Here is a 56,094-nt window from a genome sequence, read left to right on the forward strand (position 1 = left end):
GGCACGTTGGAATCGCTGCACAGCCCGATGCTCTGCGTCGGTCCGCAGCAGGTGCTGAAGGGCGAGGAACGCTGGCAGTTCACCTCGGCCAAGGCCGGGCAGGTGCGCCTGCGCCTGCAGTACCGCAACCCCAACGGGCCGATCAACACCGGCGTCACGGCTGCGGTCAAGCAGCTGGTGCTGCAGTGCCCGGGCCAGCCATTGCAGCGGCATACGGTTGCGATGCCGCACAGCGTGGCCGTGCAGGACTCGACCTCGGCAACGTTCGCTGTGCCCAAGGGGCCGTGCACGGTCGTGCTTGAAGAAGGCTTCAACATGAGCGCGCTGCAGCATTTCGCGCACTACACCGGCGGAAAGGGCGGGCGCGAAGGCGTGCTCAACCAGGCGCAGGTGAAGGCGCTGACGCTGGCGCTGGTCGCCACGGCGGAGGACGCACGATGAACCGCCCTGCCAAACCGCAGCTGTCGTTCTGGCAGATCTGGAACATGTGTTTCGGCTTCCTCGGCATCCAGTTCGGTTTTGCCCTGCAGAACGCCAACGCCAGCCGCATCTTCGAGACGCTTGGCGCGGACATGGAGTCGGTGCCCGGGCTGTGGATCGCCGCACCGTTGACCGGCCTGCTGGTGCAACCGGTGATCGGTTATCTCTCCGACCGCACGTGGACGCGCTGGGGCCGGCGTCGCCCGTTCTTCATGATCGGTGCGGTGCTGACCACGCTGGCCCTGCTGGTCATGCCCAACTCGCCTGCGTTGTGGATCGCGGCGGGCACGTTGTGGGTGCTGGATGCTTCGATCAACGTATCAATGGAGCCGTTCCGGGCCTTCGTGGGCGACCAGCTGGCACCGCGCCAGCGACCGGCCGGTTACGCGATGCAGAGCTTCTTCATCGGTGTCGGTGCCATCGTTGCCAGCTTCCTGCCGTTCATCCTGGCCCACTTCGGCGTGGCCAACACAGCCGCTGCCGGCGAGGTGCCGGATACGGTGCGCTATGCGTTCTATTTCGGTGCGGCAGTGCTGCTGGCGGCGATCACCTGGACCGTGGTCAGTACCCGCGAGTATTCACCGGCAGAACTGGCCGGGTTCGATGACGCCGAGCCGCCGGCGCACCATGCCGCCACCGCTGCGAGTGGCCCCGCACCGTGGGCGCAGGTGGCGTTGTGGCTGGGGGCGGGCGTGCTGCTGGCCGCTGTGATCGCCGCGCGCCAGGGCGACAGGATGCTCTATGTGCTGGCGGGTCTCTGCGCGGGCTATGGTGTGCTTCTTGCGCTGGCCCGTACGCTGCCGCAGGCGCACATGCTGGCGGCGATCGTGGGTGATCTGCGGGCGATGCCGGTGACCATGCGCCGGTTGGCCTGGGTGCAGTTCTTCTCGTGGTTTGCGTTGTTTGCGATGTGGATCTACACCACCGCAGCGGTGGCCGGCACGCATTTCGGCTCCACCGACCCGCAGTCGGCGGCGTACAACGAGGGTGCCAACTGGGTCGGTGTGCTGTTCGGCGCCTATAACGGCTTCGCCGCACTGGCCGCCTTGCTGATCCCGCCGATGGTGCGCGCCATCGGCCTGCGCTGGAGCCACTTGGTGAACCTCTGGCTCGGCGGGCTGGGCCTGATCTCGCTGATGTTCATCAAGGATCCCACCTGGCTGCTGCTGTCCATGGTCGGCGTCGGCTTCGCCTGGGCCTCGATCCTGTCGCTGCCGTACGCCCTGCTGTCCGACAGCGTGCCGGCGGCGAAGATGGGCATCTACATGGGCCTGTTCAATTTCTTCATCGTCATTCCGCAGCTGGTCGCGGCCAGCGCGCTGGGCTTCGCACTGCGCGAGTGGCTGGGCGGAAATCCCCTGCACGTGCTGGTGCTGGGTGGAGTGAGTCTGTTCATTGCCGGGCTGTGCGTGCTTCGCGTGCCGGCCCATCAGGAGAGTGCGTGATGCATGTGTATTCCAGAATGTCGCTGGGGCTGTCGCTGGCCCTGCTCGCCACGGCGGTACAGGCCGCATCGCGCCCGGACTACGTGGGCACGCTCGAACCGTTCGCCAGCGATGCCGTGTACTTCGTGGTGACCGATCGTTTCGTCAACGGTGATCCGTCCAACGATCATCGCGATCAGGGGGGCAGCCACCGCACGTTCGACATTCCAGTGCCCTGCCCGGACAAGGTGGACGGCAACATCGGCTACCTCGGCGGCGACTTCAGGGGCGTGCTCGACAACGCCGACTACATCCGTCAGCTCGGCTTCGGTGCGGTGTGGATCACGCCGATCGTCGACAATCCGGATGAGGCGTTCACCGGCAGCAAGCCGATCAGCTGCACCAGCACGCTGACCGACCGCGGCAAGACCGGCTACCACGGTTACTGGGGCATCAACTTCTACAAACTCGACGAGCACCTGCCCAGCAAGGACCTGGACTTTGCAGGCCTGACCAAGGGCCTGCATGGTGCCGGCCTGAAGGTGGTGCTGGACATCGTCGGCAACCACGGTTCGCCGGCCTGGACCATGCCGACGCGGCAGCCGCAGTTCGGCCAGATCTTCGACAAGGATGGAAAGCTGATCGCCGACCACCAGAACCTGCCCCCGCAGAAGCTGGATCCAAAGCACAACCCGCTGCATGCGTTCTACAACACCATCGGTCCGGTCGACAGCAAGGAAGGCTCGATCTTCGATGGCAACCTGGCCGAGCTGTCCGACTTCAACCAGAACAACCCGGCGGTGATGGACTACCTCGTCGGCGCGTACCTGCAGTGGACCGCGCAGGGCGTGGACGCACTGCGCATCGATACCATCGGCTGGCTGCCGCACCCGTGGTGGCACGAGTTCGTGAACCGCATCCGTGCCGAGCATCCGGACATGTTCATGTTCGGCGAGGCCTTCGATTACGACGCCAGCAGGATTGCCGAGCACACCTGGCCGCGCAACGCCAATGTGAGCGTGCTCGACTTCCCGCTGCGTGGCGCGCTGGAACAGACCTTCGGTACCGCCGGCAAGGGCTTCGAGACGCTGGACGAGCCGCTGCACCTGACCGGCGGCCCCTATGCCAATCCGTACGAGCTGATGAGCTTCTACGACAACCACGACATGCCACGCCTGCAGGCCAGCGACAACGGTTTCATCGACGCACACAACTGGCTGTTCACCGCCCGTGGCATCCCGGTGGTCTACTACGGCTCGGAAACCGGCTTCATGCGGGGCCGCGCCGAGCATGCCGGCAACCGTGCCTACTTCGGCCAGGCACGGGTGGATGCCGCACCGCAGAGCCCGATCTTCGCGCCACTGCGGCGCATCGCCCAGCTGCGCCAGGCCACCCCGGCGCTGCAGCGCGGCCTGCAGGTGAACGAGCGCCTGCGTGGCAATGAGGCGGTGTTCTTCCGTGTGCTGCAGCAGGGGGATGTGGCACAGACCGCACTGGTGCTGTTGAACAAGGGCGACAAGGCGACGGTTTTCCAGGTGGAGCGCTACCTGCAGGCGGGCCGCTGGCGCGACGCGCTGGACGGCGGTTCGTTGCAGGTGGATGCCTCCCTGAAGGCCGAAGTGCCCGCGCATGGCGTGAAGGTGTACGTGCTGGATGCCTCCGTGCAGCAGCCAGCGCTGCAGGCAGAGCTGAACAGGGCGATGGCCGACCAGAAGGCTCGGGACCAGCGTCTGGGACGGTGAGGGCGCCGCCGGGCATGGCCCGGCGCTACCGCTCTGGTGGGTGCCAACCTCGGTTGGCACTCCCGCTCTGGTGGGTGCCAACCTGGGTTGGCACGCTCTTCGAGCAGGCTCGACCCTACAATAGGCACCCCTCACGCCGCGCCGTACCGCCATGTCCGACCTCGCCCCGCAGACCCCGATCGAAACCCTGCTGAAGGCGGCGATGGACGGGGCGGTGCCGATCCGCGCCTTCATGGAGGCCTTCGTCGCCTCCGAGGTGCTGCTGCTGACCGGCAGCCTGGTCACCCCCGACGGCAGCGGCTTCGACCCACTGCTGTTCGACAAGCAGGGCACGCTGCACGTGGCCGTGTTCACCGACCCATCGCGGGTGGGCATCTACAGCCAGCAGGCCGAACACCAGATCCGCTGGCTGATGCTGGACGTGCTGCGCCGCGTGCCGGGTGGCTACGGCGTGGTGATCAACCCGGGTACCTCGCTGGGCTTCGAGATTTCGCCCAGCGGCGTTGGCGAGATCCTGAAGGATTTCGCCCAGGGCTGAGGCCACCCGACGGGGCCGCCCACCTGCGGGCCTTGCGGCACCCGGTCCGGTGCCCGCAGGCCGGGTTCACTGCGTAGTCCGGTCCGATCACGTCCGCTGTTTCAGCCGCGCAGCGATGATTCCCGCACCACCAGCTTCACCGGGATGCTCTGGCTCTCCACCGGCTGCCGGCTGATCGAGGCCAGCAGCCGTTCCACCAGCAGCTGCCCGGCCTGCTTGGTGTCCTGCTGCACGGTGGTCAATGCCGGCGATACAGATGCGGCCAGCGGGATGTCATCGAACCCGGTGACCGCCACGTCCTGCGGCACCCGCAGCCCTGCCTCGCGCAGTGCACGGATCGCACCGATGGCGATCAGGTCGCTGGCGGCGCAGATCGCATCGATGTGTTCGCCTCGCGCGAGCAGCGCCTGGCAGGCTTCCTGGCCGGACGCTTCGGTGGTGATGGCATCGTGCTGCAGGGCCGGTTCGGCATGCAGCCCGTGATCGCGCAGGGCTGCCACGTGACCGCGGTAGCGCTCCTCGAATTCCGGGTAATGGCTGGAGGCGTGGCCGAGGAAGGCAATGCGCCGGCAGCCCTGCTGCAGAAGATGGGTGGTGATGTCGTGCCCGCCCTGGAAGTTGTCGCTGCCGATCGATACCCCGGGCTGGCCGGGCAGGGCCGCACCCCAGCGCACGAAGTGGGTGCCCTGTTCGACCAGCCGCTGCAGGCGGTCGCGCGATTCGTGGTAGTCGCCATAGCCCAGCAGGATGATGCCGTCGGCCTTGTTGCTGTCCTCGTAGTCGGCCTGCCAGTCGGTCGACAGCTGCTGGAACGACACCAGCAGATCCTGCCCGTGCAGCGCGCAGGCGCGGGTGATCGAACCCAGCATCGAGTGGAAGAACGGGTTGATCAGCGAATCGTCGTTGGTCGGGTCCTCGAAGAACAGCAGGGCCAGCGTGCCGGCATTGCGCAGGCGCAGGCTGGAGGCGTTCTTGTCCACCTTGTAGTTCAGCTCGCGGGCGATGCGCAGGATGCGTTCTCGGGTCTCCGCATTGACCATCGGGCTGCCGCGCAGGGCCCGCGACACCGTCGGCTGGGAGACGCCGGCCAGATGGGCGATGTCCAGGGAGGTGGCTTTGCCTTTGATGGTCATGGGGGAAGCGCGCGAACGAATGAGTAGATGCCCCGGCATGATGCCATGGGGGCGCCATCGCAGCGCCGGCCGTCACTGCGGCCGGCCGCGCCGGGATGTCCGGCCCGGATGGCTAAGTCATTGCCTTACAAGGATTTCAGTAGGATCTTTCGGTGTCATTCGTCGCTTCCGGCCGGGCACGGAGCGGCGGCAGTGCTAAGATGCGGTGTTCTTGCATTCCCCCAAATTCATCGGGGGCGGCCCAGTGTCCTGCACCCCCGGCCGGGGCTGTGCTATCACTGGTCGACTGCCCCTGGACAACGGACGAAGGTACCTATGGCGCGCGGCATCAATAAAGTCATCCTGGTCGGCAATCTCGGCAACGACCCGGACGTGAAGTACACCCAGAGCGGCATGGCGATCACCCGCATCAGCCTGGCCACCACCAGCGTCCGCAAGGACAAGGATGGCAACCAGCAGGAACGCACCGAATGGCACCGCGTGGTGTTCTTCGGCAAGCTCGGCGAGATCGCCGGCGAGTACCTGCGCAAGGGCAGCTCGGTCTACGTCGAAGGCAGCCTGCGTTACGACAAGTACACCGGCCAGGACGGCGTGGAGAAGTACTCCACCGATATCGTCGCCGATGAGATGCAGATGCTGGGCGGCCGCGGTGAAGGCGGTGGTGGCGGTGGCGGCAACTACGGCGGTGATCGTCCGCAGCGCCAGCAGGCACCGCGCCAGGAGTACGGCGGTGGTGGTGGCCAGCGTGGTGGACAGGGCGGTGGCTATGGCAACCAGGGCGGCAACCAGGGTGGCGGTTACGGCAACCAGGGCGGCAACCCGCGCCCGCAGCCGCAGCAGTCGGCGCCGCCGATGGACGATTTTGCTGACGACGACATTCCGTTCTGATCGGACGCGCGTCCGCAGGAAACAGAAAGCCCCGCCGATGCGGGGCTTTTCTTTTTTCCACGGCAGGCCGGCGTTGTGCCGCGCAGCATGGATTTTTCGTGCACCGCGTCTTGCAAAAAAAAGAATTCCTCCCTTATGGTGCAATCGATTGCATTGCTGTGAATCGTTGCGTTTGATACCGGTTGGGAGGCCGGCAGATGGATGTCCATCCATTCGATCGGACCGGCATCGGGGCTTACGCGGCGCGATGCGTTGCGCATGGCGTTCGCTGGCGGCCTTGGCCTGGCTGCGGCAGCCGCGCTGCCCTCGTTCGCCGCCCAGGCCCCACTCAAGGGCAACCTGAAGCATTCCGTCGCCCGCTGGACGTTCCCGCAGCAGTCGGTCGCCCAGCTCTGCCAGACGGTGAAGGATATCGGCTTCGCCGCCATCGATCTGGTGGGACCGGCGGACTGGCCCACACTGAAGGCGCATGGCGTCTACAGCTCCATGTGCAACGGCGCCGAGATCAGCCTGACCAAAGGCTTTGCCGGCCGCCAGTATCACGATGCACTGGTGGAGCGCTACGCGCGGCACATCGATCTGGTGGCCGATGCCGGCTACCGCAACCTCATCTGCTTCTCCGGCAATCGTGACGGCATGGATCCGCGGGAAGGCCTGGAGAATGCCGAAGCCGGGCTGAAGCGCATCCTCGGCCATGCCGAGAAGCGTGGTGTCGTGCTGGTGATGGAGCTGCTGAACTCCAGGGTCGATCATCCCGATTACCTGTGCGATCACTCCGCGTGGGGCGTCGAGCTGTGCCAGCGGCTCGGATCGGACAATTTCGGCCTGCTGTACGACATCTATCACATGCAGATCATGGAGGGCGACATCATCGCCACCATCGGCAGGCATCACCGCTTCTTCAAGCACTACCACACCGCAGGTGTGCCAGGCCGGCACGAGATCGGTGACCAGCAGGAACTGCATTATCCGGCCATCTGTCGCGCGATCCGCGACACCGGCTTCGAGGGGTATCTGGCGCAGGAGTTCATGCCTGCGGCACCCGATCCCGTCGGCTCGCTGCGCGAGGCGATCCGCCTCTGCGACGTCTGAAACGATATCCACCCAGGTGAAGTAGACCCATGGCAGACAATCATTACGACGCCATCGTTGTTGGCTCGGGAATCAGTGGCGGTTGGGCGGCGAAGGAACTGACCGAGAAGGGCCTGAAGGTCCTGATGCTGGAACGCGGGCGCAACATCGAGCACGTCAAGGACTACGTCAATGCGATGAAGGAGGCGTGGGATTTCCCGCACCGCAACCGGCCGACACAGGCGATGAAGGCCGCCTTCCCCGTATTGATGCGCGACTACGGCCTGGCCGAGAACCTGGAAGGGATGTGGGCCAATGAGCAGGAGTCACCGTACACCGAGACCAAGCGCTTCGACTGGTTCCGTGGCTACCACGTAGGCGGCCGTTCGCTGATGTGGGGGCGGCAGAGCTACCGCTTCTCCGACCTGGATTTCGAAGCCAACCTCAAGGACGGCATCGCTACTGACTGGCCGATCCGCTACGCCGACATCGCCCCCTGGTACGACCATGTGGAGAAGTTCGCCGGTATCGCCGGTACGCGCGAAGGACTGGACGTGCTGCCGGACGGTGAATTTCTGCCGCCGATCCCGCTGAACATCGTCGAGAAGGATGTGGCCGCGCGGATCAGGAAGGCGTTTGGCGGAACGCGGCACATGATCCACTCGCGTACCGCCAACATCACCCAGCCCATGCCCGAGCAGGGGCGCGTGAACTGCCAGTACCGCAACAAGTGCATCCTGGGCTGTCCCTTCGGTGCCTACTTCTCGACCCAGGCGGCGACGCTGCCGGCGGCGATGAAAACGGGCAATCTGACATTGCGGCCCTTCTCGATCGTCAAGGAAGTGCTGTACGACAAGGACCGCAAGCGCGCGCGCGGTGTGGAGGTCATCGATGCCGAGACCGGGTTGACCTATCAGTACACGGCCAAGGTCATTTTCCTCAACGCATCCTCCTTCAACTCGACCTGGATGCTGATGAACTCGGCCACCGATGTCTGGGAGGGCGGGCTGGGGTCGTCATCCGGCGAGCTGGGGCACAACGTGATGGACCATCATTTTGGTGCCGGTGCCTCCGGCCGGGTCGAGGGTTACGACGACAAGTACTACTTCGGTCGCCGCCCCTGCGGCTTCTACATTCCGCGCTTCCGCAACGTCGCTGCGGACAAGCGCAGCTACCTGCGCGGATTCGGCTACCAGGGCGGTGCCAGCCGCACCGGGTGGTCGCGCGAGATCGCCGAGCTGAACATCGGTGCCGACCTGAAGGAGGCCCTGACCCTGCCGGGCGACTGGCGCATCGGCATGACCGGATTCGGCGAGATGCTGCCGCACCACGACAACACGATCCGCCTGGATCCACAGCGCAAGGACAAGTGGGGGCTGCCGGTGCTGGCGATGGACGTTTCGATGCGCTCGAACGAACTGGCGATGCGCAAGGACATGGCGGCCGACGCTGCCGAGATGCTGGAGGCAGCCGGCGTCAAGGACGTGGAGATGCACGACAACGACTACGCCCCGGGCAAGGGCATCCATGAAATGGGCACGGCCCGCATGGGCCGCGATCGCAGAAGCTCCGTGCTCAACCAGCACAATCAGGTCTGGGATGCGCCGAATGTCTATGTGACTGATGGCGCCTGCATGACCTCCAGCGCGTGCGTGAATCCATCGCTGACGTACATGGCGCTGACGGCACGGGCCGCCGACCATGCCGTACGCGAACTGAAAGCGGGGAACCTGTGATGGACCGTCGCGAACTGTTGAAGATGATCGTCGCCGCCACCGGCGCGGCCATGGTGGGCCTGCCCGCACTGGCCGCAGGGCAGAGCGCGACGACAGGATCGAAGGCCGCGTTCTCTGCCGCTGACATCAGCATGCTGGACGAGATCGCTGAAACCATCCTGCCGCGAACCACAACGCCGGGCGCGAAGGATGCCGGCGCGGGCCCGTTCATGGCGCTGTTCGTCACCGATTGCTACACCCCCCGGCAGCAGGCGATATTCCGCGCCGGCCTGGTCGATATCGACAAGCGAGCCGGTGGCCGCTTCGTGTCGCTCCCCTCGCAGGCCCGCAGCGAACTGTTGCGCACCCTGGATGCGGAAGCCCGGGCGCACGTCGTCGAGGTCACCGAGACCGGTACCGCCGAAGAGGGGGAGGCAGCGCCGCACTACTTCACGATGATCAAGCAGCTGGTCATCTTCGGCTTCTTCACCTCGAAGGTCGGTGCGACCGAAGTGCTGAAGTACGTTGCGGTGCCGGGTCGCTATGACGGCGATCTTGCCTATATGCCCGGCACGCCGGCGTGGGGGACCAGCTGATGGACCTCCGCGCCTCGACCCTCCACCTTGATCCGGAAGCACGATGAACCGACCTCTCCTGACAGTGGCCTGCCTGCTGGGCACCGCACCCGTGTTCGCGCAGGACGGCGGTGACCCTGCGCGCGATCCGGCGAAGACCGAGGTGTGGACGCCGGTTCCCGCGGTCGTGGCGACGCCACCGGGCCGCGCGCCCTCCGATGCGATCGTGCTGTTCGATGGCAAGGATCTGTCGCGCTGGGAGTCGGAGCAGGGCGGACCCGTGCCCTGGACCGTCGCCGATGGCGCGCTGACCGTGGTGCCCGGCAGCAAGGGCATCCGCACCAGGCAGCGCTTCTGCGACGTCCAGCTGCATGTCGAGTGGCGCACGCCCACCGCGACCGCCGGCTTCGACGGCCAGCACCGCGGCAACAGTGGCATTTTCCTGCAGGAGGTGTACGAACTGCAGGTGCTCGACAGCTACAACAACCCGACGTATGCCAACGGCCAGGCCGGATCGATGTACAAGCAGGCCATTCCGTTGGTGAATGCCTCGCGTGCGCCCGGCGAGTGGCAGGCCTACGACATCATCTGGAAGGCCCCGCGCTTCTCGGCAGGCGGCGGACTCACCTCGCCGGCCCGCATCACCGTGCTGCACAACGGTGTGCTGGTGCAGGACGACACGGTGCTCGCGGGCAAGACCGAGTACATCGGCGCGCCTTCCTACGCGCCGCATGCCTGTGCGCCGCTGTACCTGCAGGAGCACGACTCCAAGGTGAGCTACCGCAACATCTGGGTGCGCGAGCTGTAGCGCACCCTCATGCCTACTTCGCCAGGTAGCTGGCGATGTTGTCGATCTCCTGCTGCGACAGCTGCGGGAAGGGGGGCATCAAGCCGCCGCCCTGCTTGATCTTGTCCTTGATCTGCGCAGGCTGAAGCCGTTTGCTGACGTCGGTGAGCGCAGGGAACGTCGGTGGCACGCCGGCGCGCTCCGCACCGTGGCAGGCCACGCAGTGCGTTGCGTAGAGCTGCGCTCCGGCAGCAGGGTCTTCCTTGCACCACGCCGCAGCGGCCAGCAGGGTGCCGCACAGCGCGACAGTCACTTTCAGAATCGTTTTCAAGCTGGGCTCCTTCGCGGGCTAGCGCTGTGCACCGGCAGGCACGCGGGCAGTCAGGTGTTCACGCAGATAGTCCGCACCGGTGCGGATGACGGTGGCTGGATCGCGGGGTTGGTCATGCTCGAGGATGTACCACTGCGCGCCGGCCGTGGCGGCGGCGGGCAGGATCGCTTTCCAGTCCAGGACGCCCTGGCCCACGGCGGCGAAGCCGCCTTCATCCTCAGCCTGGCCCTTCGGGGCATTGTCCTTGGCGTGCACCGCGAACAGGCGGCCTTTGAATCGGCCCAGCATCACCACCGGGTCATGGCCGGCCCGTGCGACCCAGGCCAGGTCCAGCTCGGTCTGCAGATCGGGGCCGGCCGCAGCGAACAGCAGTTCCAGTCCGGTCGTGCCATTGAAGTCGACCAGCTCGAAGTCGTGGTTGTGATAGGCCAGGCGCATGCCCTTGGCACGGGCCTGCTTCGAGAGCTGGCCCAGTTCCTTGCCCAGCGCCGTCCAGCCGGCAGCGTCGGTGGGGCGGTCTTTCTCGGCCAGATAGGGCACTACCAGCGTGGTGTTGCCGATGGCCCGGTTGAAGGCGACCACGCCATCCAGGTCACTGCGCAGATCGGCCAGTTGCGTGTGCGAGGAAATCGCCTTGATCGAATACTTGTCGAGCAGCTGCTTGAGTTCGGCAGCGCTGACATTCTGCGTACCGACTGTTTCCACGGCGCGCACGCCGGCGTCGTGGACGATCTTCAGCTGCTGGTCGAGCGAGCCGGCATTGCGCAACGTGTACATCTGCACCGCGATGGGCGTGTGCAGGTCGGTGGCATCGCGCGCGAAGGCGGGCAGGGCAACGAGCAGCAGCAGTGCAAGGCTTGCGGTCCTGCGGATACGGATGTTCATCAGGCAGTCCTCCGGGAATTCAATCGATGGCCGTCCAGGCACGTGACCTGGCGGATGCGATGACGCGTGTGACGATCCGCGCCGAGCGCAGGCCGTCATCGAAGGTGGGCAGGCCCTCCGGCTGCTCGCCCGCAATGGCACGGTAGGTGTCGGCGACAAACGCCTCGAAGCAGTTGCCGTAGCCCTGCGCGTGTCCGGCCGGCAAGACCGACAATCTGCGTTGTTCGGCGCTGCCGGCACCGGGCCCGCGCACGAAGCTATCCTCGCGCTGGTCGGGCCGGCCGATCCACAGCCGCTCGGCATCTTCCTGGTTGAAGGCCACGCTGGCCCTGGCGCCGTCAATCTCGAACCACAGCCGGTTGTGGCGTCCGGCCGAAACCTGGCTGACCGTCAACGAGGCGAGCGTACCCGCACTCGTGCGCAACATCGCCGTGGCCACATCCTCGCTGGAAACAGCCTGCGTCGTGCCGCCGGCGGCCGGCGTGGTGAAGCTCTGCCCGGTGACCGCGCCGCGCTCGGCGATGACGGTGGCGAACGCGGCACTGACCTCGGCGAAGCGTTCGCCGCTGACCCATTCCACAAGGTCGCACCAGTGCGAGCCGATATCGGCGAACACGCGCGAGGTGCCGCCCAGCGAGGGGTCGACACGCCAGTTGTTGCTGGCCGGATCCAGCAGCCAGTCCTGCAGGTAGCTGCCGTGGATCAGGTGCAGTGGCCCCAGCTCGCCCTGCGCGATGCGTGCGCGTGCCTCGCGGACCACCGGGTGATAGCGGTAGACGAAGGGGACCGTAGCGACCAGACCGGTCCTGGCGGCCAACGCGGCCAATGCCTGGGCGTCGTCCAGGGTGGTGGCCAGTGGCTTCTCGCAGATCACGTGCTTGCCGGCTTCCAGCGCGGCCTGCGCCATGGCGCGGTGCAGATGGTTGGGCGTGCACACATGCACGACCTGCACCTGCGGATCGCTGACCACCTCCTCGATATCGCGGTAGGCATGCGCGACGTTCCACGCCTGCGCCACCTCCTGTGCGCGCTGCGGGGAAGAGGCCGCCACGCCGCGGACCTCGGCCCCGGCCAGCAGTGCCGCGCGGCGATGCACCGCACCGATCATGCCCGTGCCGACGATGGCGATTCCAAGCTTGGACATCCGATGGGTTCCTCAGGGTGCGGTGGGAGCGGGCGCGACAGCGGGGCGGTCGCGGAACAGCAGCAGGAAGGCGATCAGCACCACCAGTGCGACGCCGGCCGGGAACAGCCAGATCTGCTGCCAGTCCGGACCCGCCGCCGTGGTGAAGTGCTCCACCACCGCACCGGACAGGAACGTGCCGATCAGCATGCCTACGCCGTACGTCGCCAGGGTGATGAAGCCCTGCGCGCTGCTGCGCGCGTCGGGGCCGGCGTGTGCGTCGGTGTAGATCTGGCCGGTGACGAAGAAGAAGTCGTAGCAGATGCCGTGCAGCACGATGCCGATCACCAGCAGGGAGAACGCACCGCCCGCATCGCCGAAGGCGAACATGGCATAGCGCACCACCCACGCGGCCATGCCCACCGCCAGCATCGTCTTGACCCCCAGGCGGACGAACAGGAACGGCATGGCCAGCATCAGCAGCACTTCCGAGACCTGGCCCAGCGACTGCAGCCCGGCTGCGCCGCGCACGCCCAGGTCGTTGAGATACGGATTGGTGAAGTTGTAGTAGAACGCCAACGGAATGCAGATGGCGATGGAGGCGAGGAAGAACACCAGGTAGGAGCGCGACTTCAGCAGCCGCAGCGAGTCCAGGCCCAGGATCTGCCCCAGTCCCGCATCGCGCTGCCTGGCCAGCGGCGGTGTGTGCGGCAGGGTGAAGGCATACAGACCCAGGGCCAGCGACGCCATCGCCGCCATGCGGAAGGTCAGTTCGAGCCGATGCGCCTGCTCCCAGCCCAGCCAGCCGATCAGCACGCCGGCCACGATCCAGCCGACACTGCCGGCCACGCGCACCAGCGGGAACTGCTTCTCAGGCGACTGCATATGGCGCATCGCCACGCTGTTGGCCAGGGCCAGCGTCGGCATGAAAAGCAGCATGTAACCCATGACACAAGCGAAGAACGTGTTGAAGTCCGTCGCCGTGGATGCGAACCACATCAGCACCGCACCGGCCAGGTGCAGCACTCCGAGAATGCGCTGCGCCGCAAAGTAGCGATCGGCTATCAGGCCGACCAGGAACGGGGCGACGATGGCACCGATGGACTGGCTGAGGAAGGCGGTGGCCACCTGGCTGGCGCTGGCCTGCAGCGGGCCCTGCACCAGATACGTCCCCAGGGTCACGAACCACGCGCCCCAGATGAAGAACTGCAGGAACATCATCGCGCCCAAGCGCGACATGGCGTGCGTCATGGCTTGCCCTCCCGGGGCGGTAGTGGCTCAGAGTCCCAGCATGCGGCGCAGTGATTCCGGCGGCGTGCCGCTGCCGGCGAAGTCGTCGAAGGCATGTTCGGTCACGCGGATGATGTGGTCACGGACGAAGGCGGCTCCCTCGCGTGCGCCGTCCTCCGGGTGCTTCAGGCAGCACTCCCACTCCACGACCGCCCAGCCCGGGAAATCGTACTGCGCGAACTTGGAGAAGATCGCCTTGAAGTCGATCTGGCCGTCGCCGAGCGAGCGGAAGCGCCCCGGCCGGTCGATCCAGTCCTGGTAACCGCCATAGACGCCGCTGCGCGCGCTGGGCCGGAATTCCGCGTCCTTGACGTGGAAGATGCCGATGCGATCGTGATACCGGTCGATGAAGCCCAGGTAGTCGATCTGCTGCAGCAGCAGATGGCTGGGGTCGTACAGCATCTTCGCGCGTGGGTGGTGGTCCACCACATCGAGGAAGCGCTCGAAGGTGGCACCGTCGTGCAGATCCTCGCCCGGGTGGATCTCGAAGCACAGGTCCACGCCGCTGGCGTCGAACGCCTCCAGGATGGGACGCCAGCGCCGGCCGAGTTCGGCGAAGGCTTCTTCCACCAGTCCCGGTGGGCGTTGCGGCCAGGGATAGAAGTAGGGCCAGGCCAGCGCGCCGGAGAACGTGGCATGCGCGGTCAATCCCAGGCGTTGGCTGGCGCGGGCGGCCAGCTTCAACTGTTCCACCGCCCAGGCTTGGCGCGCGGCGGGGTTGCCGCGCTTATCCACCGGCGCGAAGCCGTCAAACAGGCTGTCGTAGGCGGGGTGGACGGCGACCAGCTGTCCCTGCAGATGGGTGGACAGCTCGGTGATCTGCAGGCCATGGTCGGCCAGCATGCCGCTGATGTCGTCGCAGTACGCCTGGCTGCGCGCGGCCTCGGCCAGATCGAACAGATGCGGCGCGTTCGTCGGCACTTGTACGCCACAATAGCCCAGGCCCGCAGCCCAGCCGGCCAGCGTGTCCAGCCGATCAAAAGGAGGTGTTTCGCTGATGAACTGCGCCAGGAACAGCGCCGGACCCTTGAGCGTCTTCAACGTGGTTCGCCCGCGATGCAATCGATTGCATTACCCTAGCAGGGTCTCCCGCAAACCCTGTTGTGCACTGCACAGCGGAAACAAGAACTGACGCCATGGCCACCATCTACGACATCGCCAAGCACGTCGGCGTCTCCGCCGGTACGGTGTCGCGGGCGCTGTCCCGGCCGGACAAGGTGCTGCCGGCGACGCGCACGCGCATCGAACAGGCCGCCGCCGCGCTGGGCTATGTGCCCAATACGGTCGCCCGCACGCTGAAGACGCAGCGCAGCGGCAAGATCCTGGTGACCGTGCCGGACATTGCCAACCCGTTCTTCGCACAGATCCTGCAGGGTGCCGAAGACGCGGCCCAGGCCGTCGGCTACGCGGTCCTGCTGGGCGACACCCAGCATCGACCCGACCGCGAGGAGCGCTATGCGCAGATGCTCCGTCGCAACGAGGCCGATGGCCTGATCGTACTGGGCCATCGCCTGCCGCCTACCGCGCGCGCGATCGTCGAGCAGCAGGGCGCCGCCGCGCCGGTGGTCAACGGCTGTGAATTCGACCCCGCGCTGGGCCTCCCCAGTGTCCACATCGACAACGCTGCCGCCGCGCGTGCGGTGATGGAGCACCTGTACGGACTGGGACATGAGCGGATCGCCGTGGTGGGCGGGCCCCCCGACAACCCCCTGCACCAGCAGCGGCTGGAAGGGGCACGGGCGGCGGGCAGGGCGCGCGGCCGACTGCGCCAGTTGAGTGTTGTGCCGGGTGACTTCTCCGTCGAATCCGGCCATGCGGCGGCGACGGCACTGCTGGCCGCCGCATCGGCGCCGACCGCGATCTTCTGCTTCAGTGACCAGATGGCGCTGGGAACCCTGGCGGCCTGCCGGGAACTGGGCGTCCGCGTGCCCGAGGAGCTGTCCATCGTCGGTTTCGACGACCTGGCGTCGTCGCGTTACCTCACGCCGCCGTTGACGACCATCCGGCAGCCCATGCGGGAGATCGGCGACCGCGCAGTCAAACTGCTGCTCGCCATCATCGAAGGCGTCGATGTCCCGCTTCAGCAGACGCTGGACTTCAGTCTGATGCTGCGTGGCTCGACAGCGTCGCCAGGGCGCAGGTGAAGGCAGCAGGCAGGAACCCCGGCAGGCCTGCGCCTGGCGGGGACGTTTCATTGCCTGTGATCAGAAGCGCTGGCCCCAACTCCATTCATTTCGGTGTCCGGAGCGTTCCACTACCATGGGCCACCCCGCCCGGACTCATGCCATGCAAGACGCCCTCGTTGCCCAGCCCCGGCCTCCCGTTGCAAGGATCGCGGCCTGGTCATTGATGCTGCTGGGGATGTGGCTGGTACTGAAGCTGGGCCTGGTGGTGACGCTGCTGTCGGGCCTGCTGGTGTTCCAGTTGACCCACCTGCTGGCGTCGACAGTGGAGGGGCGCCTGCCGCCCGGGCGCGCGCGTGCGATCGCGGTGATCGTGCTTTCGGCCGTCATCATCGGCGTGCTCGTGCTGGCCGGCATCGGCGTGGCGTCCTTCTTCCGCACCGAAACCGGCGGGCCGGATGCGCTGCTGGCGCGCCTGATGGACATCCTCAACACCTCGCGTCACCAGGTGCCGGCGCTGCTGCAGCCCTATATTCCCGAGGACATGCCGGCACTGCGTGCGGCATTGAACGAGTGGGCGGCAGAGCATCAGCGGCAGCTGGGCGTGGCCGGCACATCGGCGGTGCAGATCGGCGTGCGCGTGCTGATCGGCATGGTGCTGGGGGCGATGATCGCGCTGTACGACGAGCTTCCGCTGCCGACGATGGGGCCGCTGGCGCAGGAACTGATCGGCCGTACTGGCCGCCTGGCGACCGCATTCCGCCAGGTGGTGTTCGCGCAGGTGAAGATCTCCCTGCTCAATACCGTGTTCACCGCGATTTTCCTGCTGGGGGTGCTGCCGCTGTTCGGCGTGCACCTGCCGCTGTCGAAGACGCTGGTACTGATCACGTTCATCGCCGGCCTGCTGCCCGTGGTGGGCAACATCATCTCCAATACCGTCATCACCATCGTTGCCCTGTCGGTATCGTTCTACGTGGCGGTGGTGGCGCTGCTGTACCTGGTGGTGATCCACAAACTCGAGTACTTCCTCAATGCCCGCATCGTCGGTGGCGAGATCCAGGCGCGTGCGTGGGAACTGCTGCTGTCGATGCTGGTGATGGAAGCCGCCTTCGGCCTGCCGGGGCTGGTCGCTGCGCCGGTGTTCTATGCCTATGTGAAACGGGAACTGGTGGACCAGCGCTGGATCTGACAGTTGCCGGTGCCAGCGGGCGCCACTGCAGCGCCATGGTGGACGCTTGTGGGTGCCGCCAGCCGGCAGCTACAGTGGTCCGCACTTCAGGGGAATGGTGAATGGCCCGCAAGGTGTCGCCGATCGGGTTGCGGACCTGGGTCTGGATCCTGGCCGGGCTGTTCGTGGTGTGCACGCTGCCCTTGATGGCCATCGCCCTGGTCCAGGGCACGCTGCGCTACACCGATGCGGAGGACAACCTCCGCAGTCTGCGCCGGTTGCGGCAGACCTTTGATCTGGCCAATCTGGCCTCGGCCGAGCGCGGGCCAGCCAACAGCCTGCTCGGCAGCGATTGCGCCGATGCTGACGAACGCGCGCGGCTGGCGGGATGGCTGGCACAGGCGCGAAGGCGGGTCGACATGGCGATGACGCAGATGGATGCCGTGATCCTGTCCGGGCCCTCCCTGCCTGACGAGCGCCGCACCCTGTTCGAGGCCCAGCATCAGCTCCGCCAGGCGCGCGCGGCGGTGGACCGGGTCGTAGCCAAGCCGGCAGACGCGCGGACGGTCGACGACGTGGAGCATGCGATCAACAGCATGTTCACGGTGACCGATCGCCTGCATCGCCTGGGTTCGGCGCAGATCAACGTGCTGGTGGCCACCGGCCGCGAAGCGGCGATTCCGGCGATCCAGGGCCAGATCCTGATGGACCTGCGCGAGCATGGCGGCCGACTGGCGTCGAATGTGATGGCCCCGGTGGCGGTTCCCGGGGCCTGGCACGTCCGGCAGGTACGCGCGGCGCAGCAGACCGAGGGCCGCCTGCTCGAGCTGTGGCGGCTGGCAGCCAGCCACGAGTCGGTGTTTCGCAGTGATCCCGAGCTGTCGTGGCACTGGGACATGGCACGCCGGCAGTTCTTCGCCGAGTCGCTGCCGATGATCGAACAGCTGATCGAGGACGGTCGCCGTGGACGGCCTCCGCCGTGGAACACCGCGGAGTTCACGGCGCGCTACGTTCCGACGCTGCAGTCGCTGGAGGCGCTGCGCGACGGCTACCTGAGCATGTCCATCGGTCGCTTCGAACAGGCACGGAATCGTGAGGCGACACGGCTGGCCGTGTTGTGGGCCACCGCGCTGGGCACGCTGGCGGTGCTGGGCGTGGCCCTGCGCATCGCCCACCGGCAGATCCTCAGGCCGCTGCTGCAGGCACAGGAACAGGTGGTGCAGATCGCGTCCGACGCGCCGGGCCCCGCGCAGCACGTCACTCATCCATTGGCAGAGATGCAGCGGCTGTTCGACGCGATTGAAGTGCTGCGCGAGACCTCACGTGAGCGTTCCGCACTGACCAGCGAACTGCGCCAGCTGGCCGGCACCGATGCGCTGACCGGGTTGCTCAATCGGCGCGCGCTGGACGAACACGTGCAGCAGCGGCACGCCGCAGGCAACGGCATGGCGGTGGTGATCCTGCTCGACGTCGATCATTTCAAGGCAATCAACGACGGCCAAGGCCACGCCGCAGGCGACGAGGTACTGGTGCAGGTTGCGCAGCTGCTGCGCAGGTACCTGCGGCACACCGACAGCATCGCCCGCTACGGTGGCGAGGAGTTCCTTGTGCTGCTGGCGGATGGGGATCTCGGCGCGGGTGGCCGGTTGGCCGAATCGCTGCGCGTCGCACTGCAGCAGTCGGATATCGTGCTGGGCAATGGCAACGTGCTGCGTGTAACTGCCAGTTTCGGTGTGGCCGAGGGCAGTACCGATGCACTGGGCTGGCGTTCCCTGCTGCGTGCTGCCGATGCCGCCATGTATCGGGCCAAGGCGCAGGGACGCGATCGGGTAGGGATTGCCGGTGCACGCTGAGTGCCACGGCGCTGGCGACGCCGGTCATGGCGGTACATCAGGGGCAGCATGCCCCCTTGCGCCGCACTTCATCTGCATCGCACAGGGCGCGGCCTAGACTTGCAGCCTGACACTGCAGGAGCCCGCCATGTCCGTCGATCCCGCCTTGGCCAGCGCGCAGCCGGCGTCCGTGCTGGCGCGCACCGACGCCGATGCGCCACGCCCTCCGTCGCTGCGGCGCCGCGGTGATGGTCGTGTGGCTGTGCAGTGAGATCGGCCGTGGCGATGCTGGAGATTCCCACGCTGCATACCGCACGGTTGCGCCTGCGCCCGCAACGGCTGGAGGATTTCAACACCTATGCGAGCTTTCTTGCATCGCCCCGTGCGCGCGGCATGGGCGGTCCATTTGGTGAGGTCGCGGCCTGGGGACAGTTCTGTCACGACCTGGCCAGCTGGCCCTTGTTCGGCCACGGCGCGCTGATGATCGAACGGCGCGACAGCGGCGCCTGCATTGGACAGGTCGGCATCAATCACGGCCCGTTGTTTCCGGAAAAGGAACTGGGCTGGCTGTTGTACGACGGCCACGAAGGGCAGGGCTTCGCCAGCGAGGCCGCGGCCGCCCTGCGCGACTGGGCGTTCACATCGCTGCAGTTGCCGACGCTGGTGAGCTACATGGCGCCGGACAACCTCGCGTCGCAGGCCGTGGCCCGGCGGCTGGGCGGTGTGCTGGATGCGGACGCGATGCGCAACGATCCGGACGATCTGGTGTTCCGCTACGCGCGTTGAGGTGAGGGCCCGTCGCGGACTGCTGCGGGCCGGGAGCACGCTGTTCATCCACGGCGCGTGGTTCCTGTGGTATATCGTTTATCGATAAATCCACCCCGGGGCGGCAGGGCCACCCCAATACCGGAGGCCGCTTGACCGCTCGTCCCGCCCGCGCCAGACCCGCGCGAGGCTTGTTCACCCTGGCCCAGACCGCCGTGCAGGCCGTGCGGGCCATGTGCTGGCTGGGCATCCTGGCCGCACTGCTGGCCGTGCCGCTGGTCGCCTACGACCGCCGCTGGCTGCTGGATGCCGTGCATGATGCACGTACTGCCGCCGCCCACGGAGGCGATCTGTTCCTGCACTTCTGCATCGGCCTGGGCACCATCGTTGCCCTGCTGGTGCTGTGCCTGGTGTTCCTTCGACACCTCGCGCGGATGCTGAGGTCCGCTGCCCGCGAACGCCCCTTCACCCATGCCAATGCCCGGCGCCTGCAGCGCATGGCCTGGTTGATGCTGGCGATGGAACTGCTGTCGATCGTGATCGGCCTCTACGCTGCCTGGATGGGGCCTGATTTCGCCTGGATGGAGGTGGGCGGAGGCATGTCCATCACCGGTCTGGTCGCGGTACTGATGCTGTTCGTGCTGGCGCGCGTGTTCGCGGTCGGCGCGGCGATGCGCGACGACCTGGATGGCCTGATCTGATGGACCTGACCTGATGGCCGTAGTGATCACGTTGGACCGCATGCTGCAGGCGCGTGGCATGACCCTGTCCGAGCTGGCGGGGCGCATCGACATCACGCTGGCCAATCTGTCCATCCTGAAAACCGGCAAGGCCCGCGCCATCCGCTTTTCCACGCTGGATGCCATCTGCCGGGAGCTGCAATGCACACCCGGCGACCTGCTCGGCTACGACCCGACGCAGGCGCACGATGGCGGCTGAAGCTTTTGTTTTTCCCCCTGACCTACTGACGAAACGGACCCGAAATGGAATGGTTGGCTGACCCCTCGATATGGATGGGACTTGCAACCCTGGTAGTGCTCGAGATCGTGCTCGGCATCGACAACCTGGTGTTCATCGCGATCCTTGCCGACAAACTGCCGCCGCACCAGCGCGACCGTGCGCGGGTGATCGGCCTGACGCTGGCGCTGCTGATGCGGCTGGTGCTGCTGGCCGCGCTGGCGTGGATCATGAAGCTGACCGAGCCGCTGGTCACGCTGTTCGGTCACAGCTTCTCCGGACGCGACCTGATCCTGCTGGGCGGTGGCCTGTTCCTGCTGTTCAAGGGCACCATGGAGCTGCATGAGCGGCTGGAGGGCCGCAGTCACCAGGAAGACGGCAAGAAGGTCTACGCCAGCTTTGCCATGGTGGTGGCACAGATCGTAGTGCTGGACGCCGTGTTCTCGCTGGACTCGGTGATCACTGCCGTGGGCATGGTCGACAACCTGGGCGTGATGTATGCCGCGGTGACCATCGCGATGGCACTGATGCTGGTGGCCAGCAAGCCGCTGACCCGCTTCGTCAACAAGCATCCCACGGTGGTGGTGCTGTGCCTGGGCTTCCTGTTGATGATCGGCTTCAGCCTGGTCGCCGAGGGGCTGGGTTACAAGATTCCAAAGGGCTACCTGTACGCGGCGATCGCGTTCTCGATCCTGGTGGAAGCCTTCAACCAGTGGGTGCGCTTCAACCGCGAGCGCAACGAGCGTCGCCAGCCGTTCCGTCAGCGCACTGCCGATGCCGTGCTGCGCCTGCTGGGCGCCCGTCCGGCCAATGGCCACGACGATGCCAGCGAAGAAGACCACGGTGATCCGGAGGAACGCCTGCAGCCGGCCGAACACGAGATGATCCGCAGCGTGCTGGGCCTGGCTGACCGGCCTGTGTCCAGTGTGATGACCGTGCGCGCCGACGTGCAGTGGATCGATCTGGCGCGCGGCCAGGACGACGTGGTGGCGCGCCTGGTGGCGTCGCCGCACACGCGCCTGCTCGTGGGCGAGGGTGATCTGGACAGCCTGCGTGGTGTGGTGCAGAGCCGCGACCTGCTGGCCGACCTGCTGCAGGGCAGGCCGCTGCAGCTGGAAGCCAACCTGCGCCAGCCGCAGTACGTGCTGTCCAGCGCCAGCGCGTTGCAGGCGCTTGAACTGATCCGCCTGCACCCGGTACCGCTGGCGGTAGCGGTGGACGAGTACGGCAGTGTGGAAGGCCTGGTGACCGCCAATGACCTGCTGGCGGCGATCGCGGGCGATCTGGTCGATACCCAGGACGAGCGTTACGGCGTAGTGGCGCTGGACGAGGGCCAATGGGAGGCCGACGGCGCGTTGACGCTGGATGACCTGCAACGGCTGGCCGGCGTGTCGCTGCCCCGCAGTGCCGACTACATGACCATCTCCGGCCTGGTGCTGGACCAGCTTGGCCGCCTGCCGGATGTGGGCGATGCGGTCGAAGTAGCGGATGCCCGCATCACCGTACTGGCCATGGAGAAGCGGCGCATTGTCCGCCTGCGGGTGGAGCGCCTCGGGCTTCCGTAGCGTCCAGCGTGCTCGACTGCGAACTGAGCAGCCGGGCATGGCCCGGCTCTACACAACGCTGTCCGCAGCCGTCACCATGGCGGGCTCTTGTCTTCGTCCAGGAACGTCGCAGTGCTGAGTACGATTGGTTTGCTGATGGGCGTGTATGTGGCCCTTCGCCTGTTCTGGCCGCTGCGCCTGCCCGTGTGGTTGAAGGTACTGCTGTCCCTGCTGCTGGTCGCCATCGCCGTCCAGCTGCGGATCGTGGCCACGTTCTGGGGCACGATGGCCTCGCCGGAAATCCCCAAGCTGGCCATCGCCGTGCTCGCCACCGGCTCCACTGCGGTACTGCTGCTGGCACTGGTGATGCTGGTAATGGACGTGGGCCTGCTTGGCGCGTGGGTTCTGCGCAGGCCCCGTGTGACCGCAGCGCTGCGCGCGCCGTGGCTGCGCCCGGGCGCAGGCCTGCTGGCTCTGCTGGTCAGTGCCTGGGGCGTGAGCCAGGGCATGGCGGTGCCCAAGACCCGACAGATCGAGGTGGCCATTGCCGGCCTGCCTGCCGCGTTCGAGGGTTACCGCGTACTGCAGCTCACCGACATCCACGCCAGCCGCCTGCTGACCGGCGACTGGGTGCGTCAGGTCGTGGCCGAAAGCAATGCCCTGGCGCCCGACCTGGTCGTCATCACCGGCGACCTGATCGATGGCACCGTGCAGGCACGGCGCAATGACTTCCGGCCCCTGGGTGAACTGAGGGCGCCGGACGGGGTGATCGCCATCACCGGCAATCACGAGTACTACGCCCAGTACAGCGAATGGATGCAGGCGTTCCGTGCGCTGCACATGCAGGTGCTGGAGAACAGCCACGTGCAGGTGCGGCGTGGGGATGCGGCGATGACGATCGCCGGTGTCACCGATCCGGTGGCCGCGCGCTATGGCCTGCCGCTGCCCGATCTGGAGGCGGCGCTGGCGGGTGCGGATCCGGCCGCCCCGGTGATTCTGCTCGACCACCGCCCACGCAATGCGAAGGACGCGGCCGCACGCGGGGTCAAGCTGCAGCTGTCCGGCCATACCCATGGCGGCCAGATCCTCGGCATGGACCAGCTGGTGAAGCGTGCCAACGGCGGTTTCGTCTCCGGACGGTACCGCGTCGATGACATGACGCTGTATGTGAGCAACGGTGCGGGACTGTGGGCCGGCTTCCCGGCACGCATCGGCGTGCCCTCGGAGATCACCCTGATCACACTGCGCCGCGCACCCTGAGCCGTCTGCGGTCCGCGCCCGTCGTGCAGCGGGTCCACCGTGCCGTCACCCGCGTGGTGGCACCCTGCGCACGGACCGCAGACAGGGAAACGATGGTGGCGAAGGCGAACAGGCGATGAGTGCGACACAGCAGCGCTCGATGTGGGTCGCCGGCCTGTCCACCGTGGTGGAGTGGTACGACTTTACCCTGTACCTCTATTTCGCCACGGTGCTGTCGCGGGTGTTTTTCGGCGGCGGCGAACAGGCGATGCTGGTCACCCTTGCGGGATTTGCCGTGTCCTACCTGATGCGCCCACTCGGCGCGCTGTGCTTCGGTCACCTCGGTGACCGCTTGGGGCGGCGCTGGATGCTGCTGGCCTCGATGGCGCTGATGGCTGCAGCCATGCTGGCCACCGCGCTGCTGCCTACCGCCGCGACGGCGGGCACGACGGCGGGTGTGCTGCTGCTGGTGCTGCGGTGCGTGATGGCATTCTCGGTGGGCGGTGAATACACGGGCGTAGTCGCCTATCTGCTGGAAAGCGCTCCGGCACGCCGGCGTGGATTGGTGACCTCGTTGGCCTCGGCGGCCAGCGAAGTGGGCGCGCTGCTGGCGGTGGCGATCTCCGCACTGACGGTCGCGCTGCTGCCGCAGGTACAACTGGACAGCTGGGGATGGCGCATTCCGTTCTTCGTCGGTGCTGCACTGGCGCTGGTCATCCTGATCGCGCGTTCGGGCATGCATGAATCGCCGGAGTTCGAGCGGCAGCGTCGCGAGGGCAGCATTCCTGCCACGCCGCTGCGCCACGTGCTGCGCCACCATCCGCAGGCGGTAGCGCGCACCTTCGCCATTTCCGCGCTGGGCTCGATCACCTACTACGTCGGCATCACCTATGTGCCCGCGTTCCTGCACGCACAGGGGCACGACGAGGGCGATGCCCTGTGGCTGTCGACGATCGCGGCGGTGGCCGTGATCGCCATCACTCCCTTGTGCGGTGCGTTGTCCGATCGCTTCGGCCGGCGCCCGCTGCTGTTGGGCCTGACGGTACTGGCGGCGTTGCTGCCGCTGTCGTTGTTCGGCTGGATGGCGCATACCACGCCGTTGGGTATCGCCGTTGCTGCGGTGCTGCTGGCCTGCGTGGCCGGTGGCGTGAGCGCGGTCGCGGCACCGGCCACGGCCGAGCAGTTTCCGGGCGAGGGCCGGGTAAGCGGGCTGGCACTGGGCGTGACCATGGCCACGGCGGTCTTCGGCGGTGCGACACCGTGGCTGGCGCAGTGGTGGGTGGAGCGCAGCGGCTGGGCGGCGGCACCGGGCGCGATGATCGCGCTGGTCGCATTGCTGGTGTTGCCGGTGCTGTGGACGCTGCCGGAAACGGCATCGACGCGGAAGACCCGCCCTGGCAAGCAGGGCGGATCCTAGCCGGTCACACCTTCAGCGTCTGCTCGATGTCGGCCAGCACGGCGGCGGCATCCACGCCAATGGCAATCGACTGCACCACGTGGCCGTCCCATACGCTGGGGCCGAATGCCAGGCCTTCAGGCTTGGGAATGGTCATGCCACGGGCGACGCCGTCGGTGGCCACGCGCACGCTTGCGCGCTCGAAGCGGAACAGCTCCGGGCGGGTGAGCGCGATGCAGGCGCAGCAATCGTGCACGACCATGCCCTTGTGGCCGGCCTGCAGGTAGAAGTCCACGTAATCCTGCGACAGCGCACGCACCAGTTCGGCATCGGTACCCCCGACCGCAGCCAGTTTGTCCAGGCCGTCACGGTCCATCTCGACGCGGGTGGTGACATCCAGGCCGATCGCGGTGACCGGCCATTGTGCGGTGAACACCACGTCGGCGGCTTCCGCATCGCCCCAGATATTGGCCTCGGCGGCCGGGGTGATGTTGCCGTTGACGTGGAAGGCGCCCCCCATGATGACCACGCCACGCACCAGGCCGGCGATCTCCGGTGCCTGCTGCAGGGCCAGGGCCAGGTTGGTCATGCGGCCGACCGCGACCAGCGTGACCTCGCCTGGATGGGCCCGCACCAGATCGATGATCAACTGGTGCGCAGGACGAGCGTCGGCGGTCACGTCCAGCTGTGCAGGTACCGGGTGATTGCCCAGGCCATTGTGGCCGTGGATGTGCACCGGCCAGGCTTCCGGAGTGGCATCGGGCTGCAGGGGACCCGCGGCGCCACGCGCGACCGGCGCAGTCAGCGCCCAGGCCTGCTTCAGGTACAGCGCGTTGTGGGTGGTGGACTCCACCGAGGCGTTGCCGAAGGTGGTGGTAACGCCGATCAGGTCGATCTGCGGATGCTTGTGCAGGTACAGCAGGGCCAGGGCGTCGTCGACGCCCGGGTCGGTATCGAAAATGACTTTCAGCATGTTGTTGTTCTTCTTCTTCCGTGTGGTGCGGGGGGCCCGGCGGCCAGGAGGCAGGCCGGCGCGCGCTACATTGTCCCATCTTCATGACAGGCAGGGCCATTGGCGGGGCGGCGGGCCATAATGGCGTCGATATCCATGCCGGGAGACGCCTGGTGCTGATCGTGACCCTTCTGCTGGTCCTGCTGGTGCTGGGCCTGAATCTGCTGGCGAGCTGGGTGATTCTGCGTCGGCAGGAATTGTCGTCGGGCAACCGGGCCGCGCAGGTGCTGGTGATCTGGCTGCTGCCGCTGATCGGCGCCGTCGTCTGCCTGCTGGTGGCAGCCGCCGAGGGCCCGCTCGGACTGCAGGCACGCAGCCAGGACGGCGCGATCTGGGCCAGCGATGGCGCCCACGAGGGCAATGCCCCCTCTGCGGACTGTGGCAGCGACGGCGGCAGCTGCGGCGATTGACGCCACAGGAACAGGGTCAGCCACCGCCCGCAATGCGGGCCACGCCCGGCGGGGCGACAGCTCGCTCAGGCACCGCCTTCGGTCGGCAGCGGCGCCGGTACGTTCAGCAGGCCCCCGGCCGCCACGTAGGCGGCCAGTGCCTGGCCCTGGCTGAGCAGGTGCCGTTCCATCGTGCGCTCTGCCGCGTCGGCATCACGGCGACGGAAGCACTCCATCAGCTCGCGGTGCTCGGCCAGCGACTGCGCAGTGCGTCCGGGCGTCAGCAGCTGCCGGCCGCGATGCATCTTCAGGATGCGGTGCAGGTCGTGGGTGATGCGGATCAGCCACGGATTGCCGGCATAGTGCTGCACGGTTTCGTGGATGAGGTAGTTGTTGCGGTAATACTCGGCGATGTTGCCGTCAGCCGCCGCCGCTTCCATCGCGGCATGCAGGGATTCCAGCTGGGCCACGCCCGCATCATCGATATGCCTGACCGCCTCATGCGCGCAGCGGCCCTCCAGCATGGCCATCACCGGGAACAGCTGGTTGAGGTCCTCCAGCGTCAGCCGGGTTACCCGGCTGCCGCGCCCGGCGTCGATCTGCACCAGGCCTTCGGCTGCCAGCAGCTTCAGCGCCTCGCGCAGCGGGGTGCGGCTGATGCCCAGTTCACTGCACAGCGCAGGCTCGTCGATCCATTCGCCGGGGGGCAGGCGATAGTCATAGATGCGCTCACGCACATGTTCGGCGACCTCCTCGTACAGAGGGGCGCGCTTCTTCGGGGACCGTGGAGCAGGGGCGATGGCCATTGGCAGAGTGTACCCGCTGGCGGTAGTGCCGGCCGTCAGCCGGCACGACCGGTCATCGCCTACATCCAGCCCGGCACCACGAACACCAGCCAGGCCAGCAGCGGCCCCAATGCCACCACCAGGCCGCTGTAGACCAGGAAGCGGCGGAACAGCGTCTCGCGTTCTTCCTTCGCCGCCGATGCCACGACCAGTGCACCGTTGGTGGAGAAGGGGCTGACATCGACGATGGTGGACGACACTGCCAGTGCGCAGATCACGCCGGCTGCACCCAGGTGCCCCTGCATCAGGAACGGCACCGCCAGTGGAATCGTTGCGCCGAGCACCGCCGCGGACGATGCGAATGCGGAGACGATACCGCCGACGTAGCACACCAGCAGAGCGCCCAGCAGCGGAATGCCGATGTTGGAGACCCCGTTGCCGATGAAGTCGACCGCGCCCGCATGCTCCAGCACGCCGATATAGGTCACCACGCCACAGATCAACAGAACGGTCGACCAGCTGATGCCATCCACCGCACCCTTCTGGCTCTGCGGCGAGAGCAGTGCCAGCGCCACTGCGACGGTGATCGACACCAGGCCGACGTTGAGGTTGTAGATCAGTGCCGCCACGCCCAGGCCGAGCAGGCCGACCAGGGTGAACAACCGCTCCCGGGTCAGACCCACTGCATCCAGCGCCGCCGGATCGTTGCTCAGGGTGCCGCCGCCGGCCGCCACCAGCGCGCCATGGCCTTCGATGGCGAACTGCCGCGACGACGCCTGCGGACCACCGGCCATTGCCAGTTCCGCACCGCCCGCGGTGATCGAGCCACGTCGCATCAGCGCGATGCCGCCGAAGGCGAGGAAGCAGATGATCGCCATCATGAAGTTGAAGCCGAGGCTGGTCAGGAAGACCGCCATCTCGGTGACCTCCAGCCCGGCCTTCTGCACCACGCCATTGGTGATGCTGCCGTACACGCTGATCGGCGAGAAGCCGCCGGCCTGCGCACCGTGGATGACCAGCAGACCCATCATCAGCGGGTTGATGTTGTATTGCTTGGCGAAGCGCAGCGCGACCGGACCGATGATCGCCACCGCTGCCGGGCCGAGGGCGCCGAAGGCGGTCAGCACCGCGGTGACCACGAACATCACCCACGGAATGGCCACGATGTGGCCGCGCACCGCGCGTACCGCCCAGTGCACCAGCAGGTCGATGGTGCCGTTCTTCTGCGCGATGGCGAACAGGTAGGTGATGCCGACCAGGGTCAGGAACAGATCGCCGGGAAAGCCGGCGAGGACTTCCTTGCCACCCATGCCGACCCAGACACCACCGATGATGAAGGCCAGTGCGAAGGCCACTGCGCCCATGTTGATCGGCAGTGCGGTGGCGACGATGAACATGATCACCAGACCGATGATCGTTGCGATTTGTGGACTCATGCGCCCTCCCAGACACGTGGCTCACGTACAGCGCGGATGGAGACCCGCCATCCCCGGGGTAAGGCGACGTACTGCAGTGTTGCGTGATACGTACTGCTCGAACCCGTTACTGCAGGCGCTGCAGCGCACTGCGGACCCATGCCGCAGCGCCATGCAGGCTCTGGAACTCTTCCACCGCGCGGAACTCGCAGCAGGGATAGGACGGCGCGACCATGCGTGCGAGCGCATTGCCCGGGCCCAGCTGCAGGAACACCCGCGCGCCGCGCTCGAAGGCCTGCCGCATCACCTGTGCCCACTCGATGGTCTGTGCCAGCTGTGCCGACAGGCTGTGCACCGCCGTTGCGGCATCGCGCACGGGCCGTGCATCGACGCCCGCCAGCAGCGGCAGGCGGGGTGCCCGCATGCCCGAGCGCTCCAGCGCGGCGGCGAAGGGCGCCACCGCAGCCGCCAGCAGGGGCGTGTGGGCGGCGACGTGGACCGGCAACGGACGCACCTGCGCACCGAGCGCGTGCGCCGCATCGGCCAGCGGCTGCAGGGTGTGCCGGATGCCTCCCACAATGAAGTGATCCTCGCCGTTGACGATGGCGATGTGGGTGCCCTGCGCATCGCACAGCGCTTGCAACGTCGTACGATCCAGGCCCAGCACCGCCAGCATGCCGGCGCCTGCCGCGCTGGCATCGTCCATCAGATGCGCGCGCTGTGCCGACAGGGCCAGGCAGCTGCCAGCGTCGAAGGTGCCGGCAATGGCATGCGCCGCCAGTTCGCCGATGCTGTAGCCGGCCACCACGGTCGGCACCGGCAATGCATCGCGCAGGGCGTGCCACTGCGCCAGACTGGCCGCGCACAGCAGCGGTTGTGCCTGCGCATTGTCGAACCGGTCCTCGGCCGCAGCAGCGGTGAACACGTCGCGCTGCAGCACCTCGCTGGCGGCGAGCAGCACGCCATGCGCGGCGTCGTTGTCGCGCACGTGATCGAACATCGCAGCATGCTGCGTACCTTGTCCCGGGCAGAGCAGGGCCAGCATCACGCCTGCTCCTGCAGCAGCAGGAAGACGCTGCAGGCCAGCAGATCGGCGCTGCCACCCGGGCTGAGCCGGCGTGCGACGAAGGCATCGCCGATGTCCTGCAGGCGGGGTCGCCAGCCGGCGGCAAAGGCACCGCCGGCGTCGAGGAATCCGCGTGCCTGCTGCTGGGCCCAGCGCAGTCCGGCAACACCGCCCCGATGCAGCAGGTTCAGATCCTCGACCTCTGCGACCAGATGCATCAGGGTATGGGCCAGTGCAGCTTCGCGTGGCAGCCCTGCGGCCAGCGCATGGCGCAGTGCCGGCAGGGCCAGCCCACGCAGCAGGGGATATCCAGCGGCCGCCTGCTCGCGTACGCCGGGCACGCCGTGACGCGCGCGCGCGCGCTGCCCCGGACTGTTCACATCCAGGGGCGAGGTGGCGAAGGCGTCCGCCCATTGGCAGACCGCCTGGCATACCTGTTCACCTGTCGCGGCTCGGCCCAGACGCGTGCGGCACGAGGCTGACGCTGCCACCAGCAAGCCCAGGCTGAAGATCGCTCCGCGGTGGGTGTTGACGCCGCCGGTGGCGCGCAGCATCGCCGCTTCGGCGGCCAGGCCGTGGTCGCGCAGCCGATGGAACGGCGCTTCGGCGGCGCCATCGCGGGCAACCGCAGTGAAATAGTGGCGCAGGGCAAACAGGCTGCGCAGGAACGTACCGGCATCCATGTCGTCATGGCTGCCGCTGTCGAACGGCGTGACCAGGCCGGGCTTGGGCGCACAGGCCAGCTCGGCATGCAGCGCGGCGATCGCCATGCGGCCTAGGCGTGCACTGTCGGGCGCGGTGCTGCGGCCGGCAAGGCGCGGCGCGACGGCGTTCATGCGGCCACCCCGCTGCCCTTGAATAGACGGTGGCGTGCTTCCAGGGCTGCGCCGTCAAGGCGTTTGACCAGCAGTTGACGGCTGCTGCCGGCGTACTCGCGCCAGTTCACCGCAGCGCCACGGGCCAGGCACAGCTCGCCGTCGACCCGCTGCGGATGCTGCGCTTCCCACGCCCGCAGCCGAGTCACCAGCGCATCGGCCCGTGCCGCATCCGGGACCTCCCAGAGCAGGTCGATATCGGAACGGTCATGCACATAGGGCAGGCCAGTAACGTGCTGCCAGGCGAATGCGCCGAACACACGGGCCGGCGCGAGCGTGGCGAGAGCGTGCAACGGTGCCTGCCAGGCGGGGCATACGCCTGCCGCGAGGATGTCGCTCAGTGCCGGCGGCGCCTGCCGACGCTGTACATCCTGCAGCGGCACCCGCAGTGCAAGCCGCTGTTTGCCTTCGCCCGGTGGCAACGGCACACCCAGCCGCAGGCGGGAATCGGGGTCGTCTGCCGCGCGTCGCGCGACCATTGCCGGCAATCCCTGCGCGAACCATGCGGCGAGCCGCGGTTCCTGCGCAGCCACATCGGCCCGCCAGTCGGCGTGGGCCGACAACCAGACCAGCGTGTGGCGGGCCAGACGCTCAGGCATCGCCGTTGGCCACCGCGCCCGCGACGGCAGCCGCCTGCAGGCGGCCCCCCCGTTCGGCACCCAGTGCGGCACGGTGGTCGCCGTCGGCCGGCGCGCGCAGGGCATCCAGCAAGGCCTGCGCCAGCTCGCCCGACCACAGCGACCGTACCGCACCCATCGCCACGTAGTTTTCCACCCCGGGTGCGAACACCGGCGAAGTCAGGCTCAGCGCCTGCAGCTTTTCCAGCGGTTGCTTGGTCACGCGAGCCATCGCCCGCAGGTCCATCACCCGAACCTGGGCATCCGGCAGCGCATGAATGGTGTCCGCCATCAGGCCGAACGAGAGGAAGCCACCGCTGACCGACTCGCCATGGACCAGGGTCACCAGCCGTGCGCCGCGTCGCCGCGCGACGTCCAGGCATTGCGCGAGGTGGGCGAAGTAACCGTTGATGCCGAGCAGTTCGTCGCGGCGCGAAAGGCGTTGGCCTGCGGTATCCACCAGCATCACGATCGGTCGCTGCGGATGTGCGGCGGTGCTGGCGAGTACTGTTGCCGCCAGTGCCAGCGCATGATCGACACCGACTTCCAGCTTGTCAGTGGTGCCGATGACCGTGACCTCGCCATCTTCGGTACTGGCGCTTCCCGTCAGCACGGAATCGTGCACGGTTACGTCGTGGCCGCGCGGGAACAGCGCGTCAAGCAGGGGCTGCAGCGGCGCGGTCATGGCAGTTTCCTGTGGGCGGTGGCGGCGAGGAACGCGTCGGTGTCCAGCAGCGGCAGGCGCTCGGGATCATCGATTCCCTGGCGTGCCCAGATCTCCAGACCATCGCGGCAGTCCCCCCAGGCCTCTGCCCGGGCCTGCAGGGCGGCATGTCGCTGCTGCAGCGCGGCCAGCGCGGCATCGGCGTCTGCGCTGGCGGCGTCTGGCTGCAGCGCCTCGAATGCGGCCTGGGCGAATGCGTCGATGGCATCGGGAACCAGAACCTGCGCCTGGTCGATGAGGTAGCGGTGCTTGCCGCCTGTCACCCGCCATACGAGGGCACGGTCACGCGAGTCGAACTCCTCTACGCCGCGCACGGTCTCGATCACTTCCGGCCCGGACAGCGACAGTCGCCCTTCCTCGGACATGATCACCGTGGTGCAGCAGCGGGCGACGATGCCCATGCCGCCGAAGGCGCCGTTGCCGCTGCCGATGAGGGCCACCACCGGCACGCCGGTGGCGCGCGCGTCCAGGGTCGCGCGCATGATCTCGGAGATGGCGATCAGGCCCGCATTGGCTTCATGCAGGCGCACGCCGCCGGTGTCGAGCAGCAGCAGCACACCGTCGGGCCTGTGTTGCGCGGCCCGGCGCAGCAGGCCGGTCAGCTTGGCGCCATGTACTTCGCCGACACCGCCCCCCATGAATTCGCCCTGCTGTGCAGCAATCAGCACGCGCCTGCCACGCAGCGAGGCCGCACCGACCACGATGCCATCGTCGAACGCGGCGGGTTGGTCCAGCTGTGCCAGGTGCGGGCTCATGGCGCGCCGGGCCGGCCCGAGATACTCGGTGAACGATCCGGCATCGACCAGCCCGGCGATACGGGCACGGGCATCGGCCTCGTGGTAGCTGCGTCGTGGCATCGGATTCATCGCGGTTCTCCGGCGAGCAGTGTCTCCACCGCCTGGTCCAGGCGCAGGCTGACCACCGCTGGGGTGGCACCGGCATCGTTGATCGATACGCGCACGTCGCGCAGCGGATGCCGCCGGGCGAAATCACCGATGACCGCCTGCCAGATGGTGCCGAAGCCCTGCGCGGCGGTGACGACATGTACGGTCATTGCGCCGTCCTGCGCGGCAGGTTCCAGCAGGACTTCCAGATTGCCGGACGCTAGCACGCCCACCAGCACCGCGTCGTGCGGGAACCGCACCGGGGTTCTTCCGTCGAATCGATAGTCGAGGGTTTCCATCGCGTGCCCCTTACCAGTTGCGGAAGCGCTTGGGCGGGTCGTAGAGACCGCCGGACCAGCGCACCAGGTCTTTCACCGAGCGCGCGGCCAGCAGGTCACGACTGGCGTCGCGCACCGAAATGCCAAGATCTTCCGGTCGCCGGATCACGCCCCGGTCGCGCAGGTTCTCCACCATCGCGCGATCGCGGCCCAGACCGACCGTGGTGTAACCGGCCACGCCGCGGATCGCCTGTTCGCGCTCCTCCGCGGTGCGGCACAGCAGCAGGTTGGCGATGCCTTCCTCGGTCAGCACATGGCTCACGTCATCGCCGTAGATCATCACCGGTGGCAGTGGCATGCCAGCGCGTTCGGCCAGCGCCCACGCATCGAGGCGGTCAACGAACGCGGGTGCCATGTGTTCGCGGAAGGTCTCCACCATCTGTACCACCAGCTTGCGCCCGCGTGGCATCTCGCCCGGGCGTGCGGCCTGCTGGCCGGCCTTGATCCAGGCGTCGCTGGCATGACGGCGGCCGCGCGCATCCGAGCCCATGTTCGGCGCGCCACCGAAGCCGGCGATGCGGTCGCGGGTGGCGGTGGAGCTGTTGCCCTGCAGGTCGACCTGCAGCGTCGAGCCGATGAACATGTCGCACGCATACAGGCCGGCGGTCTGCGAGAACGCGCGGTTGGAGCGCATCGAGCCATCGGCGCCGGTGAAGAACACATCACCGCGCGCGGCGATGTACTTCTCCATGCCCAGTTCCGAACCGAACGAGTGCACGGACTTCACGAAACCCGACTCGATCGCGGGAATCAGCGCCGGATGCGGATTGAGCGCCCAGTGCTGGCAGATCTTGCCCTTCAGGCCCAGCGATTCGGCATAGGTCGGCAGCAGCAGTTCGATCGCGGCCGTGTCGAAGCCGATGCCGTGATTGAGCCGGTTCACACCGTATTCGGCGTAGATACCCTTGATCGCCATCATCGCCATCAGCACCTGGATCTCGGAGATCTGTGCCGGGTCGCGGGTGAACAGGGGTTCGATGTGGTTCGGGCGCGGTGCCTGCACGACGAAGTTGACCCAGTCGGCGGGGATATCGACGCGGGGGAGGGTGTCGACGATCTCGTTGACCTGGGCGATGACGATGCCCCCACGGAAGGCGGTCGCCTCGACGATCACCGGCGTGTCTTCGGTGTTCGGCCCGGTGTAGAGGTTGCCGTCGCGGTCGGCGGCCTGCGCTGCGACCAGTGCCACGCGCGGCGTGAGGTCGATGAAGTAGCGGCCGAACAGTTCCAGGTAGGTGTGGATGGCCCCGATCTGGATCCGCCCTTCGGCCACCAGGTTGGCCAGTCGCACCGATTGCGGGCCTGAGAAGGAAAAGTCCAGCTTCGAGGCAATGCCCCGCTCGAACACGTCCAGATGCGAGGGCAGCGACAGCACCGACTGCACCATGTGCAGATCATGCACGCGGGCGGGGTCCAGCCCGGCAAGGCATTCGGCCAGGAAGTCGGCCTGCTTCTGGTTGTTGCCCTCGAGGCAGACCTTGTCGCCGGGTTCAAGCAGGGCGTGCAGCAGCTCGCCCACATCGTCGGCGGCCACTGCACGGCCTCTGCTCCAGGGCGCAGCCCGCTGCAGACGTGCCTGGCGGCTGCGTTCCAGCGTGTCCCAGCTCGGGTTCATCGACCGGCTTCCGATTGGCGTTGAGATAATTACGCCATAATTACGGAAGGCGACGCAACCTGCAGCGCAGCAAAAAGAAGGGCCCGCCAATGGCGGGCCCATTCAGGTTGCAGGCTTTCAGCCGGTCGTTCTCAGAACTTCCAGCGCAGGCTGGCGGCGACGAAGCGCGGTTCGCCGTAGTTGTTGTAGTCCAGGTTCGCCCAGTAGGTCTTGTCCAGCGCGTTGCGCACGCTCAGCGTTGCCGTCCAGTTGTCGCTGATGCGGTAGTTGGCGTTGAACTGCACGAGCGTGTAGGCCGGCTGGTTCACGGTTACCGTGCCGCCCAGCGGGTAGGGGATGTTGTAGCCCTGCACCTTGCTCTGCCATTGCACGCCGGCGCCCAGGCTCAGGCGTTCCAGTGCACCGCGCAGGCGCACCTGCGTGTTGAGCTGCAGCAGGTCTTCGGGCGGGTTGGCGTACAGCAGGTCGGTGGCGGCGCGGGTCACTTTGACATGGGTGAAGCCGGCGTTGACCGTCCAGCCCGGCAGGATCTCGCCGTTGACGTCCATTTCCCAGCCACGCGACTTGGTGCCGTTGACGCCGATGTAGGCCGAGGTGCCATCGCTGAGCGAGCCTTCCGGCACTCCCATGTCGCGCACGGCATAGTTGTCCTGCTTGGCCTCGAACACAGCGGCGTTGGCGGTCAGTCGCCCATCGAACCACTGCGTCTTGATGCCCGCTTCCAGATTCGAGCCCTGCACCGGCGCCAGCAGGTTCTCGTTGCGGTCCTTGAAGTTCTGCGGGTTGAAGATCTCGGTGTAGCTGGCATAGACCGAGAACTGCGGCGTGACGTCGTAGACCAGTCCCACGTACGGGGTCACTTCATCACTGACCTTGTAGGCCCCGCTGGTCCCGGTATACGCACCGGCCGCGCTGTAGGAGCGGCTGAGGGTTTCCCAGCGGCTCAGGCGCGCACCCGCGATCAACGACAGCGGATCGGCCAGGCGCAGGCGCGCGGCCAGGTAGACGCCGCTCTGCGTGGTCTTCTGCACGCGGCGCGCGCCGGTACGGGTGTAGGTCACCTCGGAGATGTCGCCGTTCCAGTCGTACACGTTGGGGATGTAGTAGCAGCGCTCGCGGCCGCAGGTGGCCCAGTCGCGCGGGTAGTTCAGGGCAACGGTGTGGGTGGTGCCTTCCAGGTCGGACCACTGGGCACCCAGGGTGACGTCATGCTCGCGGCCGAACAGCGGGAACGTGCCGGTCAGGTAGGCATCGATGTTGCGGCGGGTGTCCTCGGAGTCGCCAGCGGCAGTGCGCAGGTAGATGCCCGCACCGGTGGCCGGATCGGGATTGCCGGTGCCGTACAGGCGCATGTTCTGCACATTGCCACGGGTGTGGGCGGTGTTGATCTTCAGCAGCCAGTCCTCGCCGAAGCGCTGCTCCAGGTTGGCGAACACCGTGCTGGTCTCGCGCTGCCAGTAGCTCCATTTCGGTGCCAGGTTGGTCGAGCGCGGCAGGTGCGCGAAGTCGCCGCGGCTGTCGAAGAACGGCACGGTACCCCAGGTCGAACCGACCGGGTTGTTGTCCTGGGTCTGGTAGCCGAGGGTGACCGTGGTGCTGTCGGTCAGGTCGCCCTCCAGCACCGCCATGCCGGCCATCTTGTTCTCCTTGTAGCGGTCGTAATAGAAATCACGATCGGTATAGGCGGCGACCACGCGGCTGCGGAACCGGCCATCTGCGGTCAGCGGCGCGGTGACGTCGGCCTCCATGCGCCGGTAGTCCCAGCTGCCGGCGCTCACCGAGAACGAGGCGTCGAAGTCCTTGCCGGGGCGCTTGCGCAGCAGGTTGACCGTGGCCGAAGGCACCCCCGCGCCGCTGAGCAGGCCGTTGGCACCGCGGATCACTTCGATGCGGTCATAGAAGGCGGTGTCGTATTCCTGGTTGGTGGAGCCGCTGTAGGTCGGAATGCCATCGACCTGGAAGTCCGTGATGGCAAAGCCGCGGGCGTAGTACAGCGGGCGCTGGGTGTCATAGAAGGACACGCTGACGCCGGTGACGTTGCGCAGCACGTCGTTGATGCTGAACAGCGATTCGTCCTGCAGGCGCTGCAGGCTGATGGCCGTGGCCGACTGCGGCGTTTCCTGCAGGGTGATCGGCAGGCGGGTGCTGCTTGAGGGCGGCGCAGCCTGGTCGGCGCGCACGCTGACGCGGTCCAGGGTCTTGGCATCGGCTGCGGCATCGCCGGCGGCGAACGCTGACGGTGTCGACAGGGCCAGGGATGCGAGCAGCGCGGCCGGCAGCAGCGCGCGACAGAGCGGGCGGGTAGGGGAGTGCAGGGACATCTTGGTGGGCTCGATGCGGGAGAGTCGGAAGGGCGGCAACAGCCGGGCGGTACCCGGGGCGGCGGCTTCGGGCTGGGTCAGGTCCGTCTGGTGAGCGCGGGCGGTCCGCGCGAGGCGCAAATGTAAATCGTTCTTAACAACATTACAATTCGCCCGTGCTGGTCGATGCCTGGGACACGCACCGCGAGCCCCGGCAGAGCCGAGCTCCCTGAATGCGAACGGCCACCCGAAGGTGGCCGTCCGTAGGTGTCATCGAAGACCCGGGCTCAGAGCGCCTGCAGTTCCTCGTTGGCGTTGCGCTTTTCCTTGCCCGGCGTCGGCGCCGGCGGTGTGGCCGGTGCAGCCGTGGCATCGGCCGGCACTTCCAGGTAGGGCAGCTTCAGGGTCTGGCTGGTCATCGAACGAATCTCGTTGACCAGTGCCGCACTGTCGTTGAGCTTGCGCCCGTAGGAGGGCACGATCTCACGCAGGCGGGCTTCCCAGCCGGCCTTCATCTGCTCGGGGAAGGCCTTGGCCATCAGATCCAGCATGATCGGCGGCGACGTCGAGGCACCGGGCGAAGCGCCCAGCAGCGCAGCGATGGTGTGGTCCTTGTCGGTCACGATCTCGGTACCGAACTGCAGCACCGCACCCTTCAACGGGTCGCGCTTGATGATCTGCACGCGCTGGCCTGCGGTGACCAGCTTCCAGTCGCCCGGCTTGGCATTGGGGAAGTATTTGACCAGTTCGGCCTGGCGGTCGGCATCATTCAGCCGCGCCTGGCTCATCAGGTACTGCACCAGGTCCAGGTTGTCCTTGCCCACTTCCAGCATCGGCGCAACGTTGTTGTGGGTCACCGACGAGTACAGGTCCCACCACGAGCCGTGCTTGAGGAACTTGGTGCTGTACAGCGCGAACGGTCCGAACAGGACCACCGGCTTGCCGTCCAGCTTGCGCGCATCCAGGTGCGGCACCGACATCGGCGGCGAACCGGTCTCGGCCATGCCATAGGCCTTGACGCCATGGCGCGAGGTCACGTCCTGGCCCTGGAAGGCGAGGAACTGGCCGCCCACCGGGAAGCCGGCGTAGTCCTTTGACTCGGGAATGCCTGACATCTGCAGCAGCTTCAGCGCGGCGCCGCCGGCACCGATGAACACGAAGCGGGCGTGGGTGGTGCTCTCGGTGCCGGCCTTGAGGTCCTTCACCGTGACGTTCCAGCTCTTGTCCGCGTTCTGCCGCAGTGCCGAGACTTCGTGGTTCAGGTGCAGGCTGAAGTTCGGACTGCGCTGCAGGCCGGCGGTCAACTGGCGGGTGATCACGCCGAAGTTGACGTCGGTACCCAGTGGCATCCAGGTCGCAGCGACCTTCTGCTTCGGATCGCGGCCTTCCATCATCAGCGGAGCCCACTGCCGGATCTGTGCCGGGTCTTCCGAGTACTGCATGCCGTAGAACAGCGGGTTCTTCACCAGCGCCTGCTGGCGCTTATGCAGGTAGGCGATGTTGTCATCGCCCCAGACGAAGCTCATGTGCGGCGTGGGGTTGATGAAGTCGCTGGGCTCGCTGAGCCGGCCTTCCTTCACCTGGTGCGACCAGAACTGGCGCGAGACCTCGAACGATTCGGCGATGCCGACCGCACGCTTGGTCTCGATGCTGCCGTCGGGCAGTTCCGGGGTGTAGTTCAGCTCGGCGAATGCCGAGTGGCCGGTGCCGGCGTTGTTCCAGCCGTCGGAGCTTTCACCGGCGACGCCGTCGAGGCGTTCATAGACCTGGATGTTCCAGTCCGGCTGCAGTTCCTGCAGGTAGGTGGCCAGGGTGATGCTCATGATGCCGGCGCCGACCAGCACAACGTCGACAGGCTTGTCGTTGCTGGCGGCGGGTACGGAGCGCTGGGTCAGCGGCCAGTACAGGAACACGGCGGCAGCCAGCAGGAACAGCACGAGCAGGGCGAGCAGGGCCTTGCCAAATTTCTTCATGGGGGCGGGATCGTTGGCGGAGGGGAGGAGATCAGGATGCGCGCTGGGCAGGGGAAGGGCGTGAAGAAACAACGCCTTGCAGCATCCTTGCAGAGGATTCTACCCGGAACGGGTCCGGTTTTTGTGCAATGCATCATCCTGCCGGCGGTCGCTCCGGGGTAGACTTATCGGCTGATTCCAGAACGACCACCGGCCACGGAGGGGCCGCGCAACGATGTCACGGATGCTGATCGTGGTGGGTGACGCCCTGCAGACGGGCGGTTCGGTCCTTACAGGTTCCCCGCATACCGATATCGAAGGGCGCGCCGTGGCGCGTGTCGGCGACCGTGTCATCTGTGCACGCCATGGTCCGGGTTCGATCGTTTCCGGCGATGCCACCCTGGTCATCGATGGCCAGCCGGTCGCCCGCGATGGCGACAGGGCCAGCTGCGGTTGCGCACTGGTATCGGGCAAGCAGCAGCGCGCCCACGTGGTGGCCGGCGGTGGAGGGCGCGCCGGTGCAGGCGCCGGAGTGGCGGCGATCGCAGCGATCGTCGCGCCGTTGTTGAAGCCGACCCTGCAGACACCCCCCTTCGCAGCGCCCGGCACCGCCGTGCGCGACGAGGACGCGCCGCAGTGCTGGGTGGCGGACCATGATGCGCAGATCGACCGTGACGTGGACGGGCGCTACTACGAAGCCTATGACGTCAATGGCGACAAGCATGACTATCCTTTCCAGGTCAGCTACCGCATCGATGTTCCGCTGCAGGCCCAGGGCGAGGTGGTGGTGTCGATCAAGGTGCAGGTGGTGCCCAAGCCCGGCGTCACCGCTGCCGAGGTGGCGGCGGTCAAGGCGCGCATGGAGCGCGGCATCGATCAGTTCTGGAACGGCCGGTTCACGCTGGACGTCCATGATCCCGCGTGCGGCACCCGCAGCTTCCCGATCCGCTACGAGGTGCGGTGGGTGCAGGGCGGCAGCGACTACAGGCTGATCGTTCATCGCACCTATGACCGGGAGCAGGTGGAATTCCCGGATATCGATGTCTCCGTGTCGACCACGGCCTGGACCTTCGCCCACGAGTTCGCCCACACCCTGGGCGTGCCGGACGAGTATTCGTATAACGACCCGGACGAAGAGACCGTGCGTTACGTCCAGCCCGATGGCACTCTGGATCCGGAGGTGCTGGTTGCCGTTCCGGATTCCCGTGAGCTGACCGATCCGGCGGCGACCATCATGAATTCCGTGGACTGCGCGGTGACCCGGCCGCGTCATGCCTGGAACATCGCGCGGGAAGTACGTGAACTGCTGAGCCGGGAAATCGGCCGGGAGATAACATGCACCGTCAAGTGATTTCGTTGATTGCCACTTTTGCCGCTGCCGCAGCGCTGCCGGCCCACAGCAAGGAGCTTCCTCCCATGATCGAACTTCATGCGCGCTGCGTGGACGATGCCCAGTGCCGTTTCCGCGGTGACACCCTCAACGTCGAACTGGAACTGCGCAACAGCGGCAGCGAGCCTGTGTCGCTGCCGCTGGAGTACATCCGCAGCCGTGGCCCGTCGGTCAGGGTGAAGGACAACCACTCCGAGAAGACCACGGCGTTGCGCAGCGGCATGGCCGCGGCCGCGCTGCGGCAGCAGATGCAGGAGCTGCGCGCGGGCCAGTCCCTGCGCATCGGTTTCCCGATCAAGCCGCAGGAGCTGACACGCTTCGCCCTGCGCCCGATGGATGTGACCCTGCAGTTCTCGATCAATCTGACACCCGGTTCCACCGGCGCCGAGGCGCAGGTGGTCCAGGCGCAGCTGCACGTGGTCGACGCCGACTGACCGCAGCGGCCGGCACTCCGCTTGGGGTCAACGCAGTTCGAGAATCTCGTCGCCGGTTTCGTCGATCTCGCCCGTCGGGCACCAGCCGAGATGGCGGTAGAAGCCATGCGAGCGCGAGCGCGGGTCGGCCGAGCACGCAAGGAACAGCCGGTGGTGACCGGCATCCCGGGCCAGGCTGACCACATCCTGCAGCAGACGTCGGCCGATGCCCAGATTCTCGTACTCCGGCAGCAGGGCCAGAACCAGCACCTCGCCGCTTTCGCGGTCGGCAAACCCGTAGCCGGCCATGCGCTCGCCGTCGCAGGCGATGCGTCCGATGAAATCTCCGTTGCAGATGCCTTCGGCCCAGCTCTGCGTCGTGATGCCCAGCTCGGCCAGCTGCGCTGCACTGAAGGCATTCTCGCGGGTACGCCCGCGCAGGTCGATGCAGGCGGCGGCATCGTCGGGGTGGGCATCGCGGTAACGGATGGTCATGGCACCTCCTTGTGACCGGGCGCTGAAGGAACTGCCCGTCTCGTTCAATCGTTGCCGATTGTGAAGTATTCGGCGGTGAAATAGCCGATCTGGTAGAGCAGGGTGGCCGCGGCCAGTCGCAGCTGTGCCCGGCTGGAGTGCAGTTTCCAGCCCAGCAGGACCACCAGCAGCATCAGCAGGGTGTGGACCGGATACGCCGCGCCCAGCAGATGCCATCGGCTTGTGCCCTTGATCGCGGTGTCCACCAGATCCAGCAGCGTCAGCGCGCCGATCACGCCGAATATCCAGCGTCTGCGCTGCATCAGGTAATTGCCGTAGCTGCCGTAGTCGCGCAGGTCATCCGGGAACAACAGGGCGCAGAGCAGGAACCAGGTCGCGCAGTAGCAGATCACGAACAGATAGGTCTCGAACGTCCACCGGTGGACTTCAATCAGGCGGAACTCCCACCACCAGAAGGTGACCAGCGACACCAGCGTCCATGCCACCCAACACAGATGGAGTGCCGAGCAGCCGCGTCGCTGCGGATGCTCGATGATCTGCGCAATCCCTTTCAGCAGGGTCGTGATCGACAGGCCCAGGATGATGCCCATCACTACGCGGATATGCAGGAACAGCGGATCGGTCTGCATCGGCCCATCCTGTCATCGGATTCCGCACAGTAGAGGCATGCCCGCTGTGGAGGGGATGCATACGGTGTCAGCGCCTGCGCCGCACCAGCGTCGAGGATGCCTCCAGCACCGCGCGGGTCAGCAGGGCCATGGTCTGTACATCGCCCTTCCAGTGCTGCCAGTACAGCGGCACGTCCTCCCACGCGCGCTGTCGCACGTAGACCAGGCGGCCGGCATCCAGGTGCCGCTTGACCAGCGGCAGGGGGTTCATGGTCCAGCCCATGCCGCCCAGGTTGGCCTGCACGAAGGCACGGGTGGAAGGAATCCACCACGTCGGCGCGGTACTGGGCAGGTCGTCGCCGGCCATGCGCCGGGCAAAGCGCGACTGCATTTCGTCCTTGCGGTTGAACACCAGTACCGGTGCCTGCGCCAGCGCCTGCGCGGTCACGCCCTTGGCGAAGTGCCGTTCGCGGAACTCCGGCGTGCAGGTGGCCGCGTAACGGATGCTGCCGAGTGCATGGATCTGGCAGCCCTGCACCGGCTCGTCCAGGGTGGTCACCGCGCCGAGCACCGTGCCTTGCCGCAGCAGCTCCACGGTGTGGTCCTGGTCTTCCACGCGCAGGTCCAGCGTGGTGCCGGTACCCAGTGCGAACTGCTGCGCCGCCTGCGGAAACCAGGTTTCCAGGCTGTCGTGGTTCACCGCCACCGGGATGCTGGCCTGGGGCAGATCCTCATCGGCCAGGCCCATCCGGTGCAGGGCGTCATGCTCGAGCAGGGCCGTCTGCTCGGCCAGCTGCACCAGCACCTGGCCTTCGGCGGTGGCAGTGGCGGGTGCGCCACGCTTCACCAGAAGGCGTCCGACACGATCCTCCAGCGCCTTGACCCGCTGCGAGATGGCCGAGGGGGTGACATTCAGCGACTGCGCCGCGCGATCAAAGCTGCCTTCGCGGATCACGGCGGCGAGCGCGCGCAGCTGGGCATGGTCGATGCGCATGGTATTAAGTTCCGCTAATGTTGGTTTAGGAAGTTTAGCTCGTCTTTTCTATGTTGCGGCGCGACAATGGCGCCCGTACCCGGTGCTGTCCGCCTTCGCGAGGCACCGTCCCCCCAGCAAGACAAGGCAGTGAATCCCATGTTTTCGGTCATCTCCGCCGGCACCGGCCTCGGTGCCTGGTTCTCTGGTGCAGCCACCGGCATCGGCCTGTTCGCCGTGGTCGGTGCCCAGAGCGCCTTCATCCTGCGCCAGGGCATCCTGCGCAAGCACATCGTGCCGGTGGTCGCCACCTGCGCGGCCATCGATGCGTTCTTCATCTTCGCCAGCGTGGCCGGCCTGCGCACGTTGACCTCGGCGCTGCCGTGGCTGACTTCGGCCGTGCTGTGGACCGGCGTGGCTTTCCTGGCCTGGTACGCGATGAAGTCGGCGCGCCGCGCCATTGCCGGTGGCGGTGGCATGGGTGAAGCCGACAGCGACGACGGCAGCCGCCGCGCGGTGCTGATGGCGGCGGTCGGCTTTTCGCTGATCAACCCGCACTTCTGGCTGGACATGATGGTCATCGGCTCCATTGCCGAGAACTTCGGCCACGCACGCATGGCCTTCGCGGCCGGCGTGGTTACCGCAAGCTGCCTGTGGCTGACCGCGCAGGGTCTCGGTGCGCGCCTGCTGGCGCCGCTGTTCACCAAGCCCAGCACCTGGCGTGTGCTTGACGGCACCATCGCGGTGATCCTCAGCATCCTGGCCCTCACCCTGGCGGTGCGCGGGGTCCACTGACCCGGCGCACGCCCCCGAACCCACGTCCTGACTCTCTCTCTCCAAGGCAGTGGCAACGACGGCACCGGCAACGGTGCCGTCGTCTTTTCCGGCTCTGGCGGGACAGACGGCGCCTGCCTAGAATCCGTGTACAGGACAAGGTGTCCATCGGAGCAGGGGGAAGGATGCGCAGGACGATGTTGACGGCCGCACTGGTCGTCGTGGGTAGCGTTGCCGCGGGCAGCGCATGGGCGGTGGATCTGACGCAGTTCCTGCGCCAGGAGACCTTCACCGACATCAAGATATCGCCGGGGGGCGAGTATGTCGCTGCCACCGTGCCGATGGAGGACAGCACCGCGATCGCGGTGATGCGGCTGGCCGACAAGCAGCTCGTGGGCAGCTTCCGCCCGCCGCAGAAGAATCACGCCTACGAATTCGACTGGGTCAGCAACGAACGGCTGCTGATCGGCCTGGCCGAGAAGTGGGGCGCGCTGGATAAGCCCAATCCCACCGGCGAGCTCTACGCCATCGATGCCAACGGCAATCGCGGCGAGCTGCTGGTCGGTTACCGCGTCGAAAGCAAGGGCCCGGGTACCCGCATCCAGCCGAAGAAAGTCGAGGCGGTCGCGGCGTTCCTGGCCGATGATCTGCCCGGCGACGAACGCAACGTGCTGGTGACGGTATGGCCGTTCGCGGAGGATCCGTTCACCCGCGTCGAACGCATGGACGTGGTCAGCGGCAGGCGCGTGCGCATGGCCTCCTCGCCGGTGCGGCGCGGTGAGTTCACCACCGATGGCCAGGGCGAAGTCCGTTTCGTCCACGGGTCCGGCAGCGACAATGTCAACAAGCTGTACTACCGCGAGCGATCGGGCGACAGCTGGAAGATGATCAACGATGAGGCGGTGAGCACGCGCATCGAGACCGCGATCGGCTTCTCCGCCGATGGCAGCCTGGCGTACCTGCAGGCCGAGCAGGCGCAGGGGCCGGATGCCATCGTCAGCTGGAATCCGCAGACCGGCGAGCGCGCTGTCGTGCTGCGCGACGAGGTGGTCGATCCGTACCGCATCATCCGCCGGCCCGGCACCCATGTGCCGGTGGGCGCCCTGTTTATGGGCGACACACCACGGACCCGGTTCTTCGACGAGAAGTCGCCGGAGGCGCGCCTGTACCGCAGCCTGGAGGCGGCCTTCGGGGGGGCGGTCTACATCACCTCCAGTACCCGGGATGGCCGCGTGGTGCTGGTGGAGACCTGGTCAGGCACCAATCCCGGCGACTTCTATGTGTACGACACGGAGGCCCGCAAGGCTGATCACCTGATCAGCCGCAGCGACTGGATCGACATCGATCGCAGTGCAACGGTGCGTCCGGTGGCACTCAAGGCGCGCGACGGATTGCCGCTGCACGGCTTCCTCACCGTGCCCTCCGGCAGCGACGGACGCAACCTGCCGATGGTGGTGATGCCGCACGGTGGGCCGTTCCACGTGTTCGACAATGGCCAGTACGACCGCCAGACGCAGATATTGGCCGCTGCCGGCTACGCCGTGCTGCAGGTCAACTTCCGTGGCTCGGGGAACTATGGCCGTGCGCATGCCCAGGCCGGCGCCCAGCAATGGGGAGCCGCGATGCAGGATGACGTCACCGACGCCACCCGCTGGGCGATCGCGCAGGGGATCGCCGATGCCAGACGCATCTGCATCTACGGTGCCAGTTACGGGGCCTACGCCGCGATGATGGGCGCTGCCCGCGAGCAGGGGCTGTACCAGTGCGCGGCCGGCTATGTCGGCGTGTACGACCTGCCGCTGATGTTCGCCCGCGGCGATGTGCAGGAGCGCGACTCGGGCGTGACCTTCCTGCGCGAATGGCTGGGTGATCCGGCCAAGCTGGGCGCGGTTTCGCCGGTGAACCTGGCCACGCAGATCAAGGTGCCGGTGTTCCTCGCGGCCGGTGGCGAAGACAAGCGTGCGCCGATCCAGCACACCGAGCGCATGGAAGCGGCACTGAAGCGTGCCGGGACGCCGGTGGAAAGCCTGTACTACAAGACCGAGGGGCACGGCTTCTACACCCTGGCCCATCGCACCGAGTACTACGACAAGCTGCTCGCATTCCTGTCGCGCAGCCTGGGAGGCAAGACCGCCCAGGCATCGGCGCCGGCAGGGAAGGGCAAGGCGCCGTAAACGCAGAGTGGCGGCGGATCCACGATCCGCCGCCGCGCAGTGCAGTTACCTGACCCCGTGCATCATCCGCTTCAGCAGCGGCGCGGCGATGAAGGCCAGCAGGGCGCAGCCCAGGCCGATCCACATCAGCAGCCAGAACAGGTGCGCATACGCACCGGCCGCCGCCGCCATGTCCAGCGTGCCGCCTTCGGGCACATCGATGGCGGCCAGCTTGCCGAACAGCGCGGCAAGCGTCTCGGAGAAGGCTGTGGCCAGGAACCAGGTGCCCATCATCAGGCTCATCACCCGCGGCACGGCCAGCTGCGTTACGGCCGATAGGCCCACCGGCGACAGGCACATCTCACCACTGGCCAACAGGAAGTAGGCCAGGACCAGCCACCAGACGCTGGCCATCTCGCCGGTGGCGCCGACCTGCTGTGCGGCCAATGCGAGCGGGACGAACGAGAGCGCGCCGATCACCAGGCCCCAGGCGGATTTGACCGGCTTGCCCGGCTCCCAGCCGCGACGGTCCATCCAGGTCCAGAGGGCGGCGAAGGCCGGCGCCAGCAGCACCAGGAACAGTCCGCCCAGATAGGTCAGGGAGCCGGCGGTCTGCGGAATCACCAGGCAGTCGCGCACCAGCAGGACCAGCATCAGCGCGACGATGGCAATGAAGAACCGGCGCGGCGCGGCCGACCCCGGTCGACGCTCGGTCAGGCGCGCGCTGACCACGAAGCCCAGCGGCGCCAGCAGCAACGACAGGATCGACCAGGGCAGCGGCGTGCCGTCAGTGATCACCAGCGAGGGAACGATGTCCTTGGTCAGCAGGCGATCGGTGAACGTCACCCACGAGCCATAGGACTGCTCGTACAGGGTGAAGAACACCAGCGCCAGGAAAATCAGCACCATCAGCGCGATCATCTGCTGGCGCTGCACCGGCGTGCACTGGCTGCCGGTGAACCAGGCGAACCAGACCAGCACGCCTCCCAGCACCACCAGCATCAGCATCAACGCCAGGCTGATTTCGCCGCCCAGAGCGAACGCACCGTTACCGGCGGCCCACATCAGCCACGCCAGTGGCAGCACCGCGAGCACCGCGCACAGATAGATCAGCCATTCACGCGGCAGGCCCAGCACCCGCTGTTTCAGCGCGGCCGGCTGTGGCGGCTCGGCATGCCCGTGCAGGTACTTCTGCCCCCACAGGAACATCGCCAGCCCGGCCAGCATGCCGATGCCCGCCGCGCCGAAGCCATACTTCCAGCCATAGGCCTCGCCGAGGAAGCCGCACACCAGCGACGAGAACAGCGCCCCGAGGTTGATGCCGGCATAGAACAGCGAGAAGCCCGAGTCGCGGCGCGGATCGTCCTTGGCGTACAGCTTGCCGACGATGGTGGAGATGTTCGGCTTGAGGAAGCCCACGCCCATGATGATCAGCGCCAGCGACAGATAGGTCACCGCCAGCGCCGAGGTGTCGCGCACCACTTCACCGTTGACCCGGTATGCCGCGTGGCCTTCGAAGGCCATGCCGAGATGGCCCAGCACCAGCAGGATGCCGCCGAACAGCACTGCACGGCGCATGCCCAGCCAGCGGTCGGCCAGCATGCCGCCGAACACCGGGATGCAGTACACCAGGCCACCGTAGGCGCCAAGCAGGTCCAGTCCGGCCTTGTCGCCGAACAGGTGGTACTTGGTCAGGTACAGCAGCAGCAGCGCCTTCATGCCATAGAAGGAGAAGCGCTCCCACATTTCGGTGAAGAAGCAGACGTAGACGCCCTTGGGGTGGCCAAGGAAGTCGTCGGAAGCGGGAGCGGCAACGGTCATCGACGGCGGGCACTGCGGAAAGGGCGCGATTATAGGCCCGCCGCCGCGCCCGTGGCGGGCAGCATCAGGCCGCGCCCGGCGAGCGGGGTCACAGGTATCGCAGCCAGCCCAGGTCGCGCCGACGCGCCTTGAACCGCGCGAATGCCCGCGTTGGCGGGTACAGCAGCACCGCCAATGCACAGGCCACCAGGATCAGGCCGGCGACCGAATCGAGAGCGTACAGGCTGCCGTGGGTCGGCCCCCAGAACCCGAGCGCCGCCAGATACAGCAGCTTCAGCAGATACAGATGCAGCAGGTAGAAGAACATCGGTGCCGCGCCGATGTCTGCCAGCGGCCTCAACGCGCGTGCCATCGCAGGCCACTCAAACACGCGCAGCCACAGCAGGCCAACGCCCAGGGTCAGCAACAGGAACTGCAGTGATGGCGGATACTTGGTCACGTTGAACACGCTCATCCAGGTGCGCAGCGCGTCCTGCTGGAACTGCCAGGGCGTATCGCCATAGCCGTTGCCGAACCGCAGCAGGGCGAACATGCCCAGCGCTGCCAGCCCAGCCCACACCAGCCAGCGGTGACGCTGCGCTGGCATGCGGTCCGCCGCGAACCAGGGCCCCATCAGATAGCCGAGCGCGATCACCCCGATCCACGGCAGCACCGGATAGGACGTGCGCAGCCGGAGTGCACCGGCCTCGATCCAGTCCCGCTGGTGCAGCACCTTCCACAGCACCGGCAGCACACCGTCGCCTGCCACGCGCACGCCGTCGAGCAGGTTGTGGCCGGCCACCAGCAGTACCGCCAGCGCCAGCAGCGCCGCGCGCGGCAGCCACAGCAGGCCGGCCAGCGCGACCATGCTCAGGCCGATCGCCCAGATCACCTGCAGGTACACGGTGTCCGGAGGCAGCTGGAAGGTCCAGGCGAAATTCACCAGGGTCAGTTCCAGCACCACCAGGAACAGCCCGCGTTTGAGCAGGAACGCGGCCGTGGCCCGGCGCGGATCCGCCTGGCGCTGGCCATACAGCCAGGCCGACAGGCCGGTCAGCAGCACGAACACCGGTGCGCACAGGTGGGCCAGCAGGCGGCACGCGAACAGCGCGGGGGAGACCGTGGATACGTCCATCGGGTCGCTGACCTGGTGCTGCAGGAAAAAGGTCTCGCGCACGTGGTCGAGCAGCATCAACAGCATGACGGTGCCGCGCAGCTGGTCGATGGAGGCCAGCCGGAGAGGGGGGGAAGGGGACACGTGCGAGATTTTTTGGGTACGACAAGATATAACATAACATAATCATGGCAGCCGTCAGGGTTGGCAGACGGCCGCGCTCCAGCCCGTGTGCTTGTCATGGCTGACGGGGATCACCTGGATTGATCCATCGGGTGCGGCTTTCAGGCAGAACCTGGCCCTGTAGCCTCTGATAGGCCCATTCGTGGGGGCGTTGAGGTAGACCTCATACAGCGTTCCAGGAAGCAGTGGCTGCGGAGACCTGAGCAGCGTGGCGGATGCGGGCAGAGCGCCGTAGACGATGCACTGCCCGGACGCGAGCAGCTGTGGGGGAGCCGAGTCATACATGAACGACCAGGTTTTCACCGTGTCGCCCTGATACACCGTCAATGCGTGCAATCTGCGGGGGGACCGCATCCATTCCAGTGCCCGTGACGGCAGGCCAAAGCAGGGGTTTCCCTCTCGATCCTCGATCACGGCGGCGCCGAATCCGCTGTAGGCGGTGGCATCGCCGATGGGCAGCAGCGTGCACAGCACAGCGCCTGCTGCAAAAACGCGGGCGCGCATCGTCGTGATCAACGGGACGTCTGCCATCGGGTCTCCTCCTGACGGAGTGTGTGGGGCCGTGCACGGTGTACGACTGCGGCAGTCGACTCAAGCTGGCGCCGAGCCGGAAATCCGTTGCCTGGCGTGCACCGCCCGCTGGGACGAGGGCGCCCGGGCAGGGGCCACCTGTCCCGATGAAGCGGCGCACTGTGCATCACTTGGCTAAACACGACACATCGGGAGGGGGCGAGCGCCTGCCGCAGCGCGTCGTCGCGCCCAAGCCGGACGACCGGTACGAAGCGCACTGGACTTGCCGCCCCCTGAACGCTAGCGTGGCAGGGATTTTTTGCCAGCAGGGGCTCCCATGAACCACGACGCTGCGCCCAAGCAGCTCACCTTCCGCGCAGTGGCCCTGGCCATCGTGCTGGCGGTGGTGCTGTCCGCGGCCAACGCCTACCTCGGTCTGTTCGCAGGCCTGACCATCGCCACCGCGATTCCCGCCGCAGTCATTTCCATGGGCGTGCTGCGCCTGCTGGGCGGTGGCTCGATCCTCGAGAACAACATCGTGCAGACCGGCGCCTCGGCCGGTTCCTCGATCGCCGCCGGTGTCATCTTCACCATCCCCGCGCTGGTGATCATGGGCTACTGGCCGGACTTCAAGTACTGGTGGGTGCTGGGCATTGCCGGCCTGGGCGGCCTGCTGGGCGTGCTGTTCTCGGTGCCGCTGCGCCGCTCGATGATCGTCGAAGATCCGCTGCCCTTCCCGGAAGGCAAGGCGGCGGCGGAAGTGCTCAAGGCCGGTGAGAACCCGGGTCCGGGCCTGAAGATCCTGGGCCTGTCGGCGGTGATCGGCGCCTTCGTCAAGCTGGCCGCGGAAAGCGGCATGCGCCTGATTCCCGATGCCTGGGCCACCTCGGCCTACGTGGGCAGTTCCAAGGTCACCGCGTTCATCGGCACCAACCTGTCGCCGGCACTGCTGGGCGTGGGCTACATCGTCGGCCTCAACGTCGGCATCGTGGTGGTGTCCGGTTCGATCCTGACCTGGCACATCGCCATCCCGCTCTACCAGGCGTTCTTCATGGACACCGATCCGGCACTGGCCGCGTCGGTGGCCGCTGCGTCCTCCACCGAGGCCGCATTCGCCATCTGGGGCGCGAAGATGCGCTACCTGGGTGTCGGCGCAATGCTGATCGGTGGCATCTGGACCCTGATTTCGCTGCGCAAATCGCTGCTCAACGGCGTCAAGAGCGGTTTTGCCGCCGCCCGCAAGAGCGGCGGACCGGTGCTGGCGCACACCGAGCGCGACCTGCCGATGAAGTGGATGCTGGTCGCTCTGGTGGTCTTCGTGCTGCCGCTGCTGGCCCTGTACCAGGCCATCGTCGGCCAGTGGCACGTGTCGATCCCGATGACCATCATCATGATCGTCGCCGGCTTCCTGTTCGTGTCGGTCTCGGCCTACCTGGCCGGCCTGATCGGTTCGTCCAACAACCCGGTCTCGGGCATCACCATTTCCACCATCCTGTTCGCCTCGGCGGTACTGGTCGTGCTGCTGGGTGCCGATGGCCTCAAGCCGGTCGGTACCGGCGGTGCACCGCTGGGTGCGGTGGCTGCGATCATGATCGGCGCGGTGGTGTGCTGCGCTGCCGCCGTCGGTGGTGACAATCTGCAGGACCTCAAGGCCGGGTACATCGTCGGCGCTACGCCGTGGAAGCAGCAGCTGATGCTGGGCATCGGTGCGTTCTCCTGCGCGCTGATCATGGCCCCGGTGCTGAACCTGCTGGCCACCGCCTATGGCATCGGCGTGAAGACCGAGCTGCACCCGAACGCGCTGGCTGCGCCGCAGGCCAACCTGATGGCGTCGGTGGCCAAGGGCCTGTTCGGTGGCGAGCTGCCGTGGACCTTCATCGGCATCGGTGCCGTGGTCGGCGCCGTCATCATTGCCTTCGACAGCTGGCTGAAGGCGCGCAACGCGCGCTTCCGGGTGCCGGTGCTGGCGGCCGCCATCGGCATCTACCTGCCGCTGGAGCTGATGGTGCCGATCTTCCTCGGCGGCCTGATCGCTTACCTGGTCGAGCGCTTCCACAAGGTGCGTGCCGATGATGAAGAGGGCCGCGACCGCGTGCACAAGCCGGGCGTGCTGTTCGCCGCCGGCCTGATCACCGGCGAGGCGCTGATGGGCATCGCCATCGCCATTCCGATCGTGGTCAGCAGCCGCGCCGACGTGCTGGCCGTGCCGTTCCATCTCCCGGCCGCGCAGTGGATCGGCCTGGCCGTGCTGTTCCTGGTGGGCTGGCTGATCTACCGCACCGGCAAGTACGCCAAGGCGTAAGGGATGGGTCGGATCCCTCCCGGAAGGGAAGGGCTCTGACCCCACGCCGGCGGCGCCCGGGGCAGAGCCGATTCCTGCGGAATCGGATCCGACCCCGGGTCCACCCACAAACCGCGCTACGGCGCGGTTTGCTGTTTCTGGCGGCTGCCCGATCACGGCCATGACCGATGGCCTTGGCAGCCCCGGGCTGCGGGGCCTACCATCGCTTTTTTGCCGTCCTGCGGAGATCCCGATGAAACTGCGTCATGCCCTGCTGCCACTGAGCCTGCTGGCCGCTCTGCCCAGCGTTGCCGCTGCCCGTGGCCTGGAGATCCGCGACATGGTGGCCATGGATCGCGTTTCCGCGCCGGTGCTGAGCGCCGATGGCGGCACCGTGGTGTTCGCCAAGCGCAGCACCGACGCCAACCTCAAGGCCAGCACCGCCCTGTACGCACGCAACCTGCGCACGCGTGACGCGGCACCGCCGAAGCAGATCACCCCGGCCGGCTGGAACGTCAATTCCGCCTCGCTGTCGGCGGACGGCCAGACGGTGTACTTCCTCAGTGCCAAGAACGGCAGCCAGCAGCTGTACGCGCAGGCGATCAACGGCGGCGCCCCGCGCCAGCTGACCGATTTCCCGGTGGATGTGGACAGCTACCACGTCTCGCCGCAGGACGACCGCGTGCTGTTCAGCGCCGGCGTGTTCCAGGCCTGCGCGTCGGACCTGGCCTGCACCGAGAAGAAGCTGAAAGAGAAGAAGGACGCCAAGGCCAGTGGCCAGGTCTGGGATTCGATGTTCGTGCGCCATTGGGATACCTGGAACGACGGCCGTCGCAACACCCTGTTCGTCGCGCCGCTGCCGGGCGCCCAGGCCGGCCCGGTCAAGGGGGCTTCCGCGCTGAGCGCCACCCTTGATGGCGATGCGCCGTCCAAGCCATTCGGTGGCAATGATGACTTCGTGTGGTCGCCGGACGGCAGCAGCGTGGTCGCCAGCATCCGCGTGGCGGGCCGCGAGGAACCGTGGTCGACCAACTTCGACCTCTATCGCTTCGATGCTGCCGGTCGTCAGGCACCGGTGAACCTGACCGCCTCCAACCCGGCATGGGATGCGGGCCCGGTGTTCAGTGCCGATGGCAAGACGCTGTTCTACCGTGCGATGAAGCGCCCCGGCTTTGAAGCTGATCGCTTCGGCCTGATGGCGATGGATCTGGCCAGCGGCAAGAGCCGTGAAATCGCCCCGCAGTGGGATCGCTCGGCGGGTGGCATCGTGCTGTCCGCCGATGGCGCCAGCATCTATACCACCGCCGATGATCTGGGCGAGCACCCGCTGTTCCAGATCGATGTCGCCACCGGCAAGGCCACCCGTCTGATCGGCGATGGCAGCGTGACCGCCGTCGATGTGGCCGGCACCAGCGTGGCGATCACCCGCAACAGCCTGAAGAGCAACGACCAGGTACTGGTCGGCCTGCTGCCAGCCGCCGGCCAGCCGATGGGCGAGCTGCGTGCGCTGACACCGTCTGCCGGCGACGTGCTGAAGGACGTCAGTTTCGGCGATTTCGAGCAGTTCTCGTTCAAGGGCTGGAACAACGACACCGTGCACGGCTATGTGGTCAAGCCGCACAACTACCAGGAAGGCAAGTCCTACCCGGTCGCGTTCCTGATCCATGGCGGTCCGCAGGGCAGTTTCGGCAACGGCTGGAGCTACCGCTGGAATCCGCAGACCTATGCGGGCCAGGGCTACGCGGTGGTGATGATCGATTTCCACGGCTCCACCGGCTACGGTCAGGCATTCACCGATGCGATCAGCCAGCACTGGGGTGATCGTCCGCTGGAAGACCTGCAGAAGGGCTGGGACGCGGCACTGAAGAAGTATTCGTTCCTCAACGGTGACAAGGCCTGTGCTCTGGGCGCCAGCTATGGCGGCTTCATGGTCAACTGGATCGCCGGCAACTGGAACGGCCCGTTCAAGTGCCTGGTCAACCACGATGGCGTGTTCGACCAGCGCATGATGGGCTACGCCACCGAGGAGCTGTGGTTCACCGAGTGGGAGCAGGGCGGCACGCCGTACCAGAAGGCGGCGAACTACGAGAAGTTCAACCCGGTCAACCACGTGGCGGACTGGAAGAAGCCGATCCTGATCATCCATGGCCAGCAGGACTTCCGTATTCCGGTCGAGCAGGGCCTGGCGGCATTCACGGCGGCGCAGCGGCAGGGGATCGAGTCGAAGTTCCTGTACTTCCCGGACGAGAACCACTGGGTGCTCAAGCCGCACAACAGCATCCTGTGGCATGACACGGTCAACGGCTGGCTGAAGCAGCATATCGGCGAATAAGCCGGTCCGGCGCCGCCCCCCAGGGCGGCGCTCTGCTTTTTGTAGAGCCGAGCCATGCTCGGCTGCTCTGTGCCTCCTTTCCCGCCAACAGCAGCCGAGCATGGCTCGGCTCTACCCGAGCGCCCGCATGACTTCGAACGCCCTGATCCAGAACGACATCGTGGTCTTCGGCCTGATCGCCGCCACTTTGGGGGCCGTGTTCTGGACCGCCTCGCGGGAGCAGGGGCCGTGGAAGCGCTTCTACACCTTCGTGCCGGCGTTGCTGCTGTGTTATCTCATTCCTGGCATCTACAACACCGTCGGCCTGATCGACGGGCAGAACACCGCGCTGTACAACCCGGTCGCGCGTGACATCCTGCTGCCGGCGGCGCTGGTGCTGCTGACCCTGGCCGTGGACATCAAGGGCATCCTGCGGCTGGGACCGAAGCTGGTACTGATGTACCTGGGTGCCTCCGCCAGCATCATGCTCGGTGCCGTGGTCGCCTTCCTGCTGATGCGCGCGCTGCACCCGGAAACCGTTGCCGGCGACACCTGGGCCGGCATGGCCGCACTGGCCGGCAGCTGGATCGGCGGTGGCGCCAACATGCTGGCGATGCGCGAAGTATTCGACGTCAACGCCACCACCTTCGGCCAGTTCGCCGTGGTCGACGTGGGTGTCGGCTACGTCTGGATGGCGGTACTGATCTTCCTCGCCGGGCGCGCCGCGAAGATCGACGCACGCAGCGGTGCCGATACCTCGGCCATCGACGAACTGAAGGAACGCATCGCGCGCTTCCAGGCCGAACACGAGCGCATTCCCAGCCTGACTGATCTGATGCTGATCGTCGCCGTTGCGTTCGGTGGCGTCGGTCTGGCGCATGCAATCGGCGCGCCGCTGGCGGCCTGGTTCAAGGCCCATGTCGGCTGGGCATCGCAGTTCAGCCTGGATGCTCCCTTCGTCTGGGTGGTGGTGCTGTCGACCACGCTGGGCCTGGGCCTGAGTTTCACCCGCGCGCGCACGCTGGAGGGAGCGGGAGCGTCACGTCTGGGGTCGCTGCTGCTGTACTTCCTGATCGCCTGCATCGGCATGCAGATGGATCTGCTGGCATTGCTGGACCGTCCGTGGCTGTTCCTGCTCGGCCTGATCTGGATCGCCGTGCACATCGTGCTGCTGTGGTGCCTGGGCCGGTTGCTGAAGGTGCCGTTCTTCTATTTCGCCATCGGCTCGCAGTCGAACATCGGCGGTCCGGCCTCGGCGCCCGTGGTGGCCGCCGCCTTCCATCCTGCATTGGCACCGGTAGGCGTGCTGCTGGGAACGATGGGCTACGCCACCGGAACCTACCTGGCGTACATCGTCGGCATCACCCTGCGTGCGCTGGCAGGGCAGGGGTGAGGGGGTCAGATCCCTTTTGCTGCGCAAAAGGGATCTGACCCCGTTTCGCGGCGCGTCACGCTACCGGCAATCCACGTTCGATCAGCCAGACTCTCGCGTCTTCGGCGTCCTGCTCGAACCGCGCCGAGTGAAAAGAGGGGCGCCGCAGAGTTCGGCGCGTCGCCACGCGCCCGTGGCCAACCGCGCCCGCGGCCTTACGCCACTGGCAACCCGCGTTCGATCAACCACGCCTTCGCGTCTTCGGCGTCCTGCTCAAACCACGCCTGGGTCGATCCCAACCGGTACGTATACCCCCATGCATCCATGTCGGCCATCAGCCGTGCGCTGCCGACGCCGGGCAGCTGCGCGGCCAGCACGATCTGCAGGTAGCACGTGGCATCTTCCTCGGCGACCGAATCAGTGGCATCGGTATGCACCTGCGCGCGCCGCTCCGGCGGCAGCACGATCAGATGGCAGGCCTCGTGCAGCATCGAATGCACGGGCGTGTCGTCGCGCACATACACGTTGCTGGCGATGATGCCTGCTTCAGGTTCGCCCCAGTAGCTGCCGGGAATCGGCTCGCCGGCGGCGACGTGGTGCAGCTCCAGCCCATGCGCGGCAAGCAGGCGCTGTGCATCGGCGAAGGCGATATCGCCCACGCAGGTGATGTCCACGGCGGTTGTCGTGTCAGTCATGCGGAATCGTGCAGCCCCGCCCATGCAGGCACGGGCGGGGCAGG

At 66.9% G+C, this 56,094-nt stretch carries 52 protein-coding genes (1 of these 52 only partly in view); 27 read left to right on the forward strand and 25 right to left on the reverse strand.

Going from position 1 to position 56,094, the window contains the following annotated elements; genetic code table 11:
* The 4 genes from AC5P76_RS15120 to AC5P76_RS15135 form a co-directional block, all read left to right on the forward strand.
* Positions 1 to 441, forward strand: partial view of a glucosidase family protein gene (locus AC5P76_RS15120; protein WP_495222787.1) — the 3' portion only. It extends 1,752 nt beyond the left edge of the window; 441 of the gene's 2,193 nt are visible here — the last part of the coding sequence; its start codon lies off the left edge, out of view; the stop codon is at positions 439 to 441.
* On the forward strand, positions 438 to 1,925 hold the full coding sequence (locus tag AC5P76_RS15125) for an MFS transporter (RefSeq protein WP_253118920.1): 1,488 nt from the start codon (positions 438 to 440) through the stop codon (positions 1,923 to 1,925). Before AC5P76_RS15120 ends, AC5P76_RS15125 begins: the two co-directional genes overlap by 4 nt.
* On the forward strand, positions 1,925 to 3,646 hold the full coding sequence (locus tag AC5P76_RS15130) for an alpha-amylase family glycosyl hydrolase (RefSeq protein WP_262917949.1): 1,722 nt from the start codon (positions 1,925 to 1,927) through the stop codon (positions 3,644 to 3,646). Before AC5P76_RS15125 ends, AC5P76_RS15130 begins: the two co-directional genes overlap by 1 nt.
* Before the next feature lie 151 nt (positions 3,647 to 3,797).
* Positions 3,798 to 4,184 carry an SseB family protein gene (locus AC5P76_RS15135; RefSeq protein WP_164151766.1) on the forward strand — a complete coding sequence of 129 codons (387 nt, stop codon included), beginning with the start codon at positions 3,798 to 3,800 and terminating at the stop codon, positions 4,182 to 4,184.
* A gap of 101 nt (positions 4,185 to 4,285) precedes the next feature.
* Here the strand turns inward: AC5P76_RS15135 and AC5P76_RS15140 are convergent, their stop codons facing one another.
* Positions 4,286 to 5,317, reverse strand: coding sequence for a LacI family DNA-binding transcriptional regulator (locus tag AC5P76_RS15140; protein WP_253118922.1), 1,032 nt, complete (start codon positions 5,315 to 5,317; stop codon positions 4,286 to 4,288).
* Between the two features lie 315 nt (positions 5,318 to 5,632).
* Between AC5P76_RS15140 and AC5P76_RS15145 the strand changes: the two genes are divergently transcribed.
* The 5 genes from AC5P76_RS15145 to AC5P76_RS15165 all read left to right on the forward strand — a co-directional run bounded on the left by AC5P76_RS15145 (position 5,633) and on the right by AC5P76_RS15165 (position 10,374).
* The gene (locus AC5P76_RS15145; protein WP_065182396.1) at positions 5,633 to 6,205 is read left to right on the forward strand and encodes a single-stranded DNA-binding protein; all 573 of its coding nucleotides are present in this window, start codon (positions 5,633 to 5,635) and stop codon (positions 6,203 to 6,205) included.
* Between the two features lie 201 nt (positions 6,206 to 6,406).
* Positions 6,407 to 7,297, forward strand: a complete 891-nt coding sequence (locus tag AC5P76_RS15150) for a hydroxypyruvate isomerase family protein (protein ID WP_180875414.1) — start codon at positions 6,407 to 6,409, stop codon at positions 7,295 to 7,297.
* Positions 7,298 to 7,326: 29 nt separating this feature from the next.
* Positions 7,327 to 9,012, forward strand: coding sequence for a GMC oxidoreductase (locus AC5P76_RS15155; protein ID WP_164151768.1), 1,686 nt, complete (start codon positions 7,327 to 7,329; stop codon positions 9,010 to 9,012).
* A complete protein-coding gene (locus tag AC5P76_RS15160) occupies positions 9,012 to 9,587 on the forward strand; it encodes a gluconate 2-dehydrogenase subunit 3 family protein (RefSeq protein ID WP_253118923.1) in 576 nt (191 codons plus the stop codon). The genes AC5P76_RS15155 and AC5P76_RS15160 overlap by 1 nt, the downstream gene beginning before the upstream one ends.
* Before the next feature lie 43 nt (positions 9,588 to 9,630).
* Positions 9,631 to 10,374: a 3-keto-disaccharide hydrolase gene (locus tag AC5P76_RS15165; protein ID WP_053516690.1), complete on the forward strand. Its 744-nt coding sequence runs from the start codon at positions 9,631 to 9,633 to the stop codon at positions 10,372 to 10,374.
* Positions 10,375 to 10,387: 13 nt separating this feature from the next.
* Here the strand turns inward: AC5P76_RS15165 and AC5P76_RS15170 are convergent, their stop codons facing one another.
* Genes AC5P76_RS15170 through AC5P76_RS15190 form a run of 5 tightly spaced genes read right to left on the reverse strand, consistent with a single transcriptional unit; the run spans position 10,388 to position 15,023 of the window.
* The gene (locus AC5P76_RS15170; RefSeq protein WP_053516691.1) at positions 10,388 to 10,684 is read right to left on the reverse strand and encodes a c-type cytochrome; all 297 of its coding nucleotides are present in this window, start codon (positions 10,682 to 10,684) and stop codon (positions 10,388 to 10,390) included.
* 18 nt (positions 10,685 to 10,702) lie between these two features.
* The gene (locus tag AC5P76_RS15175; protein ID WP_253118925.1) at positions 10,703 to 11,569 is read right to left on the reverse strand and encodes a sugar phosphate isomerase/epimerase family protein; all 867 of its coding nucleotides are present in this window, start codon (positions 11,567 to 11,569) and stop codon (positions 10,703 to 10,705) included.
* Positions 11,570 to 11,588: 19 nt separating this feature from the next.
* Complete coding sequence (locus tag AC5P76_RS15180; RefSeq protein WP_111186024.1) at positions 11,589 to 12,713, reverse strand: Gfo/Idh/MocA family protein; 1,125 nt, start codon at positions 12,711 to 12,713, stop codon at positions 11,589 to 11,591.
* Positions 12,714 to 12,725: 12 nt separating this feature from the next.
* Complete coding sequence (locus tag AC5P76_RS15185; RefSeq protein WP_053516695.1) at positions 12,726 to 13,943, reverse strand: nucleoside permease; 1,218 nt, start codon at positions 13,941 to 13,943, stop codon at positions 12,726 to 12,728.
* Between the two features lie 27 nt (positions 13,944 to 13,970).
* Positions 13,971 to 15,023: a sugar phosphate isomerase/epimerase family protein gene (locus AC5P76_RS15190; protein WP_197600821.1), complete on the reverse strand. Its 1,053-nt coding sequence runs from the start codon at positions 15,021 to 15,023 to the stop codon at positions 13,971 to 13,973.
* Between the two features lie 95 nt (positions 15,024 to 15,118).
* Here AC5P76_RS15190 and AC5P76_RS15195 point away from each other — a divergent pair, with 95 nt between their 5' ends.
* The 10 genes from AC5P76_RS15195 to AC5P76_RS15240 all read left to right on the forward strand — a co-directional run bounded on the left by AC5P76_RS15195 (position 15,119) and on the right by AC5P76_RS15240 (position 25,027).
* Entirely contained in the window at positions 15,119 to 16,126 is a 1,008-nt protein-coding gene (locus AC5P76_RS15195) for a LacI family DNA-binding transcriptional regulator (RefSeq protein WP_053516240.1), read from the forward strand.
* Positions 16,127 to 16,268: 142 nt separating this feature from the next.
* Positions 16,269 to 17,294, forward strand: a complete 1,026-nt coding sequence (locus tag AC5P76_RS15200) for an AI-2E family transporter (RefSeq protein ID WP_053516238.1) — start codon at positions 16,269 to 16,271, stop codon at positions 17,292 to 17,294.
* 101 nt (positions 17,295 to 17,395) lie between these two features.
* Positions 17,396 to 19,126, forward strand: a complete 1,731-nt coding sequence (locus tag AC5P76_RS15205; RefSeq protein WP_111186027.1) for a GGDEF domain-containing protein — start codon at positions 17,396 to 17,398, stop codon at positions 19,124 to 19,126.
* 127 nt (positions 19,127 to 19,253) lie between these two features.
* Positions 19,254 to 19,376: a hypothetical protein gene (locus AC5P76_RS15210; protein ID WP_258391157.1), complete on the forward strand. Its 123-nt coding sequence runs from the start codon at positions 19,254 to 19,256 to the stop codon at positions 19,374 to 19,376.
* A complete protein-coding gene (locus AC5P76_RS15215) occupies positions 19,373 to 19,891 on the forward strand; it encodes a GNAT family N-acetyltransferase (protein WP_495222789.1) in 519 nt (172 codons plus the stop codon). Before AC5P76_RS15210 ends, AC5P76_RS15215 begins: the two co-directional genes overlap by 4 nt.
* Positions 19,892 to 20,103: 212 nt before the next feature.
* Positions 20,104 to 20,571: a DUF2975 domain-containing protein gene (locus tag AC5P76_RS15220; RefSeq protein ID WP_065174736.1), complete on the forward strand. Its 468-nt coding sequence runs from the start codon at positions 20,104 to 20,106 to the stop codon at positions 20,569 to 20,571.
* A gap of 13 nt (positions 20,572 to 20,584) precedes the next feature.
* Positions 20,585 to 20,809 (forward strand): helix-turn-helix domain-containing protein, encoded by a 225-nt coding sequence (locus AC5P76_RS15225; protein ID WP_065174577.1) that lies wholly within the window; start codon positions 20,585 to 20,587, stop codon positions 20,807 to 20,809.
* A gap of 44 nt (positions 20,810 to 20,853) precedes the next feature.
* Positions 20,854 to 22,392, forward strand: coding sequence for a TerC family protein (locus AC5P76_RS15230; RefSeq protein WP_065174578.1), 1,539 nt, complete (start codon positions 20,854 to 20,856; stop codon positions 22,390 to 22,392).
* 111 nt (positions 22,393 to 22,503) lie between these two features.
* Positions 22,504 to 23,631: a metallophosphoesterase gene (locus AC5P76_RS15235; RefSeq protein WP_065182384.1), complete on the forward strand. Its 1,128-nt coding sequence runs from the start codon at positions 22,504 to 22,506 to the stop codon at positions 23,629 to 23,631.
* Between the two features lie 115 nt (positions 23,632 to 23,746).
* On the forward strand, positions 23,747 to 25,027 hold the full coding sequence (locus AC5P76_RS15240) for an MFS transporter (RefSeq protein ID WP_065182383.1): 1,281 nt from the start codon (positions 23,747 to 23,749) through the stop codon (positions 25,025 to 25,027).
* Between the two features lie 4 nt (positions 25,028 to 25,031).
* Here AC5P76_RS15240 and AC5P76_RS15245 read toward each other — a convergent pair whose 3' ends face one another.
* Positions 25,032 to 25,979, reverse strand: a complete 948-nt coding sequence (locus AC5P76_RS15245; RefSeq protein ID WP_164151785.1) for a nucleoside hydrolase — start codon at positions 25,977 to 25,979, stop codon at positions 25,032 to 25,034.
* Positions 25,980 to 26,140: 161 nt separating this feature from the next.
* On the opposite strand from AC5P76_RS15245, the gene AC5P76_RS15250 reads away from it, so the two are divergent.
* Complete coding sequence (locus AC5P76_RS15250) at positions 26,141 to 26,428, forward strand: hypothetical protein (protein WP_309250432.1); 288 nt, start codon at positions 26,141 to 26,143, stop codon at positions 26,426 to 26,428.
* Positions 26,429 to 26,493: 65 nt separating this feature from the next.
* On the opposite strand, the gene AC5P76_RS15255 is transcribed toward AC5P76_RS15250, so the two are convergent.
* The 11 genes from AC5P76_RS15255 to mqo all read right to left on the reverse strand — a co-directional run bounded on the left by AC5P76_RS15255 (position 26,494) and on the right by mqo (position 38,999).
* Entirely contained in the window at positions 26,494 to 27,213 is a 720-nt protein-coding gene (locus AC5P76_RS15255; protein ID WP_065174583.1) for a GntR family transcriptional regulator, read from the reverse strand.
* A gap of 59 nt (positions 27,214 to 27,272) precedes the next feature.
* Entirely contained in the window at positions 27,273 to 28,628 is a 1,356-nt protein-coding gene (locus tag AC5P76_RS15260) for an SLC13 family permease (RefSeq protein ID WP_053516216.1), read from the reverse strand.
* Between the two features lie 106 nt (positions 28,629 to 28,734).
* Entirely contained in the window at positions 28,735 to 29,655 is a 921-nt protein-coding gene (mdcH, locus tag AC5P76_RS15265; protein ID WP_253118929.1) for a malonate decarboxylase subunit epsilon, read from the reverse strand.
* Positions 29,652 to 30,509, reverse strand: a complete 858-nt coding sequence (mdcB, locus tag AC5P76_RS15270) for a triphosphoribosyl-dephospho-CoA synthase MdcB (protein WP_111186031.1) — start codon at positions 30,507 to 30,509, stop codon at positions 29,652 to 29,654. The genes mdcH and mdcB overlap by 4 nt, the downstream gene beginning before the upstream one ends.
* Positions 30,506 to 31,147, reverse strand: coding sequence for a malonate decarboxylase holo-[acyl-carrier-protein] synthase (gene mdcG / locus AC5P76_RS15275; RefSeq protein ID WP_253118930.1), 642 nt, complete (start codon positions 31,145 to 31,147; stop codon positions 30,506 to 30,508). The genes mdcB and mdcG overlap by 4 nt, the downstream gene beginning before the upstream one ends.
* Entirely contained in the window at positions 31,140 to 31,850 is a 711-nt protein-coding gene (gene mdcE / locus AC5P76_RS15280) for a biotin-independent malonate decarboxylase subunit gamma (RefSeq protein WP_053516205.1), read from the reverse strand. Before mdcE ends, mdcG begins: the two co-directional genes overlap by 8 nt.
* Positions 31,847 to 32,755, reverse strand: a complete 909-nt coding sequence (locus tag AC5P76_RS15285) for a biotin-independent malonate decarboxylase subunit beta (RefSeq protein ID WP_053516203.1) — start codon at positions 32,753 to 32,755, stop codon at positions 31,847 to 31,849. The genes mdcE and AC5P76_RS15285 overlap by 4 nt, the downstream gene beginning before the upstream one ends.
* On the reverse strand, positions 32,752 to 33,072 hold the full coding sequence (gene mdcC, locus AC5P76_RS15290; RefSeq protein ID WP_053516201.1) for a malonate decarboxylase acyl carrier protein: 321 nt from the start codon (positions 33,070 to 33,072) through the stop codon (positions 32,752 to 32,754). The genes AC5P76_RS15285 and mdcC overlap by 4 nt, the downstream gene beginning before the upstream one ends.
* 10 nt (positions 33,073 to 33,082) lie before the next feature.
* Positions 33,083 to 34,726 carry a malonate decarboxylase subunit alpha gene (gene mdcA / locus AC5P76_RS15295; RefSeq protein ID WP_065174588.1) on the reverse strand — a complete coding sequence of 548 codons (1,644 nt, stop codon included), beginning with the start codon at positions 34,724 to 34,726 and terminating at the stop codon, positions 33,083 to 33,085.
* A gap of 131 nt (positions 34,727 to 34,857) precedes the next feature.
* A complete protein-coding gene (locus AC5P76_RS15300) occupies positions 34,858 to 37,047 on the reverse strand; it encodes a TonB-dependent siderophore receptor (RefSeq protein ID WP_253118932.1) in 2,190 nt (729 codons plus the stop codon).
* 266 nt (positions 37,048 to 37,313) lie between these two features.
* Positions 37,314 to 38,999 carry a malate dehydrogenase (quinone) gene (gene mqo, locus AC5P76_RS15305; protein ID WP_197600827.1) on the reverse strand — a complete coding sequence of 562 codons (1,686 nt, stop codon included), beginning with the start codon at positions 38,997 to 38,999 and terminating at the stop codon, positions 37,314 to 37,316.
* 214 nt (positions 39,000 to 39,213) lie between these two features.
* On the opposite strand from mqo, the gene AC5P76_RS15310 reads away from it, so the two are divergent.
* Together AC5P76_RS15310 and AC5P76_RS15315 are read left to right on the forward strand one after the other, a co-directional pair.
* Positions 39,214 to 40,329 carry a PAAR domain-containing protein gene (locus tag AC5P76_RS15310; protein ID WP_081284418.1) on the forward strand — a complete coding sequence of 372 codons (1,116 nt, stop codon included), beginning with the start codon at positions 39,214 to 39,216 and terminating at the stop codon, positions 40,327 to 40,329.
* A 65-nt stretch (positions 40,330 to 40,394) separates the two neighbouring features.
* Positions 40,395 to 40,802, forward strand: a complete 408-nt coding sequence (locus AC5P76_RS15315; protein ID WP_057496236.1) for a hypothetical protein — start codon at positions 40,395 to 40,397, stop codon at positions 40,800 to 40,802.
* Between the two features lie 27 nt (positions 40,803 to 40,829).
* Here AC5P76_RS15315 and AC5P76_RS15320 read toward each other — a convergent pair whose 3' ends face one another.
* The 3 genes from AC5P76_RS15320 to AC5P76_RS15330 all read right to left on the reverse strand — a co-directional run bounded on the left by AC5P76_RS15320 (position 40,830) and on the right by AC5P76_RS15330 (position 42,878).
* The gene (locus AC5P76_RS15320; RefSeq protein WP_065182375.1) at positions 40,830 to 41,276 is read right to left on the reverse strand and encodes a GNAT family N-acetyltransferase; all 447 of its coding nucleotides are present in this window, start codon (positions 41,274 to 41,276) and stop codon (positions 40,830 to 40,832) included.
* A gap of 44 nt (positions 41,277 to 41,320) precedes the next feature.
* Positions 41,321 to 41,905, reverse strand: a complete 585-nt coding sequence (locus AC5P76_RS15325) for a hypothetical protein (RefSeq protein WP_053516192.1) — start codon at positions 41,903 to 41,905, stop codon at positions 41,321 to 41,323.
* 67 nt (positions 41,906 to 41,972) lie between these two features.
* Positions 41,973 to 42,878: a LysR family transcriptional regulator ArgP gene (locus AC5P76_RS15330; protein ID WP_053516191.1), complete on the reverse strand. Its 906-nt coding sequence runs from the start codon at positions 42,876 to 42,878 to the stop codon at positions 41,973 to 41,975.
* Between the two features lie 138 nt (positions 42,879 to 43,016).
* Here AC5P76_RS15330 and AC5P76_RS15335 point away from each other — a divergent pair, with 138 nt between their 5' ends.
* Together AC5P76_RS15335 and AC5P76_RS15340 are read left to right on the forward strand one after the other, a co-directional pair.
* Positions 43,017 to 43,652 (forward strand): LysE/ArgO family amino acid transporter, encoded by a 636-nt coding sequence (locus AC5P76_RS15335; RefSeq protein WP_053516190.1) that lies wholly within the window; start codon positions 43,017 to 43,019, stop codon positions 43,650 to 43,652.
* Between the two features lie 164 nt (positions 43,653 to 43,816).
* A complete protein-coding gene (locus tag AC5P76_RS15340; RefSeq protein ID WP_253118934.1) occupies positions 43,817 to 45,805 on the forward strand; it encodes an alpha/beta hydrolase family protein in 1,989 nt (662 codons plus the stop codon).
* Between the two features lie 45 nt (positions 45,806 to 45,850).
* On the opposite strand, the gene AC5P76_RS15345 is transcribed toward AC5P76_RS15340, so the two are convergent.
* The 3 genes from AC5P76_RS15345 to AC5P76_RS15355 all read right to left on the reverse strand — a co-directional run bounded on the left by AC5P76_RS15345 (position 45,851) and on the right by AC5P76_RS15355 (position 49,412).
* Positions 45,851 to 47,605 (reverse strand): peptide MFS transporter, encoded by a 1,755-nt coding sequence (locus AC5P76_RS15345; protein ID WP_065174593.1) that lies wholly within the window; start codon positions 47,603 to 47,605, stop codon positions 45,851 to 45,853.
* A gap of 88 nt (positions 47,606 to 47,693) precedes the next feature.
* Positions 47,694 to 48,842, reverse strand: a complete 1,149-nt coding sequence (locus tag AC5P76_RS15350) for an acetyltransferase domain-containing protein (RefSeq protein ID WP_253118936.1) — start codon at positions 48,840 to 48,842, stop codon at positions 47,694 to 47,696.
* A gap of 54 nt (positions 48,843 to 48,896) precedes the next feature.
* Positions 48,897 to 49,412 carry a hypothetical protein gene (locus AC5P76_RS15355; RefSeq protein WP_253118937.1) on the reverse strand — a complete coding sequence of 172 codons (516 nt, stop codon included), beginning with the start codon at positions 49,410 to 49,412 and terminating at the stop codon, positions 48,897 to 48,899.
* Between the two features lie 316 nt (positions 49,413 to 49,728).
* Here AC5P76_RS15355 and AC5P76_RS15360 point away from each other — a divergent pair, with 316 nt between their 5' ends.
* The 3 genes from AC5P76_RS15360 to AC5P76_RS15370 all read left to right on the forward strand — a co-directional run bounded on the left by AC5P76_RS15360 (position 49,729) and on the right by AC5P76_RS15370 (position 55,376).
* Positions 49,729 to 51,693: an OPT family oligopeptide transporter gene (locus AC5P76_RS15360; protein WP_253118939.1), complete on the forward strand. Its 1,965-nt coding sequence runs from the start codon at positions 49,729 to 49,731 to the stop codon at positions 51,691 to 51,693.
* A gap of 232 nt (positions 51,694 to 51,925) precedes the next feature.
* Positions 51,926 to 54,004 carry an alpha/beta hydrolase family protein gene (locus AC5P76_RS15365; protein ID WP_053516182.1) on the forward strand — a complete coding sequence of 693 codons (2,079 nt, stop codon included), beginning with the start codon at positions 51,926 to 51,928 and terminating at the stop codon, positions 54,002 to 54,004.
* 127 nt (positions 54,005 to 54,131) lie between these two features.
* Positions 54,132 to 55,376, forward strand: a complete 1,245-nt coding sequence (locus AC5P76_RS15370; protein ID WP_053516181.1) for a DUF819 family protein — start codon at positions 54,132 to 54,134, stop codon at positions 55,374 to 55,376.
* A 194-nt stretch (positions 55,377 to 55,570) separates the two neighbouring features.
* On the opposite strand, the gene AC5P76_RS15375 is transcribed toward AC5P76_RS15370, so the two are convergent.
* The gene (locus AC5P76_RS15375) at positions 55,571 to 56,050 is read right to left on the reverse strand and encodes a hypothetical protein (protein ID WP_197600831.1); all 480 of its coding nucleotides are present in this window, start codon (positions 56,048 to 56,050) and stop codon (positions 55,571 to 55,573) included.
* Positions 56,051 to 56,094 lie beyond the last annotated feature (44 nt).

It is taken from the genome of Stenotrophomonas sp. YJH_SMC_36 (assembly GCF_059369935.1).

Coding starts and splice junctions, on each gene's coding strand:
- AC5P76_RS15330 (WP_053516191.1), bottom strand. CDS start 42,878: ATGCGCATCGACCATGCCCAGCTGCGCGCGCTCGCCGCCGTGATCCGC.
- AC5P76_RS15315 (WP_057496236.1), top strand. CDS start 40,395: ATGATCGAACTTCATGCGCGCTGCGTGGACGATGCCCAGTGCCGTTTC.
- AC5P76_RS15245 (WP_164151785.1), bottom strand. CDS start 25,979: ATGCTGAAAGTCATTTTCGATACCGACCCGGGCGTCGACGACGCCCTG.
- AC5P76_RS15200 (WP_053516238.1), top strand. CDS start 16,269: ATGCAAGACGCCCTCGTTGCCCAGCCCCGGCCTCCCGTTGCAAGGATC.
- mdcC (WP_053516201.1), bottom strand. CDS start 33,072: ATGGAAACCCTCGACTATCGATTCGACGGAAGAACCCCGGTGCGGTTC.
- mdcG (WP_253118930.1), bottom strand. CDS start 31,147: ATGCCTGAGCGTCTGGCCCGCCACACGCTGGTCTGGTTGTCGGCCCAC.
- AC5P76_RS15205 (WP_111186027.1), top strand. CDS start 17,396: ATGGCCCGCAAGGTGTCGCCGATCGGGTTGCGGACCTGGGTCTGGATC.
- AC5P76_RS15175 (WP_253118925.1), bottom strand. CDS start 11,569: ATGAACATCCGTATCCGCAGGACCGCAAGCCTTGCACTGCTGCTGCTC.
- AC5P76_RS15145 (WP_065182396.1), top strand. CDS start 5,633: ATGGCGCGCGGCATCAATAAAGTCATCCTGGTCGGCAATCTCGGCAAC.
- AC5P76_RS15165 (WP_053516690.1), top strand. CDS start 9,631: ATGAACCGACCTCTCCTGACAGTGGCCTGCCTGCTGGGCACCGCACCC.
- AC5P76_RS15300 (WP_253118932.1), bottom strand. CDS start 37,047: ATGTCCCTGCACTCCCCTACCCGCCCGCTCTGTCGCGCGCTGCTGCCG.
- AC5P76_RS15125 (WP_253118920.1), top strand. CDS start 438: ATGAACCGCCCTGCCAAACCGCAGCTGTCGTTCTGGCAGATCTGGAAC.
- AC5P76_RS15360 (WP_253118939.1), top strand. CDS start 49,729: ATGAACCACGACGCTGCGCCCAAGCAGCTCACCTTCCGCGCAGTGGCC.
- AC5P76_RS15220 (WP_065174736.1), top strand. CDS start 20,104: ATGTGCTGGCTGGGCATCCTGGCCGCACTGCTGGCCGTGCCGCTGGTC.
- mdcA (WP_065174588.1), bottom strand. CDS start 34,726: ATGAACCCGAGCTGGGACACGCTGGAACGCAGCCGCCAGGCACGTCTG.
- AC5P76_RS15130 (WP_262917949.1), top strand. CDS start 1,925: ATGCATGTGTATTCCAGAATGTCGCTGGGGCTGTCGCTGGCCCTGCTC.
- AC5P76_RS15370 (WP_053516181.1), top strand. CDS start 54,132: ATGACTTCGAACGCCCTGATCCAGAACGACATCGTGGTCTTCGGCCTG.
- AC5P76_RS15375 (WP_197600831.1), bottom strand. CDS start 56,050: ATGACTGACACGACAACCGCCGTGGACATCACCTGCGTGGGCGATATC.
- AC5P76_RS15135 (WP_164151766.1), top strand. CDS start 3,798: ATGTCCGACCTCGCCCCGCAGACCCCGATCGAAACCCTGCTGAAGGCG.
- AC5P76_RS15180 (WP_111186024.1), bottom strand. CDS start 12,713: ATGTCCAAGCTTGGAATCGCCATCGTCGGCACGGGCATGATCGGTGCG.
- AC5P76_RS15160 (WP_253118923.1), top strand. CDS start 9,012: ATGGACCGTCGCGAACTGTTGAAGATGATCGTCGCCGCCACCGGCGCG.
- AC5P76_RS15195 (WP_053516240.1), top strand. CDS start 15,119: ATGGCCACCATCTACGACATCGCCAAGCACGTCGGCGTCTCCGCCGGT.
- AC5P76_RS15335 (WP_053516190.1), top strand. CDS start 43,017: ATGTTTTCGGTCATCTCCGCCGGCACCGGCCTCGGTGCCTGGTTCTCT.
- AC5P76_RS15185 (WP_053516695.1), bottom strand. CDS start 13,943: ATGACGCACGCCATGTCGCGCTTGGGCGCGATGATGTTCCTGCAGTTC.
- AC5P76_RS15365 (WP_053516182.1), top strand. CDS start 51,926: ATGAAACTGCGTCATGCCCTGCTGCCACTGAGCCTGCTGGCCGCTCTG.
- AC5P76_RS15210 (WP_258391157.1), top strand. CDS start 19,254: ATGTCCGTCGATCCCGCCTTGGCCAGCGCGCAGCCGGCGTCCGTGCTG.
- AC5P76_RS15225 (WP_065174577.1), top strand. CDS start 20,585: ATGGCCGTAGTGATCACGTTGGACCGCATGCTGCAGGCGCGTGGCATG.
- AC5P76_RS15260 (WP_053516216.1), bottom strand. CDS start 28,628: ATGAGTCCACAAATCGCAACGATCATCGGTCTGGTGATCATGTTCATC.
- mdcB (WP_111186031.1), bottom strand. CDS start 30,509: ATGAACGCCGTCGCGCCGCGCCTTGCCGGCCGCAGCACCGCGCCCGAC.
- AC5P76_RS15285 (WP_053516203.1), bottom strand. CDS start 32,755: ATGAATCCGATGCCACGACGCAGCTACCACGAGGCCGATGCCCGTGCC.
- AC5P76_RS15345 (WP_065174593.1), bottom strand. CDS start 47,605: ATGACCGTTGCCGCTCCCGCTTCCGACGACTTCCTTGGCCACCCCAAG.
- AC5P76_RS15255 (WP_065174583.1), bottom strand. CDS start 27,213: ATGGCCATCGCCCCTGCTCCACGGTCCCCGAAGAAGCGCGCCCCTCTG.
- mqo (WP_197600827.1), bottom strand. CDS start 38,999: ATGAAGAAATTTGGCAAGGCCCTGCTCGCCCTGCTCGTGCTGTTCCTG.
- mdcE (WP_053516205.1), bottom strand. CDS start 31,850: ATGACCGCGCCGCTGCAGCCCCTGCTTGACGCGCTGTTCCCGCGCGGC.
- AC5P76_RS15150 (WP_180875414.1), top strand. CDS start 6,407: ATGTCCATCCATTCGATCGGACCGGCATCGGGGCTTACGCGGCGCGAT.
- AC5P76_RS15240 (WP_065182383.1), top strand. CDS start 23,747: ATGAGTGCGACACAGCAGCGCTCGATGTGGGTCGCCGGCCTGTCCACC.
- AC5P76_RS15325 (WP_053516192.1), bottom strand. CDS start 41,905: ATGCAGACCGATCCGCTGTTCCTGCATATCCGCGTAGTGATGGGCATC.
- AC5P76_RS15140 (WP_253118922.1), bottom strand. CDS start 5,317: ATGACCATCAAAGGCAAAGCCACCTCCCTGGACATCGCCCATCTGGCC.
- AC5P76_RS15340 (WP_253118934.1), top strand. CDS start 43,817: ATGCGCAGGACGATGTTGACGGCCGCACTGGTCGTCGTGGGTAGCGTT.
- AC5P76_RS15320 (WP_065182375.1), bottom strand. CDS start 41,276: ATGACCATCCGTTACCGCGATGCCCACCCCGACGATGCCGCCGCCTGC.
- AC5P76_RS15355 (WP_253118937.1), bottom strand. CDS start 49,412: ATGGCAGACGTCCCGTTGATCACGACGATGCGCGCCCGCGTTTTTGCA.
- AC5P76_RS15155 (WP_164151768.1), top strand. CDS start 7,327: ATGGCAGACAATCATTACGACGCCATCGTTGTTGGCTCGGGAATCAGT.
- AC5P76_RS15310 (WP_081284418.1), top strand. CDS start 39,214: ATGTCACGGATGCTGATCGTGGTGGGTGACGCCCTGCAGACGGGCGGT.
- AC5P76_RS15230 (WP_065174578.1), top strand. CDS start 20,854: ATGGAATGGTTGGCTGACCCCTCGATATGGATGGGACTTGCAACCCTG.